Raw genomic sequence first — 56,556 nt, 5'->3', positions numbered from 1 at the left:
GCGGATGTCCGGCGTGCCGTCGCTCATGTAGATGTGCTTGTCGTCGCGGGTGAGGGCCCAGCCTTCGCCGACATAGTGGAATTCCTTCTTCACCGCGAAAGTGTCGAAGTCTCGGACAAAGCCGACTTCCGTCTGGTAGGTAAGGCTGATCAGCTCCTTGCCCCAGTCGACAATGCCCTCGCCGAAGTACTTCGAAGGTACTTGCACGCTGCGGATGACCTCACCGGTGGCGAGATCCACCTTGCGTATCGACGAATGCCCGGCCAGGCCCGTGCTTTCGTAGAGGAAGCCGTCCTTGTAGAACAGCCCTTCGGTGAAGGCGCCCACATCGTGCGGATACGCATGCACCACCTGGTAGTCGTAGATGGGCAGGTCCGCTGCGAAGGCCGGGCGGGGAAGGAAGAATGAGATGGCGGCAAGCAGCACCGCGGCAAGGCAGGCCAGGCGCATGGTGGTTAGCGGCCTGAGTCGGAGATCGGCGCGTTCACCGCGATTGCCGCGGCCTTTACCGCCAGGGGTAGCAAGGGCTGCGAGGGATCGGTCTGGCAATCGGCGGTAAGTTCGTCCACGAATGGGCCCGCGGCGCTGGTACGGATGGTGCCGACGCCGTTCTTGGCGCTGGCATAGCCGAAGAGCCACGTGAGCATGGTCTGGATCTCAGCCGTATGGGTTTTCGAATCGCGGTTGATGCGTGAAACGAATTCGCCACACTTGACGTTGTCCAGGGCGATGTCTCCGCGCCTGGCTATCAGGGTCATGTGGGTGTCGCCGGGTGCCGAGGCTGCCGGTGCGGGGATGGCAGGGGCAGGCGCGGCGTTATTGGCGGCAGCGGCTTTCGGTGCCTGGGTGATCGCCGGGGCCGGTGGTGCAGCCGGCTGGGTGTCTTCGCGCGCGATGTGGCGGTGGCAGGCCGTGGCCAGCAGGGCCATGGCGACGATGATGGACAGGCGCTTCATGGACATTCCGAAAAAACATGGGAAGCGCAGAAGCCTACTTGATTTCCCGTCCACCAGACATGGAAAAGGCGCCCGCAGGCGCCTTTTCGGTCAGCCGCGGTTGGCTTACTTCGAGGTGCTGCTTGAGGTTGGCATATCGCTGGACGAGGCGGCCTTCTTCTTGTGATGCATTTTCTTGGCGCCTGCGGCGGTGGAGCTATGGCCCATTGAATCGTTCGACATGGCGCCACTCTTCATTGAATCGTTCGACATCGCGCCGCTTTTCATTGAATCGTTCGACATGGAACCTGAGTGGGACATGGAGCCAGCCGTGCTGCTGCTGGTGGGCGTGGACTGCTGCGCCATGGCCATGCCGGTGGCAGTGAGGCCGCAGAGCATAAGCGAAAGACAGATCTTGGTACGCATGGTGGTTTACCCTCGATGGTAAGCGCCGGATGGGTGGCAAGGATGCGTTGGCGCGAACGCGCATCGTCCTGTGGCAAATCCAAGACCGGGAAGGGCCGCAGCCCATTACGCAAAGTTTTCCGTGAATCGGTCGTGACCGGTTTTGCTGTGGCGCATCAATTCCCGCTCAATGGAAGTCACGGGACACCGGACCGAAGCCGGGCAGCAGGTCGCCATAGTCGTGTAACCGCCTTGCAATGAGATGACGTACCCCTTCCACAGCCTGCAACTCACCATCCACGGCCATCAATACCGCCCCAAGAAACACCTCGCGCTGCCGTTCGGCGATGTCGCGGCGCACCACTACATTGACCTGGCCGGTCTCGTCCTCGAGGGTCAGGAAGGTAACGCCGCTGGCCGTTTCCGGCCGCTGGCGCACCGTGACCAGGCCGGCATGGCGGATCCACCGCCCATGTTCCATCGACGGCAGCTGGCTGGCCACGCAGGCACGGCGGCGGCGCAATTGCCCACGTACCAGGCTCAGGGGATGGGCGGTGAGCGACAGGCCGTGCGTGGCGTAGTCGGCGAACACGTTTTCCGCCACCGTCGGCGGCCGCAGGATCGCGCGTTCCTCGCCGGTGGTGCCGAGCATCGGCAAGTCACGTTCGATGCCGGCGCTTTCCCAGCGGGCGCGGTGGCGATGGCCGCTGAGCATGCGCAGCGCACCAGCATCGGCCAGCCGCTCGCGTTCGCTACGGCTCAGCGCCGCGCGACGGCAGAGATCGTCCAGGTTGCTGAAGGGTGCCTGCGCGCGTGCATCGCTCACTCGCTGGGCCACATCGCTGGAAAGCCCGGCGATCATGCGCATACCCAGGCGTAAGGCAAGCTCCGCTTTCGGATGGCCGCCATCGCGTGCGTGCACCGGTTCCAGGCTGCAATCCCAGGTACTGGCGGTGACGTCCGATGGCCGAACCTCGAAACCCTGACGGCGCAGGTCCTGCACCAACTGCGCCGGCGCATAAAAACCCATCGGCTGGCTATTGAGCAGCGCGCAGGTGAATACTTCCGGGTGATGGCATTTGATGTACGAGGAGATATACGCCAGCAAGGCGAAACCCGCCGCGTGTGACTCGGGAAAGCCGTAGCTTCCGAAACCCTGGATCTGGCTGAAGATCCGTGCGGCGAACTCCTGGGAATAATTGTTTTTGGCAAAACCCTCGAAGATGCGCTGCTCGAAGTGTTCCAGGCCGCCGTGGCGTTTCCACGCCGCCATCGAACGCCGCAGGTGGTCCGCTTCGCCCGCGGTGAAATCGGCCGCCACCATCAGCAGGCGCATCACCTGTTCCTGGAAGATCGGCACGCCCAGGGTGCGTTCGAGTACTTCGCGGACTTTATCGGAAGGGTAGTCCGGTTTTTCTTCACCCGAACGGCGTTTAAGGTAAGGGTGCACCATGCCGCCCTGGATCGGCCCGGGGCGTACGATGGCCACTTGCACTACCAGGTCGTAGTAGTCCTTCGGCTTCAGCCGCGGCAACATGCTCATCTGCGCACGTGATTCGATCTGGAACACGCCAATGGTGTCGGCGGCGCGGATCATGCGGTAGGTGGCTTTATCACCGATGGGAATATCGGCAAGACGCTGGTAGTGGATGCCGCGATGATCGCGTAAAAGGTCCAGTGTCTTGCGCAGGCAGGTGAGCATGCCCAGCGCCAGGCAATCGACTTTCAGCAGGCGCATGGATTCCAGGTCGTCCTTGTCCCACTGGATCACCGTGCGGTCGTCCATGGTGGCGTTCTCCACCGGCACCAGGGAATAAAGCGGCTGGTCGGCGATGACGAAACCGCCCACATGCTGTGACAGATGCCTGGGCATGCCGCGCAGTTCCTCCACCAGGGCCACCAGTTGGCGGATGGTGCGGCTGGAGGTATCGAAGCCGCGCTCGCGCAGGCGCACGCCGATGTCGACTTCGCCGTGGGCATGGGAATAGGCGTGGCTCAATTGATCGAGCTGGTCTTCGCTCAAGCCCAGGGCGCGACCGACATCGCGCGCGGCGCTCTTGCTTCGGTAGGTGATCACCGTAGCCGCCAGCGCCGCCCGTTCGCGGCCGTACTTGCCGTAGATGTACTGGATCACTTCCTCGCGCCGTTCATGCTCGAAGTCGACGTCGATGTCCGGCGGCTCGTTGCGTTCGGCCGAGATAAAACGCTCGAACAACAGCCCGGCATTGGCCGGATCCACCTCGGTGATGCCTAGGCAATAGCACACCACCGAATTGGCCGCCGATCCCCGGCCCTGGCACAGGATGTCCTTGCTGCGGGCGAAGCGAACGATGTCGTAGACGGTAAGGAAGAAGGCCTCGTACTTGAGTTCCGCGATCAGCGCCAGTTCGCGCTCGATGGTGGCGGCCATGGCCGGCGGTACGCCATTGGGCCAGCGGTTGCCCATGTGCGTCTGGGTAAGTTCGCGCAGGTGCCGGGCGGGTGTGCTGCCTTCGGGCACCAGTTCGCGGGGGTACACATAGTTCAAAGCGTCCATGCGGAACAGGCAGCGCGCGGCGATGCGCGTGGATTCGGCGAGCAGGTCTGGCGGATAGATGCGCCCCAACACCTCGCGTCTGCGCAGGTGGCGTTCGCCATTGGGGAACAAGGCATGGCCAGCCTCGGCTACCGGCGTGTTGATACGAATGGCGGTAAGCACGTCGTGCAGCGCGCGCCGCTGGCGGATATGCATGTGCACGTCGCCCGCCGCAACGCAGGGCAGGCCATGGTGTTGGCCCAACGTGCGCAGGGCTTCGAGCTCGGCATCGTCATCCGGACCTCGGTGCAGCTCCACCGCCAGCCACGCGCGGCCGGGAAAGGTGCTGGCGACCCAGGCGCCGTGGGCTTCATGCTGCGCGGCATCGCCTCGATGCAGCGGGCCGGGTGCCCATAGCACGCACAGGCCTTCGCCAATACCTTTCATGTCCGTCATGCCCAATCGATATTCCCCTTTCGGGGCAGCGCGCCGGCCACGGGTGATCAGTTGGCATAGCGCGCTGTAGCCGGCGTGGTCTTCCACCAGCAGCACCAGCACCGGTCCATCGTGCAGGCGGATCTCGCTACCCACGATCAAACGGCAATCGCCACCCTTCGCCGCCTCCCACGCGCGGACTATTCCTGCCAGCGAGCATTCGTCGGTGATGGCCAGCGCCTGGTATCGGAGCGAACGCGCGCGATCGAACAGCTCGCGCGCGCTGGAGGCGCCACGCTGGAAGGAAAAGTCGCTCAGTGCATGGAGCTCGGCATAGCTGGGCACCACGTCGTCATTGCCGGCCATTTGCCCTTTCATGCGAACCATCCATGCAGCATCCAGCCATCGTGGCTCCCGGCCGGCAGGTACGCCCAGGCACGCTGGCCCTGCCGCGTGCCCACGATGTAGTAGTCGCGGCGCAGGTCGCCGCCGTCCCACCAGCCACTCTCGATGCGTTCGGGGCCGGCCAGCACGCGCGTGGGTGTCGGGCGCATCGGGCGGGGACGGTGCAGCAACCACAGGGGCCGCGGACGCGGATCAGCCTGTGGCGATGTCGAACCATCGCCACGACGCCAGGCGCGTTCGGGACGGTGGTCGGCTACGGCGGACAGTTGACGCAAGGCCGATTCGCCCATGCGTGCGCGCAGGCGTTCGTCCAGCGCACTCCAGTCCAGGCCTTCGCCGCGCACCGGATCGAACAGGTCGCGCAACGGCGGCCGGAAGGTGGGCAGTTGTTCGGCATGGAGTTCGATGGCGCGGACTGGCGCATGCAGGGTGCTTCGTTCCAGCCGCGTGCGCGCCAGCTCGAACAGGTGCGCAGCCTCGCGTTGTGGTGCCGCCATGCCCACCTGAATGTCCGTGGATGATTCGCGTGCGTGTTCCAGGCGCAGCCGGAACAGCTGTACGCCACCGTCGCGCGCGGCCAGCATGTTGGCCAGGGCCTGGGTCATGCGACGCAGCGGAAACATCAGTGGTTCGCTGCCTTCGAGCTCTTCGTCGAACTCGATGCGCTGGAAGAAGGTAGCCGGCGGCTGCCAGGCGGGGATCGTTTCATTGGCATGGCCTCGCAGGCGGTCGAGCCAGTGCATGCCTTCGCGGCCGATGCGCCGGGTGAGTTCCGGACGGGGCAGGGCGAATACCTCGCGCAGGCGACGGAAACCCATCGAGCGAAGGGCCTGGACATTTCTTGCCGGCAGGCCGCTATGTGTTAGTGCGATGTCGTCGAGCAGGCGCAGCACCTGTTCGGGGTATTGCACCACGCAACCGTCGAAGCTTGCCGCCAGCACCCAGGCGGCGGCCGGGTAGGGTGCGGCCGCCAGCGTATGGACATGGCCCAGGGCGGCAAGCCCTTGCCCCAGTTTTCCCGACAGTGCGCTCCAGCCATCGAACAGACGCAGGCTCGCACCAGCCTCCAGCAGCAGGCACTGCGGCGGCGCCAGGCTGACATGACCGCTGAACTGGTAACACCAGGCGGCAAGCTCGGCCAGCAGATGGCCTTCAGCGGCCTTGTCGCGCGGGCGCACGGCAAGGTTGGGACACAACGCCCGCGCCGCCGCCACGCTTTGCCCGCGCTGCACGCCCAGTTTCTGCGCAGCAGGATTGGCGATGGCGACGGTGCGGCGACGGGCGTTGTCCTCGAGCAGCGCGCCAGGTGCATCTTCCGGCAGCGCAGCGAAAGCAGCGGCGAACGCCAGCCCGGGAAAACGCAGACAAGCCCAGAGCATGACGATATCCGATGGTGTTGCAGTGGGCCGGCGCACCTTGGCACCGGCCGTGATTGATTAGGTGTAAGAAGCGGTTTTCAGGCGCGCATGCGCATGGGCGGTGTTACGCCCTGCATCAGGCCGCGTGATTTGATGACATCGACATAGGTAGCCTCGTTGCTGTTGGATACCTTCAGGCGAAGCGCGGCAGGGCTTGTTTGCGCAGCGTGCGCAGCGGAGCGGTAGAGCACGGCGCAGGCATCACCGGTTTCGGCCGCCAACTGCAGGCGGCGCAGGCTGCGGTAATCGATGTCGGGCAGCCAGCCGACTACGGCGGCGCAGCAGCCTGAGCGCAGGCACTGTTCCATGCTCCAGGCAGCTTCCGTGGGCGTGGCGTGGATCTCGTGCAGGAAGCGAAGATCGACTCCCGCCGCCTGCAGGGCTGGGGCATAGGGCTGGTAGGGCGGGGCCACGAAGATCACCCGGCGATGTTCGCGGGTCATCGCGGCCAGGGTGGGCATCAATAATTCCAGTTCGCCCAGGCCATCGTTCTCGAAAAGGATTTCCGAAAGTGCTCCCAGCGGCCAGCCGCCGCCGGGCAGGCGCGCATCGAGCGAGGGCATGCCGGTGGAGATGGCGCGCACCGCGGGCTGGCGTTGCGACGAGCGTCGCCAGATGCCCGGGTGGTCGAGTACCTGGGCGAGCGAGGCGGTGGCAATGGACTGCTGGACTTCGGCTGCAATGGCGCTCATGGCGTCAACTCCGGCGGATGATGCCGACGTAACGGCCTTCGATGGCGAAGGCGTGACGACTGGGATCGACTTCGATCGGGTCGAAATCGGGGTTTTCGGGTAACAACACGATGCGGTCGCGTGTGCGTTTCAGGCGCTTGACGGTGACGTCTTCATCCACGCGGGCTACCACGATCTGGCCATCGTCCGCCGTGGCGGTGCGGTGTACGGCCAGGTAATCGCCATCGAGGATGCCGGCGTCGCGCATGGACAGCCCCACCACGCGCAGGAGGTAATCGGCGCGCGGACGGAACAGCGCGGGGTCCACTTCCAGCTGGGATTCGATGTTCTCGGCGGCAAGGATTGGCGAGCCCGCGGCTACGCGGCCGATCAGCGGCAGTTCGTTCTCGCGGAAGCTGGCCAGCCCATCGGGCAGGCGCAGGCCGCGATGCTGTGGCGAGCGCTCCAGCTCGCCCTTGCGCACCAGCGACTCAATGCAGGTTTGCGCCGAGCTGTGGCTGGAGAAGCCCATGGCCTCGGCGATCTCGCGCAATGTTGGAGGCAACCCTTGCTCGCGCAGGTATTCCCTGATGAAGACCAGGGTCTGCTGCTGACGGTCGGAGAGGGGTTTGAAGGACATACGTACAAATGTACGCATTCCATGGCGGCTGTCAATCGATCTTTTTACTTTGCACGTTTATGCACGTTGTTTTATTATGTTTCTTGTTCCATTTCCGCTGGCTTCATTGAACATGTCATCCCAATCTATTGAATCAGAAGGGAACCCAGGCCTTCCTCGAGCCAGGCTGGCGACCAGGCTGATTTTCCTGATGTCCGGTATCTCATTGTCCTGCTGGGCGCCGATGGTGCCCTTCGCCAAGACCCGGCTGGGCCTGGACGAGGCGCACCTGGGGACCGTGCTGCTGGCCCTGGGTTTCGGTTCGCTGGCCTCGATGCCGCTGGCCGGGTTCCTGTCCCACCGTTTCGGCAACCGCCGGGTGATCGGTATCTCGGCGTTGCTGATCTGCCTGTTCCTGCCGTGGCTCACCCTGGCACCCACGGCGTGGACGCTGGCCATCGCGCTGTTCTGCTTCGGCGCCTCGCATGGCGTGGTGGACGTGGCCATGAACGCCCATGCGGTAGACGTGGAGCGTATGAGCGGCGGCGGCATCATGTCGGGCTTCCATGGCCTGTTCAGCACTGGCGGCCTGGTGGGTTCGGCGGGCATGAGCCTCCTGCTGGCCGCTGGCGCCCCCTTGTTGGCCTGCGCGGTAGTGCTGGCGGTGATGCTGGCGGTGCTCACAGTGAGCCAGTGGAAGAATTTCCTCGATCATGTGCATACGGAAGATGCGAAGAAGCACACCATTTTCGCTTTGCCGTCCACCGCGGTCATCCTGCTGGGCGTGCTGTGCTGCATTTCCTTCCTGGCTGAAGGTGCGATGCTGGACTGGAGCGCGGTGTTCCTGCGTTCCTCGCGCCAGGTGGGTTACGACTTGGCGGGCCTGGGCTACGCGGCGTTCTCCATCGCCATGGCGGTGGGCCGGCTTTCAGGTGATTTCCTCGTGCGCCGCTTCGGTGCGGTGAACATGGTGCGCTGGGGCGCGGTAACCGCTTCACTGGGTTTCTTCATCGCCACCTGCCTGCCATGGGCAGGCAGCAGCCTGTTCGGCTTCCTGCTGGTGGGCATGGGCGCGGCCAACATCGTACCGGTGCTCTTCAGCGCCGCTGGGCGCCAGGGCGGCAGTGCACCTGGCATCGCCATCGCCACCGTCACCACGCTCGGCTACGCAGGCATGCTCACCGGTCCCGCTGCCATCGGTTACGCCGCGCACGCCACCAGCCTGCCACTGGCCCTCTCCGCCATCGCCGTATTGCTGCTTGGCGTGGCGGCGCTCGCACCGATGGCCCGCCGGTGATGGGGGCGGCCATGCGCGACATCGTCGTCTTCGATTTCGGCGGGGTACTGTTCGACTGGAACCCGCGATATCTGTATCGCAAGCTTTTCGACGATGAAGCAGCGATGGAAGCTTTCCTGCGCGATGTCACCACCGATGAGTGGAATGCGAAACAGGATGCCGGCCGCCCGTGGCATGAAGCCATCGCCGAGCTGGTGCAGCGCCATCCGGAGCACGAGGCACTGATCCGCGCCTACCGCGAGCGCTGGCCGGAAACCCTGGCCGGCACCATCCCGGAGACCGTGGCGGTACTCAAAGAACTCAAGGCTGCCGGCACGCCGCTTTATGGACTCACCAACTGGTCGCGGGAAACTTTCCCCATCGCCCGTTCCATGCATGGGGAATTCGACCTCTTCGACGGCATCGTGGTGTCGGGCGAGGAGGGCATGGCCAAGCCCGATCCGCGCATCTTCCAGCGCCTGCTCCAGCGCTTCGGGCTGCCGGCCGAACGCGTGGTGTTCATCGACGACAACCGGGCCAACGTTGAGGCCGCGGCAAGGCTCGGCCTGCATGCGATCCATTTCTCCGATGCCGGTTCCCTGCGCAACGAGCTGGTCGGCCTGGGCCTGCTTAAGGTGCGCGCATGAACCGCGTACCCGACACCACGCTGCCCCGCGAGCGCGCGCAACTGATCGTCGAGCGCCTGCAGCGCGACGGCCGTGTGGTGGCCGCGGAGCTGGCCGCTGAATTTCGCGTATCTGAAGATTCCATCCGCCGTGACCTGCGCGAACTGGCTGCGGCCGGACAGTGCAAGCGCGTATACGGTGGTGCATTGCTGGCGGCGAATTTCGCCCCGTTGCGCCAGCGCGACGCCGAACACATCGCCCGCAAGCAAGCCCTGGCCCGCGCGGCGGTCACCCTGGTGTCGCCGGGGCAGATCCTTTTCATCGATGCCGGTTCCACCAATACCCAGATTGCCATGGCACTGCCTGAGCGCCAGGATCTCACCGTGATCACCAACGCCCCGGACGTGGCCAACGCGCTGCTGGGGCGCCCTGGTTTCGAGGTGCTGCTGCTGGGCGGCCGCCTGCATCACCACATCGGTGGCACCATTGGCGCCCAGGCCGTGGCCCAGGCCCGCGGCATACGCGCGGACCTGTGCTTCCCTGGCATCTGTGCGGTGGATGTCCGCAGCGGTATCTGGACCTTCGACGATGAAGAGAATCTTCTGAAGCAGGCGATGATCGAAGCCAGCGGCGAGACGGTAGCGGTGGCCACGACAGAGAAGCTGCAGGCGGCGGCGACGCATTTTACCGCCGGCATCGACGCAGTGACGCATCTGGTGACCGAGCCGAATGCGCTTGTCGACCGCTACGCCAAGGTTGGCTTGAAAATCGTCCTGGGCTGATCGGCGCTGTGAATCCCTACCGCCGGGCCATGCGCCAGTTGTAGAAGGCGCCAATCAACAACAGGACACAGGTGCCCAGGAATACCGCTCGCATTCCCATATGCCCGCCTATGAAACCGCCGAGGAAAGGGCCGGCCACCTGCCCTGCGTATTGCGCCGACACCGAATAACCCAGCACCGTGCCCACGAAATGATCCGGCACGTTGTGCCGGGCCACGGCGGTGATGCATGGCATCAGGCCGCCCAGGGCCAGGCCCATCAGGAAACGCAGCACGATCAGTTGCCAGCCTGAAGACACGAAGGCCTGTGGGATCAACAGCAGTGCGGCGATGGCCAGGGCGATCACGATCACCCGGGAGTAACCGACCCGGTCGGCGAACTTGCCCATACCGGAGGAGGAAAGGATGCTGCCAAGCGCGGCCGCCGACATGACCAGCCCTGCGACGAAGGTTACCCGCGCCGGATCGGCCACCAGCGTCGCCACGTACACGGTGATGATCGGTTCGATTGACATGGTGGCGAACATCAGCAGCATGCCGGTGGCCAGCATCGCCAGCACGATGCGCTTATCGGGCAGCTCGGACCAACGAACCTTCGGTTTCCTGTGTGCCGCCGCTTCGTGGGGCACCTCGCGGATCAGGAAAACCGTGGCCAGGAAAGCGATGAAGATCAGCGCACCGGCACCCAGGAATGTCGCACGGATGCCGATCAACGGCGGCAGGCTGCCGCCCACCAACGGTCCGATCAGGTTGCCGGCCATGATGCCTGCGGCCAACACGCCCAGTGCCCAGGCTGATCGCGCGCGTGGTGACTGCACGGCCACCAGGATGGTTGCGCCGGAGGAATAACCACCGGCAATACCGGTAACCAGGCGCAGCACCACCAGTTGCCAGATGCTGGTACACAAGCCCATCAATGACATGGCCAGCGCCATTCCCAGGCTGGCACGCACCAACATCAGTTTGCGGCCGTAGCGATCGCCCAGGCGGCCCCATAGGGGCGCGACCAGCCCGGCGGTAAGAAAGGTAGCGCCATAGGCGATACCCGACCATTGCACAATGGCCTCGTGTCCGTGTACGCCGAGTTGTTCGACGTACAGCGGAAGGAACGGCAGCAATAGCGTCATCGCGAACACAGTGGAAAACGATCCGAGCAAGGCAACGACAAGGTTGCGCTGCCAATGCCTGTGAGCGGGAATAGATTCGGCCATCAGCACAATGGTATATGCATGGGCCATGATCGGCTCCTTGCTATGATCGTCGCTTGCCCCGCGAGGAAAAACCATGCAGTTCACGTGCAACCATCCATGGCCCCGCGCGGTCATGACCATCCTGATGATGGCCGGCGCATCGTTTGCCACGGCGGGCGCCGCACCGGCGTTGCCTTTGCCCGCGCCACGCAACCTTCCCGACAATGGCCTGGCCCGTACCCCGCCGATGGGCTGGAACAGCTGGAACCACTTTGCCGGGCGCATCACCGATGCCGACGTGCGCGCCATGGCCAATGCCATGGTCGCTACCGGCATGAAGGACGCAGGCTATGTGTACGTGAACATCGACGACACATGGGAAGGCAAGCGTAACGCCGCGGGTGAAATCCAGCCGAACGAGAAATTCCCGGACATGAAGGCGCTGGCGGATTACGTACATGCCAAAGGCCTGAAACTGGGTATCTATTCTTCGCCGGGCCCTACGACGTGCGCGAAGTTCGAAGGCAGCTACGGCCATGAGCTGCAGGATGCCAGGACGTACGCTGCCTGGGGCATCGACTACCTCAAATACGACTATTGCGGCGCCAGTGATGTCTACCAGCTCACCCTGGATAACCAGCGCGGTGTATTCCAGAAAATGGGCGAGGCACTGGCGAAGGTGGAGCGCCCGATTGTTTATAGTCTGTCGCTGGGCAATGTCCATGAACCGTGGAAGTGGGGCGCGGGCACGGGCGCAAACCTGTGGCGAACCACCGACGACATCAAGGACAACTGGACGTCCATGGAAAGCAACGGTTTCGCCCAATTGGCCATCACCGGCTACGTGAAGCCCGGGCACTGGAACGACCCGGACATGCTCGAAGTGGGCAACGGCGGCATGACCGCCGACGAATACCGCACGCACATGAGCCTGTGGGCCATGCTTTCGGCACCCCTGTTGGCAGGCAACGACCTGCGAACGATGACCGGCGAGACGAAGTCGATCCTGCTCAACCGGGAGGTCATTGCCGTGGACCAGGAGGCCATGCCCAAGGCAGCGCACCGTATCGATACGCGCGGCGATATGGACATCATCGCGCGGACAATGAATGACGGGTCGGTGGTGGTCGGCTTATTCAATCGCGGGAAAAGCGATGTGGACATGTCGTTCGATCTTGCTGAGATCCGGCGCGGGAAGACACCAAAACCTGCCGTTGTGCGCGACCTGTGGGCCCATACGACAGCGGCCGTGGATAAAGGACGTGTGTCCGTCAATGTCCCTTCCCACGGTGTGTCCCTGCTCCGCGTCGCTTCGAATGACGCCGGCAAATGACACGCCTGTGCAAGGGGTCAGGGTGGTTTGACGTTATGTAGGAGGGGTGCCGGGATGGTTATCCCGCCACCTCGACCGCTTGCGGCATGATCCGCCTGGCCGTGATCGTGCTGCCGATCGATGCCATCACGATGCAGCCGATCGCCAGCCACTGCGAGGCGTGTAGCATTTCACCCAGCAACAACATGGCCAACAGGGAAGCCACGGCCGGTTCCAGGCTCACCATGATGCCGAATGTCTCGCTGGGCAGGCGCTTGAGCGCCATCATTTCCAGGGACATCGGGATGGCGCTGGAGATGATGGCCACGCCAAGCCCCGCGGCGAGAATTTTCCAGTCCAGCAAGGCCGCGCCTGCGTGGACCACTCCGTAAGGTACGACCACCAGACTTGCCGCGACCAGTCCCAGCGATACCGAATGCCCCGCGTGCAGGTGGCCGGCCTGCTTGCCGAACAGCATGTAAAGTGCCCAGCACACCGCTGCACCGAAGGCGAACATCACGCCAGTGGAGTCAAGCGTGGCGCCGTGTCCCAGGGGCAGCAACATGCCCAGACCGATGATGGCGAAGGTGAGCCAGAGGAAATCGATCGGTCGCCGTGACGCGAACATCGCCACCGCCAGCGGTCCGCTGAACTCGATGGCCACCGCGATACCAAACGGGATCGTGCGCAGCGCCATGTAGAACAGCAGGTTCATCACCCCCAGGGTGAGGCCGTAACGGATGATGAAGCCGGCATCGCGCCGGCTGAGCGGCCAGCGCCATGGGCGCCAGAACAGCAGCAACACGATGGCGGAGAATCCCACGCGCAGGGCCGATGTGCCCTCCGCCCCCACCAGCGGGAAAAGCTTCTTCGCCAATGACGTGCCGATGCTAAGCGACGTGACCGAGCCGAGTACGGCGGCGGCGGGAAGGAAGGGGAGGGAGCGGGAGGGGGTCATCGATCGCACTTTAACCATTACTACCCCTTGTAGCAGCACTTCTTGCGAGGTCTGCTGACAGCGAACGTCAGCAGACCTTGGGGACAGGAGGGTAGCCGGGGTATAAGGAGCATCCCACGACCGACAAGCAGGAGTTCATGCCATGCGTTACCTGACCCGGATAATGACTGCGGCGTGCCTGTGCATCGCCGTCGCCGCGCCCACCCTCGCTGACGACGTCGAACCCATCACCTTGAAGGCCGCCGATGGTGTGGTGATCCACGGCGTGTACTACAAGGCGCCGCATCCCAAGGCCCTGATCCTGCTCTTCCACCAGGCCGGCTCAGGCAAGGGCGAATACGCCGCCATCGCGCCGCGGCTGGTGTCAGCCGGCTATAGCGCGATGGCCATCGACCAGCGTTCCGGCGGAACACTCTTCGGCACCAATGAAACGGTGGCAGCGTTGTCCAAGTCCGCCGATTACCTGGAAGCGAAGCCTGACCTCGAAGCCGCGCTGGCCTGGGGTGTGATACAGAAGCTGCCCATCGCGATCTGGGGCAGCAGTTATTCCTCGTCACTGGTATTCGTCGTGGCCGCCGAGCATCCGGACCTGGTGAAGGCCGTGCTGGCGTTCTCGCCAGGCGAGTACTTCGACGACAAGACCTTGATCCGCAACGCTGCGAAGAAGGTCACCGTGCCGGTATTCGTGACATCCGCCAACACACCCGATGAAATAAATGCCGCCCGTGACATCCTGGCGGCATCGCCATCGGCCACGAAGGTGCAATACATCCCAAGGGCGGGCGGCGTGCATGGTTCGTCCACCCTGCTTCCCGGACGCAACCAGGCCGGTGCCGAGGCAAACTGGAGCGCCGTGTTGCAATTCCTTGGAAAGGCATTTCCGATGCCCTGATCGGGCGGGACTTCGTGCATAGCGACGGACGCTGACGTGCGATAACGTCCAGTGCGTTCATCGGCGCTGTTGGCTTGATGGTGTCATGGAATTTGCTGCATTGGGCAGCAAATTCCATGAAGGATTCATGCATGTCTTCCCGAGCCATTACCCGACGCGACCTGTTGCGCTATTCGGTCGCCGCTGGCGGTTCCCTCATCGCCGGCGCCGCCGCTGCCACCTCACCTACTGCTGCACAGACCATGGGGCCGTTCTATCCAGTAGCGCGGCCACTTGACGAGGATGCCGACCTGACCTTCGTGCGAGGCCGCCGTGGACGCGCGGCCGGCCAGGTGATCAATCTTTCCGGTCGGGTGCTCGATGCAAAGGGTAAGCCCGTACGTGGAGCATTGGTGGAAATATGGCAGGCCAACACACATGGCCGTTACGACCACAAGAGCGATACCAATACCAGCGTCCCCACCGATCCCGCTTTCCAGGGTTATAGCCAGGTCAGGACCGACGTGCTGGGGCGTTTTGCCTTCAAGACGATCAAGCCTGGAGCTTATCCCGCCTCGCCGACGTGGACGCGCACGCCGCACATCCATTTCGACGTTCGTGGCAAGGTAGATCGCCTGGTGACACAGCTTTATTTCGCCAATGAGCCGCTCAACGAGACGGACCTGATCTACCAGGCATTGACGGCGGAGGAACAGGCAAGCTGCACAGTGGAACTCATCCCTTCCTTCAAGGATGCATCCTCGCTGGATGCGACCTTCGACATCGTGCTGGCGACCGGGTAGCCAGGCTCGGCGTCTGAACGCCAAGTGCCTGTCAAGCCCCCGCGCATGGTGCGCGGGGGCGCTCCATCAGCCAGCTTTCTTCTTCGCCAGCCGCAGCCAGGTATCGACCACGGTGTCCGGGTTCAGCGACACGCTCTCGATGCCCTGGTCCATCAGCCACTCGGCAAGGTCCGGGTGATCGGACGGGCCCTGGCCGCAGATGCCGATGTACTTGCCCTTGGCCTTGGCGGTACTTATCGCCATGGCCAGCAGTTTCTTCACCGCAGGGTCCCGTTCGTCGAAGAGGTTGGCCACGATGTTCGAATCGCGATCCAGCCCCAGGGTGAGCTGGGTCAGGTCGTTAGAGCCGATCGAGAAGCCGTCGAAGATATCGAGGAATTCATCGGCCAACAGTGCGTTGGACGGTACCTCACACATCATGATCACCTTCAGACCGTGTTCGCCCTGCACCAGGCCGTTCTTGCGCAGCACCTCGATCACCTTGCGGCCTTCGTCAAGCGTGCGCACAAAGGGAATCATCACCCAGACGTTGTCCAGGCCCATGGTTTCGCGCACGTACTTCACGGCCTGGCATTCCAGGGCGAAGGACGCGGCGAAGCCTTCGTCGACATAGCGGCTGGCGCCGCGGTAGCCGATCATCGGATTCTCTTCGTGCGGCTCGTAGCGTGCGCCACCGAGCAGGCCCGCGTACTCGTTGGATTTGAAATCCGACAAGCGGGTGATCACGGGCTTGGGATACACCGAGGCTGCGATGGTGGAGATGCCTTCGGCCAGGCGGTCGACGTAGAAGCTGACCGGATCCTTGTACCCGGCGATGCGCTCGTCGATTTTGGCCTTGATGTCTTTGTCTTGCTTTGCATACTCCAGAAGGGCTTTCGGATGCACGCCGATGTGGCTGGCGATGATCATCTCAAGGCGCGCAAGGCCGATACCGGCGTTCGGCAGCATGCCGAAGTCGAAAGCTCGCTCGGGGTTGGCCACGTTCATCATGATCTTCAGCGGAGCCTCGGGCATCGCGCCGAGGTCGGCGGAGATCTTCTCGAACTTCAAGATGCCCTCGTAAATGCTGCCGGTGTCGCCTTCAGCGCACGACACGGTGACTTCCGCGCCGTCGGGGATGAGGTCGAGCGCGTTGCCGCAACCGACCACGGCCGGCACGCCCAGCTCGCGGGCGATGATCGCCGCGTGGCAGGTGCGGCCGCCACGGTTGGTGACGATGGCGGCGGCGCGCTTCATCACCGGCTCCCAGTCGGGATCGGTCATGTCGGCGACGAGTACGTCGCCCGGCTGCACCTTGTTCATGTCGCTGAGCGAGCGGATCACGCGGGCCTTGCCGGCGCCGATCTTCTGGCCGATGGCGCGGCCTTCCACCAATACCTTGCCGCGTTCACCCAGATGAAAGCGTTCCAGGGTGGTGGCGTGCGAACGCGACTTCACCGTTTCCGGGCGTGCCTGCACGATATACAGCTTGCCGGTATTGCCGTCCTTCGCCCATTCGATGTCCATCGGGCGCTGGTAGTGCTTTTCGATGGTGAGCGCCTGGCGGGAGAGCTCCTGGACGTCTTCATCGGTGATGCAGAAGCGGTTGCGGTCGGCCGCCGGGGTTTCCTCGATGCGCACGCGCTCGCCGGGTTTGTCCGAATAAACCATGCGCTGCTGCTTGGCGCCGAGGTTGCGGCGGAGCACCGCGGGCTTGCCCTGGTTCAATGTGGGCTTGAATACGTAGAACTCGTCGGGGTTCACCGCGCCCTGCACGACCATCTCGCCCAGGCCGTAGCTGCCGGTGACGAACACCACGTCGCGGAAACCGGATTCAGTGTCCAGGGTGAACAGCACGCCCGAGGCGCCCACATCCGAGCGGACCATCAGCTGTACGCCGGCGGAAAGGAAGACGTCCTCGTGCTTGAAGCCCTGGTGTACGCGATAGGCGATGGCACGGTCGTTGTACAGCGAGGCGAAGACTTCCTTCACCTTGTGCAGCACGTCGTCGATGCCCACCACGTTCAGGAAGGTTTCCTGCTGGCCGGCGAAGGAAGCGTCCGGAAGGTCTTCGGCGGTAGCCGATGAACGCACGGCCACGGCTATGTCGCTGGCACCGGCGTCGTTGCACAGCTTGATATAGGCGTCGCGGACGGCCTGTTCGAGGTCAGCGGGCAGGGCGGTATCGACGATCCAGCCGCGGATCTCCTTGCCGCCCTTGACCAGTTCGTCGACGTTGTCGACGTCCAGGTGTTCCAGGCGGTCCTGGATGCGGCGTGCCAGGCCGCTTTTTTCCAGGTAAGCCTGGAAGGCGTCCGCCGTGGTCGCGAAGCCGCCGGGCACGGAGACTCCCAGCTTCGACAGGTTGCCGATCATTTCCCCAAGGGAGGCATTTTTTCCGCCCACCTTGCCCAGGTCGCTCATGCGCAGGGCATCGAGCCAAAGCACCAGATCGCTCAACGGAACATCCTCGAGTTTTGGAGACGGTGGGGCGCACAAGCGCCGCTGGTTAGCTCGCTATTGTGGGTGGCTGTGGCCCCATGAGACAAGGATGCGCCGAAGACAGCGTTCACGTAAACGCTTACGTCCGGGTTTGCCGGAGGTGTCGCCGAGCGCCAGTGGCTGCGCTATGGTGCAGCCAAAGCCGCCTGAAGGACGCCAAACACCGCCATGCGCCGAACTGTCTTCTTCATTTCCGATTCCACCGGCATTACCGCCGAGACCATCGGGAACAGCATCCTGGCCCAGTTCGAGGGGGTGCAATTCGATACCCATCGCCTGCCGTTCGTCGACGACGCCGGCAAGGCGGAAGCGGCGGCCCTGCGGATCAAGACGAAGTACGCCCAGGAAGGGCAGCGGCCGATCGTGGTCAATACCATGGCCGATCGCCGGCTTTGCGACATCGTGGCCGAGAGCGGGGCGCTGATGATGGACGTGTTCGCGCCCTTCATGGAGCCGCTGGAGGACGAACTGGGGGCCAAGCGGTCGGGCGCCGTGAATCGCTCGCATGGCCTGGTGGATTTCGACCGCTACGAGGCGCGCATCAACGCCACCAACTATGCCCTGGCCCACGACGACGGGCTGGACGTCAATTACAACGAATCGGACGTGGTGCTGGTGGGCGTGTCCCGTTCGGGAAAAACCCCCACCTGCCTGTACATGGCCTTGCATTACGGTGTGTGCGCCGCCAATTATCCCCTCACCGACGACGACCTGGACAAGCTGGAGCTGCCTTCGCGGCTGAAGCCCTACCGCAGCCGCCTGTTCGGCCTCACCATCGACCCGATGCGCCTGGCGCAGATTCGCGAGCAGCGCCGACCGGGCAGCAAGTACGCCACCCTCAAGCAGTGCCAGTGGGAGCTTGCGCAAGCGGATAAATTAATGAGGCGGGAGAACATCCCCGTGCTTAACACCACGCATACTTCGATCGAGGAGATCTCCAGCAAGATCTTCGAGCATCTGGGTATCGAACGACACATGTATTAGGAGAATCCCAGCCTTCCATGAGCGCCGTCCTCGACCGCCCCGAATCTCTCCTGCCAGGTCGCTTCGAGTACCTGATGGGCCTGTATGCCGAGAATTACCATCGGCTGGTGCGGCTGTTCGCCCCCCATAAGCTGGCGGCGGGGGAATACGTGTCGAGCGTGGACGATGGCCTGGACGTGCGCCTGAAGATCCAGGAAAAACACCCGTACACGGTTGAACTGGAACTTACCTACGCCTTTGTCGACGCCGAAACCGGCCAGCCATCGCCGTCGGCGCAGTTGCGCATGTATACCGATGCCCATGTCGCCGAGGCGCTGCATTGCCACCCCGGCCGCCACCTCTGGCAGGTGCTGGGCCCGTTCCCGCCGGCGCACACCGTGTTGCAGCACCGTCTGTCGATGAATGGGTTCCTTACCCGTTGGCTGGAATATCTGGCCGAGCAAGGTCATTCCATCGGCACCCTGGAGCGGGTGCCCGACGAGGACGCCGAGGCCTGACAGCGCCCGTTCGAGCTAGAAGGCGCGAACCTCACCAAGGAGTTCGGGATGGCGGTCAAGCACCTTGAGCAGGCAATAAAAAACCCGCCGTAGGCGGGTCCTTTAGTACAACAGTGGCGGAGCGGACGGGACTCGAACCCGCGACCTCCGGCGTGACAGGCCAGCATTCTAACCGACTGAACTACCGCTCCGCATTTGTTGCCTTGCTTCCAGCGAACATCCAACTTATACCCACTTCCGGTGCCCTGGAAAGTGGCGTCCCCACGGGGATTCGAACCCCGGTCGCAACCGTGAAAGGGTTGTGTCCTAGGCCTCTAGACGATGGGGACGTATAGAGTTGGTGGAGCCAGGCGGGATCGAACCGCCGACCTCCTGCATGCCATGCAGGCGCTCTCCCAGCTGAGCTATGGCCCCGCCGCTGGAAGCCGCAAAGAATAGGGCCGGGTCCGGTTTCCGTCAAGCTTTTGTAAACAAAATTTTTCCACCGGTTAGGCTGTGCCCATGCACGCCCTTCAATTCATCCAGGATATCGCCACGGTGATGTTGGTCGCCGGGCTCACCACGGTGATCTTCCAGCGCCTGCGACAGCCCGTGGTGCTCGGTTACATCATCGCCGGCGTGGTGATCGGGCCGTACACGCTTCCGGTGATCTTCATCCACGATGAGAACACCATCCGGACCCTGGCCGAGCTCGGCATGATCCTGCTGATGTTTGCCCTGGGCCTGGAATTCAGCCTGCGCAAGCTGCGCAAGGTGGGAGCCGCGGCACTGGTCGCAGCGGCAGCGGAGATCGCGCTGATGGTATGGCTGGGCTACGAGATCGGCCGGCTCTTTGGCTGGCGGGCGATGGACTCGTTGTTCCTGGGCGCCATGCTGTCCATTTCCTCCACCACCATCATCATGAAGGCGCTCGAAGAGCAGAATTTCAAGCGTGAGCGGTTCGTCCAGTTGATGTTCGGCATCCTCATCGTCGAGGACGTCCTGGCCGTGGTGCTGATGGCAATCCTTTCGGGTATCGCCAACACGGGGAATCTGGAGCCAGGCCAGGCTTTCGGCGCGATCGGCAAACTCACCCTGTTCCTGGTGGTGTCGTTGGTGGTGGGCCTGCTGTTGGTGCCGCGGGTGGTGGATTACATCGCGAGGGTGAGCCGCAACGATGTCCTGCTGGTGGCGGTGCTGGGCATCTGTTTCGGTTTCTGCCTGCTGGCCAGCGAGATGGGCTACAGCGTGGCCCTGGGGGCCTTCATGGTGGGCGCCCTGGTGGCCGAATCGCGCAGCGTGGCACGCATCGAGCGCATCGTTATGCCGGTGCGCGACATGTTCAGCGCATTGTTCTTCGTCGCCATCGGCATGTTGATCGACCCCTCGTTATTGCTGAAATACGCCTTGCCCATCGGGGTGTTGACGGTGGTGGTGGTGCTGGGGAAGGTGATCACCTGCAGTTTCGGCGCCTTCGTCGGCGGTAACGGCGGGCGCACCTCACTGCGCGTGGGCATGGGCCTTGCGCAGATCGGGGAGTTCTCGTTCGTGATCGCATCGCTCGGCCTTACCCTCAAGGTAACGAGCGATTTCCTCTATCCCGTGGCCGTGGCGGTATCGGCGCTTACCACGTTCCTTACCCCCTACCTGATCCGCCTGTCCGAACCGCTGGCCGGAGTATTGGCCCGATCCGCCCCGCGCCGGGTGATGGCGGTAATGTCCACCTATACCGGTTGGGTCAATGGCGTAGGTGCGGCCGGCGGACAACGGGCCATCGTGATGAAGATGGTGCGCCGGCTGGTCTGGCACGTGGTGATCAATACCTTGCTGGTGGTGTCGGTATTCATTGCCATGGCTTTCCTTCACCGGCGTGGTTTCCTGCGTGATTGGCTGGCCGATGCCGACACTCGCCGCAGCGTGATGTGGTCGCTGGCGGCGCTGGTGTCGTTGCCGATGATCGTGGCCGCTTACCGCAAGGCCGAGGCCCTGGGCATGTTGCTGGCCGAGCTTGGCGTGCCGCAGCATGTGGGAGGCTCGCGCAACGTGGCTGTGCGCGCCACGCTGGCCCGTCTGGCGCCGTTGGGCGTCATGCTGGCGCAGGGCGTGCTGGTGGCAGTGCTGGCCTCGACCATCCTTCCGCCGCGCGAGGTCGCCCTGGTGATCGTGGTGATCGTGGCCCTGCTTACGTGGCTTTTTTGGCGACTGCTCGTTCAGGTTCACGCACGGTTGCAGGCAGCGATCCGGGATACCCTGGACAAGCCCCCACCCCCGGCAGACGATCCCTGAGACGGGAAAAAGTCCTTGGACTACGAGCTCCTACAGGATACTTTTGCGGTAGATACGGCGAAAGGGGCGTTTTCCTGCGGGTTTGATAAGCCTACGGGCTGAACCTTTCCATCCTTACGGTGTCCATCGTGCGCGCCGTTGCCAAGGCCGTCCAAGCCCCGCACAATGGCGTTTCTGCCTCCATAGGGGAGGCACTACCGGCCCGTGCCGGCTTTCCACGTTATGAGGGAGTTCTCGATGAAGCACTTTTTGCGCCCCACGATGACGGCCGCCGCGCTGGCTGTTGCGCTTGGCATGACCGCGGGCGCACATGCCCAGGCTGCCAAGGGCAAGACCGCCGCTCCTGCCGCGGCCCCGGCTGCCGTGGACAAGACCAAGGCCAGCTATGTCGTAGGTTGGGACATGGCCAGCCAGCTTCCGCCGCTGGTCCGTAATGAAATCGATCCTGCCACCGTTGCCCGCGCCGTGCAGTCCGCGCTCTCCGGCCAGAAGCCGACCATGACCGAAGCGGAAGCCAAGACGGTCCGTGACGCGTTCGTGGCCAACCTCAAGGCCAAGGCCGAGGTCGAGTACAACCAGGTCGCCGCCAAGAACAAGAGCGAAGGTGAAGCCTTCCTTGCCAAGAACAAGAGCGCCGCTGGCGTGAAGGTCACGGCATCGGGCCTGCAGTACCAGGTGGTCAAGGCCGGCACGGGCGCTCGCCCGGGTCCGACCGATACCGTCTCGATCAACTACACCGGTACCTTCGTCAACGGCGAGAAGTTCGACTCCTCGGCCGACCACAAGCAGGCCGGTCCTACCCAGATCCCGCTTGCCGCGGTGATCCCGGGCTTCCGCGAGGGCCTGCAGCTGATGCAGGTGGGTGGCCAGTACAAGCTGTTCATCCCGTCCACCATCGCCTATGGCGCGCAGCCTGAAAACGGCTTCCCGCCGAACGCCACGATCATCTTCGACGTCGAACTGGTCAAGACCGGCCCGACGCCGGCTGGTGGCCCGGGCGGTCCGGGTGGCGCTGCCAAGCCGGCTGGTGGTGGCTGATCGCATTCCTTTAGGGAAAGCGATGCGTGACGGGGCGCGGATTATTCCGCGCCCCGTTTCTTTTACAATCGTCCATTCCCCACCAGCGGTTTGCTCCCACGATGAAAGTCACCATCTTTGGTACCGGTTACGTCGGTTTGGTCACGGGCACCTGTCTTGCGGAAATGGGCAACGACGTCGTCTGCGTTGACGTGGACAAAGCCAAGATCGAAGGCCTGAAGAACGGCCGCATCCCGATTTACGAGCCGGGCCTGGAACCCATGGTGTTGCGCAACCATGCCGGCGGTCGCCTGGACTTCACCACCGATGCCGTCAGCGCCGTGGCGCACGGCGACCTCATCTTCATCGCCGTGGGTACGCCGCCGGACGAAGACGGCAGCGCCGACCTCCGTTACGTGCTGGCCGTGGCCCGGACCATTGGCGAGAACCTGGGCCGTTACGCGGTGGTGGTGGATAAATCCACGGTGCCCGTAGGCACGGCCGACCGCGTGCGCGAAGCCATTACATCCTCGCTTGCCGCGCGTGGCGCCTCGGTCGACTTCGACGTGGTTTCAAACCCGGAATTCCTCAAGGAGGGCGATGCGGTCGAAGACTGCATGAAGCCCGACCGCATCGTCATTGGCAGCTCAAGCGAGCGCGCCATCAACGCCATGCGCAAGCTGTACAAGCCTTTCAACCGCAACCACGACCGCCTGGTGGTGATGGATGCGCGTTCGGCCGAACTCACCAAGTATGCGGCCAACGCCATGCTGGCCACGAAGATCAGCTTCATGAACGAGCTGGCCAATGTCGCCGAACGCGTGGGCGCCGACATCGAGCGCGTGCGCGAGGGCATCGGTTCGGATCCACGCATCGGTTACCACTTCATCTATCCCGGTACCGGCTATGGTGGTTCGTGTTTTCCCAAGGATGTCCAGGCGCTCGAACGCACGGCGAAGGAACACGGCTACACCGCTGAACTCCTCGGCGCGGTGGAAAGCGTCAATGCACGGCAGAAGTCGCGCCTGTTCGAACTGATCCACCAGCATTTCGACGGCAAGCTCGCGGGCCGCACCATCGGCATTTGGGGCCTGGCGTTCAAGCCCAACACCGATGACATGCGCGAAGCGCCCAGCCGCACGCTGATCGAGGCCTTGTGGAAGGCAGGTGCCAAGGTGCGCGCCTACGATCCGGAGGCGCGCGGTGAAACCGCACGCATCTACGGCGAGCGTGACGACCTGACGCTGTGCAATGGCATGTACGACGCGCTACAGGGTGCCGATGCACTGGCCATCGTCACCGAATGGAAAGCCTTCCGTGCGCCGGACTTCAGCCGTATGCGTGATGCATTGTCCGCGCAGGTGGTGTTCGATGGCCGCAATCTTTACGAACCCACCGCCGTCGAAGACGCAGGGCTTGCCTACTATGGTATCGGCCGCGGACGTAGCCTGCGGACCTCGCCATGAATCACGAACCGCGCCTGGACGAGCTGGAAGTACGCCTGTCGTTCGTCGACGAGGCAGTACAGGGCCTGGCCAGCGCGGACATTGAGCAATCCCAGCGCCTGGCCGCCCTCGAGCGCGCTGTGCGCGAACTTCGTGCTGAACTGGCTTCAGTGCGGTCATCGGCACCCTCCGATCCGCACAGTGAGCCGCCGCCCCCGCATTACTAGACGAGTGTTCCATGGCTGAATCACTGCGCGACCAGCTGCTCAAGAGCGGCATCGTCAAACAGGTCCACGAGGAAAAGCGCCAGCAGCAGGCGCAGGCACCGCGCAAGCCGCGGCCAGCTGGCGCGAACGCCGGCAAGGGCAGGCCGGACGCGAGCGGCAACGCCAAAGGCGGCCAGGTCAACCGTGGCCAGGGCAATCGTGGGCAAGGCAACCGCGGGCAGGGCAGCCGGCCGGAGGGCGCACGTCTACCGTCTTCGAGTGAAATGGACCTGGCCAGGGCTTACGCCATCCGCGCGCAGGCGGAAGCCACCGAGCGCCGCAAGGCCGAGACGGAGGCCGCCGAGCAGGCGCGGTTGCGCAAGGAGCGCAAGCGCAAGCTGCAGTCGCTGTTGGAAGGCAAGGCGCTGAACAAGCCCGATGCCGACCAGGTGCGCCACTTCACCTATGGCGAAAAGATCCGCCGCATTTATGTCGATGCCGGTCAACTGGTGGCGTTGAACGCTGGCGAGTTGGGCGTGGTGCAGCATGGCGGCCGCTATGTGCTGTTGCCGCGCGCGATCATCGATGAAGTCGCGGCACTCGCACCCGGGCTCGTGGCGTTGCTGGTCAGGCCCGGTGAGTACGTCGAGGCCGACGACGGCGTGCCGGACGATCTCATGTGGTGATTGATCGGCGCCGCCACCGAGGCGGCGCCGGTTTCAACCCAGTTCGTCCCAGCCAGCCTTGGGCATGAAGCGTTCGCCGTAACGCTGGGCGAGCTTCTGCAGGCGCTCACGCACCTTGGCCACGCCCTCGCTACGGGCGTATTCGATCGGGCCGCCACGGAACGGGGCGAAGCCGGTACCGAAGATCACGCCGGCATCGAGGAGGTCTGCATCGTCCACCACACGCTCGTGCAGGCAGGCCACCGCTTCGTTCACCATCGGCAGGATCATGCGGTCAATGAGGTCGGGCGGCGTCGTGTAGTTCTCGTCCACCGGCGGCTTCTGGGGCTTGCCATCAACCCAGGCGTACAGGCCCTGGCCATCCTTCTTGCCGCGCTTGCCATCCTGGATCTTGCCTTCAAGGCCCTGCGGTAGTTCAAGCCCGAGGAACGGGGCCAGTTCCGCGCCTACCGAGGCGCACACGTCAAGGCCCACGGTGTCGGCCAGTTCGATCGGACCCATCGGCATGCCGAAGCGCTTGGCTTCGCGATCGAGCACGGGGCCGGGCACGCCTTCGTTGTAAAGGCGCATGGCCTCGAGCAGGTACGGCATCAGGATGCGGTTGACCAGGAAGCCCGGGGTGCCCTTCACGGGCACGGGCAGCTTACCCAGAGCCTTGATGAAGGCGAGGCCGCGTTTCTCCGACGCCGCATCAAGGGCGTCGTGGCGCACCAGTTCCACCAGCGGCATCTGCGCTACGGGGTTGAAGAAGTGCAGGCCCATGAAGCGTTGCGGGGCAGCCAGCTTGCCACGGAGTTCATCCAGCGGGATGGACGATGTGTTGGTGGCCAGAAGCTCGTCTGCCTTGAATTGCGGCTCAATCGTGGCGTAAAGCGCCTGCTTGGCCTGCGCATTCTCGAAGATCGCTTCGATCGCAAGGTCGGCATTCGCGGCTCCCGCCCCTTCGACGTCGGCCTTTAGCCGGGCCATGGCGGCATCGACTTTCGCCGGTGACTTCAGGCGTTTTTCAAACAGCGCCTGCGCTCGCGTGATCGCAGGTTCGACATACTTCATCTCGCGGTCCTGCAGCGTGACCTCGAATCCCTTGAGAGCCGCCCAGGCGGCGATGTCACCGCCCATGACGCCGGCGCCCACCACGTGGACGCGTTCGATACGGTGCTCGGCCTTGCCAGCCAATCCCTTCAGGCGCTCCTGCAGCAGGAAGATGCGGATGAGATTGCGTGCGGTGGGCGTCTGCGCCAGTTTGGCGACACCTCGGGCCTCGAGCTTGAGCCGCTGGTTGATGTCACTGCCGCCGCGCTGCCAAGCGTCGATCAGGGCGAAGGGCGCAGGGTAGTGTTCCTTGCGCACCTTGGCGGCTGTCTGCTTGCGCACCATCGGCGCGATGATCTGTCGCGCCAGCCAGGTATTGGTGGCCCAGGCACGGGCTCGCTGCGCGAACGGCCGTGGTGTCGGACGGCGAATGAAGTGCCGTGCCTCGGCAAGCAGTTCATCCGGCTTGGCCAGGCGATCGACCAGGCCGACCGCTTTCGCCCGCCTGGGGTTGAAGGACTTGCCGGTGAGCATCGCCTGCAGCGCGTCGGGCGCACCGATCAACCGTGGCAACCGGGCGCTGCCTCCCCAGCCGGGAAAGATGCCCAGCATCACTTCGGGCAGGCCGATCTTCGTGGTGTCGTCGTCGGCGACGATGCGGTAGCGGCAGGCCAGCGCCAGTTCCGTGCCACCACCCATGCATGCGCCGTGGATGGCGGCGATGGTCGGGCAGGGCAGGCGCGCGAGGTTCTCGTAGACGCGCTGGCCGTTTTCGATGTTCTCCTGCACCGTGCCGGCTTCGGCGTAGGTAACGAACTCCTTGATGTCGGCACCCACGGCGAAGCCGGAAGGCTTGGCCGAATGGATGACCACGCCGGGCGGGTTGTCGATAGCCAGGCGCTCGACGATTTCGGCCAGTTCATCGAGCACCGCGCGCGAAAGCGCATTGACGCTTGTGCCTTCGCGGTCCAGGGCGAGCAATACCACGCCGTTGTCGTCTTCGCTGGCGTGCCAGTGTTTAAAGCGTAATCCTTCGAACATATCGTACGGCGCCGGGTCGATAATGAGTCGGCACACCTTACCTCCGCACAAGAGCTATTGCGAGACGAACGTTCGCTAGCGTACGGTTCACCGAATATGTCCATTGATGCCCAGGCTGGAAACGACATCCTCGAGCGCGTGCTCGAGGCGGAGGGGCCGCTTGTCTGGCTGGACGTCGACGACGTCGAGGGCCTGGTGGCCCGGTTCGCCGCCATGGCGCGGCGCAGCGGGCAATCGATGTACCGCTGGCGCCCGGAGGACGGCCTGGCAAGCCTGCGCGAGGCCAGCACACGGGTGCCCGGTTGCCCCCGCGTGGGCGACGTGCTGCGTTACATCCTGCAAAGCCTGCACTTTGGCATCTACCTGGTGACGCCGCCGGCCCTGGTGGGTGCGCAGGATGCCCACCTGCTTCGCCAGGTGGCTCGTTTGCCGGCCCAGCCGGTGCGCCGCGTGATCTTGCTCGGCGGGGCCCCCTCGCTGGCAGAATCGCTCGACGACGTGCTGGTGCAGATGACCGCTCGGGAACGCGCGGCAGGCCTGCGGCTGCGCGACGGGCGCTGGGTCACCTGATGCCCGATTTTCCCGGTGTCCTTATCCTTGCCGCGCAGCGCGACGTGCGGCGTGACATGTTCGATGCGTTCGATCATGTGGGCTTCCGCCCGATCCTTGCCGCCCGGGACGTTGCGCAGGCCGAGTCGCTGTTGCTGGACGAGCCGCCACTTGCGCTGGTCGTGCTGGCGCTGGAGGCCGACCCGGGCCGCGTACTCGGTTTTGCCCACGCGCTGCGTTCGCGTCCAGCCTACCGCGATACCCCCCTGATCGCCGTGGTCGACGATACCGCGGCCATGGATACGCGCCTCCTGGCACCGGTATTCAACGACTGGTTGCGGCGTGCTTCCATCCGCGCTGAATTACTGCCCCGCGCCACGCGCAGCATTGGCGACGCAACGACACTCGCCGCCGCCCCGGCTGCCGTTACACCGGAAAGTCCGCCTGCGGCGATCACCAACCCTGTCGTGGTGCCAGCCCTGGCCCGCCACGACCTCGCTTCACGCGCATTGTCGATGGTGGCTGCCCTGGCCGGTTGCGCCAGTGACGATGCGGGCCTGGCTGACGGCGTGGCGACGGTGGCCCATACCCTGGAGCTCGACGTGGTGTCCCTGTGGGCTTTCCAGCCCGAGCACGAGGAGCCCGTGGAACTGGCTCGTTTCTGCGCGCCGGACCTGCCCGTCGAAGGCCCGTCGGTCGCGCAACAGGGATTACTCAAAGTGGCCCTGCGTGGCGATGCGGTGGTGGCGCTGGAAAGCGTCCGGGGCCTTGGTAGCGACGCCCTCGTCCAGGTACTCGGGCTCGGTGCCTATGCCGCGCTGCCGCTGATGGACGAGCGCCGGGTGGTACTGGGTGCACTGGTGGTCGGGCGACGCGAGCCGGCCCCGGATGCCGCGACCATGGAGGCGGCCCTGCGCACCGGGGCCAACCGCTTCGCCAGCGCCCTGGAACTTCGCGCCGCCCGCGAGCAGGGACGCGCACGGGGCCTGCTCGATGCAGTGACGGGCCTGCCCAACCGGTTGTTGTTCAACGACCGGCTCGATACCAACATCCGCGAGGCCCATCGCACCGGCGAATGTTTTGCGGTGATGTTCGTTGACCTGGACCGCTTCAAGTCGATCAACGATTCCTTAGGTCATGCTACCGGCGACCTCGTGCTGGGCGCGGTGGCGCGCCGACTGCAATCGAACGTTCGTGCGTCGGACACCGTGGCGCGCTACGCGGGCGACGAGTTCACGGTAATCCTGCGCCACATCATCAAGCGTGACGACGTGCTGCGCATTGCCGAGAAGATCGTCCAGGTGATGGAATCACCGCTGATGCTTGGCGACGGCTCGGAACTGCAGATCACCGCCTCCATCGGCGTAAGTTTCTTCCCCGACGATGCGACGGATTCGGAAATGCTGCTGCGCCACGCGGACGAAGCCATGTACGGGGCCAAAAGCCTTGGCCGCAACAACTTCCAGGTGTACGCCTCCAATCCGGACACCATGCAGCAGCAACACGTGGCGCTCAAATCCAAGCTGCGCCATGCCGAGCGCAACAACGAATTGCGCGTGTACTACCAGCCCCAGGTGCGTGCCGACAGCGAGGACATCGTCGGCATGGAGGCACTGGTACGCTGGGAGCACCCGGAACTGGGCACGATCAGCCCGGCGTTCTTCATCCCATTGGCCGAGGCCAGCGGACTGATCGTCTCCATCGGTGCCTGGGTGCTGCGCACCGCGTGCATCCATGCGCGGGCGTGGCAGGAAGCCCACGGTTTCGACTTGCGCCTGGGCGTGAATCTCTCCGCCGTGCAGCTGATGCAGCCGAACCTTGTGGAAACGGTCGCCGATATCCTCAATGAAACGGGCTTCAATCCCCAACACCTGGAGCTGGAGGTTACCGAGAGCATCAGTGTGAAGACCGTGCCGAACCTGGTGGAGAGCCTCGATGCGCTGCATGCGCTGGGCTGCCGCATCGCCATCGATGATTTCGGCACGGGCGCGGCATCGCTGGATTACCTGCGCCGCCTTCCCGCCGATCGCATCAAGATCGACCAGAGCTTCGTGCGCAACATCGGCGTGGACCCCGATGACGAAGCCATTGTCCGCGCCACCATCGACATGGCCCACCGCCTCAAGCGAGGCGTGGTGGCCGAGGGCGTGGAAATCGAACAGCACCTGGACTTCCTGCGGGCCAACGGCTGCGACGAACTGCAGGGCTACCTGTTCTGCCGGCCGCTGCCCCACCTGGCCTTCGACAAGCTCCTTAACGAGCGGGCGCGCATACTTGCCGGCGGCCTGTCACCCGTTGACCATGCTTGATGACAACCGCGACGGCCCCATGTGCGTTGTTGGGGATTCGTCCTGCCATGGACCTGCGCGCGAGTGAACTTGCCGCCGGACGGGTGGTCGAAGGCGCAGCCGTCCACCCGCGAAGGCCCCGCGGCAACCATTGAAGGAGAGGGCCCCCGATGGGTGAAAATGAAGTTGACCAGGCACTGGTCGAGCGCGTCCAGGCAGGCGACCGCCGTGCGTTCGACTTGCTGGTGCGCAAGTACCAGCATCGTCTGGTCGCGCTCATCTCCCGTTATGTGCGCGACTGGTCCGAGTGCGAGGACATCGCCCAGGAGTCCTTCGTCCGCGCCTGGAAGGCGCTGCCGGCGTTCCGCGGCGAAAGTGCGTTCTACACCTGGCTGTACAAGATCGCGGTCAATACCGCCAAGAACCACCTGGTGGCCATGGGTCGGCGGCCGCCGACCGACGACATCGCGGTGGACGATGCCGTGCATGGCCCCGGTGCCAGCCGCCTTCACGAAAGCGCCACACCTGAACGCGAGTTGATGCGCCAACAGGTGGAACAAACGGTGTTTTCCACTGTCCAAGCCTTGCCCGAGGAATTGCGGGTGGCGATCACCCTGCGTGAGGTCGACGGCCTCAGCTACGATGAAATCGCCGAAAAGATGGGGTGCCCGATCGGCACCGTACGGTCGCGGATCTTCCGTGCCCGAGAAGCAATCGACGAAAAGCTGCGGCCCGTGCTGGATACCCGCGAGGACTACCGATCATGAGTGAAAGCAACCTGGAAAACCTCTCCGCCGCGGCGGATGGTCAGTTGTCGGCACAGGAACTTCGATTCCTGATGCGGCGGCTGGACCACGACCAGGCCCTGCGCGAAGCATGGGACCGCTTCCATCTTGCCGGCGATGGCCTGCGTGGACAGGCGCCTGCGCAGCTGGCGTCAGCCGCATTCGCCGCCCGGGTGATGGCCGCGATCGACCAGGCACCGCTCATGGCCGTGGCCCCGCGCCGCCGGCACTGGCTGCACTGGTCCGCCGGTGGCGCCATTGCCGCGGGTGTTGCGGTTGCCGCACTGATGGTGTCCCAGCCAGCCGGCCATCGTCCGGATACCGCGGCCCCGGTGGCCGCCACCCACGCCACCGGCAATACCACGGATGCCTCCGTGGCGGACGTCGGCAGCAGCCCGGCGGCTGCGCCGCAGTGGCTGTCGGGCAATGTTGCCTCGCGCCTTACCCAGCAGGCGGCCTACGGCAGTGGTTCGCCCATGGCCAGCTACCCGCAGCAAGTAAGCCAGTACCAGGTTCAACCCCTGCAGCCGGTGCAGTTCAATGGCGCCATCAGCGCCAACGATGCCCGCTACATGATCCTGCTCAGCCCGGTCGTGCCCGCCGTGCAGGCGGTACCCCGGCAGCAGCGCGCACAGGCGCAATAGAACACTTCGCTGGAGCGGACTGCACACCCGTTCGCTCCGGCCGCGCCAGGTTCCCTGGCGTCTTGCCAAACCAAACCATTGAAACAACCGGTCGCCAGGTAAACGCGGCAGGTACCGATACGAAAGACCTAAGTTGAGGAGGAATCGGATGACCTTTATGACCCGGCGCTGGCTCCTGGCAGCAGCGCTTTGCCTTTCCACAGGCGCGGTTTACGCGCAGCCGGCCTCGTCGCTGCCGGACTTCACCGGCATCGTCGAAAAGAACGCCGCGGCCGTGGTGCACGTTGAAGCGAAGTACACCGGCAAGGGCAAGAGCCAGCGCACCAAGCCGCGCATGGCGCAGCAGATGCCCGACGACCAGCAGGAGTTGTTGCGGCGGTTCTTCGGCATGCCGATGATGCCCTCACCGGAAGAGCAGCAAAGCACGTCGCTTGGATCTGGCTTCATCATCTCCGCCGACGGCTACGTGATCACCAACAACCATGTGGTGGAAGACGCCGACACCGTTACCGTGCGCCTGCAGGACCGCCGCACGCTGGACGCCAAGGTGGTCGGCGCCGATCCGAAATATGACATCGCCCTGCTGAAGGTAAACGCGGGCAGCCTGCCGACGGTCGCCATCGGCGATTCGCGCGCACTCAAGGCTGGCCAGTGGGTGCTGGCCATCGGCTCGCCGTTTGGTTTCGACTACACCGTGACCCAGGGCATCGTCAGCGCCGTGGGCCGTAACCTCGGCAGCCGCGACCAGCCGTACACCTCGTTCATCCAGACCGATGTGCCGATCAACCGCGGTAATTCCGGCGGTCCGTTGTTCGACCTCGCCGGCAAGGTGGTGGGCGTCAATTCGCAGATCTATTCCAGCACCGGCGGTTACCAGGGGGTGGCGTTCTCGATCCCCATCGACGTGGCCATGGACGCCGTGCAGCAGATCAAGCAGAAAGGCTATGTCACCCGCGGCATGCTGGGCGTCCAGGTGGGCGTAGTCACCGACGACATGGTCAAGGCATGGAAGCTCGATTCGGGCGTGGGCGCGGCCGTGGCCAATGTCACCCCCGGTAGCGGGGCGGCCAAGGCAGGCCTGCGCTACGGCGACATCATCCTGTCGTTCAATGGCCAGGCCATCGGCCAGGCCTCCGATCTGCCGCCCCTGGTGGCCAGTACAAAGCCGGGCACGGTAGCCAAGGTCGGTATCCTGCGGGACGGCAGGAAACAGACGGTCGAGGCTACTGTCGGCGAACTACCGCGTGATGGTGACGCCCTGGCCAGCGATGGCGCGGGCACGGGGAAGATGCCGGGCGCAGCTTCCGGCAAGGCACTTGGGCTGGAAGTCACCAATCTCTCAGCCAGCGAGCGGAAGGATGCCGGACTCGGCGCAGGCGAGGGCGTTGCCATCAAGAGCGTCACCGGCAAGGCGGCCCAGGCGGCTGGATTGCAGGCCGGCGACGTGGTGCTGATGGTCAACCAGACCCGCGTGGGTACGGTGGCCGCCTTTGCCGAAGCCGCCCGGGGGCTGAAATCGGGCGATACCGCCCTGTTGCTGGTGCGTCGCGATGACGCCACCCAGTTCATCCCCATCACCATGCCTTAGAACCGGCCGGGCCGCCCGTGGGGCGGCCCTTCCGTGCGATAATCGCCGTTTGCGCGTCGCAGACCCCTACGGGTTGCGGCGCCACGTTGCCCGCGTCGCGGGGACGGGCATTCCCAGGCATCGGCGCTCCATGGATCTCATTCGCAACTTCTCCATCATTGCCCACATCGACCATGGCAAGTCCACGCTTGCTGATCGAATCATCCAGATCTGCGGCGGCCTGTCCGAACGCGAGATGGAAGCGCAGGTACTGGACAACAATCCCATCGAGCGCGAGCGTGGCATCACCATCAAGGCGCAGTCGGTGTCGTTGCCGTATAAGGCACGCGACGGCAAAACCTACCAGCTCAACTTCATCGACACCCCGGGCCACGTGGATTTCTCCTACGAGGTAAGCCGCTCGCTGGCCGCCTGCGAAGGTGCCCTGCTGGTGGTCGACGCCGCCCAGGGCGTGGAGGCGCAGTCGGTGGCCAACTGCTACACGGCGATCGAGCAGGGCCTGGAAGTGGTGCCGGTACTGAACAAGATCGACCTGCCCACCGCGGACATCGAGAAGGTCAAGGGCGAGATCGAGGCGGTGATCGGCATCGATGCCAGCGACGCCATTTCGATCAGTGCGAAAACCGGCCTCAACGTGGTCGAGGTGCTCGAGGCGATCATCGCCCGCATCCCGCCGCCCAAGCCGCGCGATACCGACCGCCTGCAGGCGTTGATCATCGATTCCTGGTTCGACAATTACCTGGGCGTGGTGTCCCTGGTGCGCGTGATGCAGGGCGAGATCAAGCCCGGCGACAAGATCCTGGTGATGTCCACCGGGCGCGTGCACCTGGTCGACGACGTCGGCGTGTTCACCCCGAAACTGAAGAAGCTCGACAAGTTGGGCGCGGGCGAGGTGGGCTGGATCAATGCCTCGATCAAGGACGTTCACGGCGCCCCGGTGGGCGACACGCTTACCCTTGCCAGCAAGCCGGCCGAGCACCCGCTGCCCGGCTTCCAGACCATGCAGCCGCGCGTCTTCGCAGGCCTTTTCCCGGTGTCGGCCGATGACTACCCCGCGCTTCGCGAGGCGCTGGACAAGCTGCGCCTGAACGATGCATCGATGTTCTTCGAGCCGGAGAGTTCCGAGGCCATGGGCTTCGGTTTCCGTTGCGGCTTCCTGGGCATGCTGCACATGGAGATCGTGCAGGAGCGCCTGGAGCGCGAATACGACCTCAACCTCATCAGCACCGCGCCCACGGTGGTGTACGAGGTGCTCAAGACCGACGGCAGCATCCTGAAGCTGGATAATCCGTCCAAGCTGCCGCCGATCCCGCAGATCCAGGAGATCCGCGAGCCGATCATCGTGGCCAGCATCCTTACCCCGCAGGCTTACGTCGGTAACGTGATCACGCTGTGCGAAGAAAAGCGTGGCGTGCAGCGTTCCATCCACTACCTGGCAACGCAGGTGCAGGTGACCTACGAGATCCCGCTGGCCGAAGTGGTGCTCGATTTCTTCGACCGGCTCAAGTCCGTCTCGCGTGGCTATGCGTCGATGGACTACCACATGGAGCGGTTCGACGCTGGTCCGTTCGTGCGCGTGGACGTATTGATCAACGGTGACCGGGTCGATGCGTTGAGCCTCATTGTTCACCGGTCGCACGCCGACCGCCGTGGCCGCGAACTGGTGGAGCGCATGAAGGATCTGATCCCCCGCCAGCAGTTCGACGTGGCGATCCAGGCTGCCGTCGGCGCCCAGGTGATCGCCCGCTCCACGGTGAAAGCGCTTCGAAAGAACGTGCTGGCCAAGTGCTACGGCGGCGACGTGTCGCGCAAGAAGAAATTGCTGGAGAAGCAGAAGGAAGGCAAGAAGCGCATGAAGCAGGTCGGTAGCGTGGAAATTCCCCAGGAAGCCTTCCTGGCGGTGCTCCGGACGGACAAATAACCCCGAAGGTCACGTATTCGCAAGCCGGTCGCCGGTGTTACCGTGCGGCCTTGTTGGCCGGCCCGGGAGTGGCGGCCTTGAACGATGGAGTAGGCATGGAATTCGATTTCGCGGCGATCCTCCTTGGCCTGACAGCGCTGTTCGGCGTGGTCTGGGCTTTCGACCGCCTGTTCCTGTACAAGGGACGCAAGGCCCGGACCGAAGCTTCCGGCGAGCCGCTGGTCGACCCCTGGCCCACCGACTGGGCCCGTTCGCTGTTCCCGGTGATCCTGATCGTGCTGTTGCTGCGTTCGTTCGTCGCCGAGCCGTTCCGCATCCCCTCAGGCTCGATGATGCCCACCTTGAACGTGGGTGATTTCATCCTGGTCAACAAATTCGCCTACGGCCTGCGCATGCCGGCCTTCAACAACAAGCTGGTGTCCATCGGTGAGCCGCGCCGCGGCGATGTGGTGGTGTTCCGGTTCCCCGGGTACATCTGCCAGGTCGACGGCCAGGTACTGCGCAGTGGCGACCAGTCCTGCGAAGACCCGCATACGCCGGTGCCCAACCAGAACTGGATCAAGCGCGTGATCGGCCTGCCCGGCGACCGCATCGAGTCGCGCGGCAGCGAGCTCTACATCAATGGCGAACGGGTGGTGGACGACGCCATCGGCCCGTACGAGGGCGATCCGCGACTGGCCGAGGACAGCCTGATGCTGGCCAACGGGGCCACGCTCTGGACCGAGCACCTGCCAGGTACCGCAGGCGCGCCTGGCGTGGACCACCGCATCGCGCTGATGCCTGCCTACAACATCCCGCACGACATCCCCAATGGTGACGTTCCCACGGTCGTACCGCAGGGGTGCTACATCGTGATGGGCGACAATCGCTACAACAGCACCGATAGCCGCTGGTGGGGCTGCATGCCCGAGAAGAACCTGGTGGGCAAGGCGTTCGTCGTCTGGCTGAGCTGGAAAGGCCTGGATTTCCCCTGGCTGGACTTCCCGCGCATGGGCCGGGTGATCCATTGATCCATCCCGGCTCGGGCGCGGAGCGGTTATGCTTTGCCCGCGGCGCGCCACGGGTGCGGGCTCACGATCCATTCTTCGGGGGGAGACAGTCATGAAAGGCAGGCAATCAGGCGTCACGCTGGTCGGTTTCATCATCATCCTGGCCGTGGTCGGGTTCTTCGCCTATGCGGCGATGAAGCTGGTGCCTGCCTATACGGAATTCATGGGCGTGCAGAAGGCGATGACGCAGATCGGTGCCGCGGGCACCTCGGGCAAGACACTCGACGACATCCGCCGCGACCTCATGTTCAAGATGAATTTCCAGTACGTGGACGACGCCACCATCAAGCCGAAGGACATCACCGTGCAGCGGCAGGGCAATGCGGCCACGCTGCATGTGCAATACGACAAGATCATCCCGTTCATGTACAACATCTCGCTGCTCCTGCATTTCGAGACATCCAAGCCGCTCGCAGGTGACATCGCGCAATGAGGAAGGTGTGAAGCCGCTGCATCGTTTCGCCGATCCGGCGCTGGCCCAGCTGGCGCTGACACACCGCAGCGCCGGACGTCCCAATAACGAGCGGCTCGAATTCCTCGGCGATGCCCTTCTGGGTTCGATGGTGGCCGAGATGCTCTATCAGGCGCATCCCAAGGCCAGTGAGGGCGAACTCTCGCGGCTGCGCGCCCAGATGGTGAACGGCCAGGCGCTGGCCGTGGTGGCCAAATCGCTGGAGATCGGCGACGACCTGAAACTTGGCCCCGGCGAGTTGAAGAGCGGCGGCTTCCGTCGCGAGTCGATCCTCGCCGATGCGTTCGAGGCGCTGATTGCGGCCATTTACCTGGACGCCGGCTTCGACGCTTGCCGCGAAGTGGTGCGCGGCCTCTTCGCCGACCAGGTGGCTGCGATGCCGCGTTCGAGCAAGGACGCCAAGACGCGCCTGCAGGAATGGCTCCAGGGCAGGGGCCTGCCCCTGCCTACCTATGAATTGATCGACAGCCACGGCGAAGACCACGCCAAGACCTTCGACATCAGCTGCACGATCGCCGACCCCATCACTTGCCGCGTCGAAGGGCGCGGCGGCAGCCGCCGGGCTGCCGAACAGGAAGCTGCCGAGGCCGTGCTGGCTCGCCTGCTGGAGCAAACCGCATGAACGAAGAATCCACCATCGAAAACGAAAACAAACCGGTTGTCCCCGCCGACTACCGCTGCGGTTTCGTGGCCCTGGCCGGTCGGCCGAACGTGGGCAAGTCCACCTTGCTCAATGCCCTGGTGGGATTCCGCCTATCTGCCGTGAGCCCCCGTCCGCAAACCACGCGCCACCGCATCCTGGGCATCGCCACGCGACCTGCAGGCCAGATCCTGTACGTGGACACCCCGGGCCTGCATCGCGGCGCGAAGCGGGCGATGAACCGAAGCATCAACCGCACCGCGCGTTCAGCCATGTCGGACGTCGATGTCGGCGTGCAGGTGATCGAGGCTAATCGCTGGACGGATGAGGACACCGCCGTGCACGCGGTGTTGTCCGAACAATCCGCACCGCGCATCCTGGTGATCAACAAGGTGGACCTGGCCAAGGATAAAGCGGCGATGCTGCCGTTTGTCGCCGATCTCACCACCAAACATGCCTTTGACGAGGTGCATTACGTCAGTGCACTCAAGCGCAAGGGTCTGGAAGAGCTCGAGCGCAGCCTGATCGCACGCCTGCCCCAGGCCCCGCCTGTGTATGGCGAGGACGAAATAACCGATCGCAGCGAACGCTTCCTGGCCTCGGAGATGGTCCGCGAACAGCTGATGCGCCGGCTCGACCAGGAACTGCCTTATGCCACCACGGTAGAGATCGAGCAGTTCGTCGACCGCGAGGATGGCGTGGCGGAGATCCACGCCATCATCTGGGTTGAACGTGACGGCCAGAAGGCGATCGTCATCGGCCATGGCGGCGCGCAGCTGAAGGCCATCGGCAGTGCCGCGCGCAAGGCGATGGAAAGCGTTTTCGAACGCAAGGTATTCCTCAAGCTCTGGGTGAAAGTGCGTGAGGGCTGGGCCGACGATGAGAACGCACTCAAGCGCTTCGGCTACGAATAAGCCCTGGGCGCCATGCGCATCGACCAGCAACCCACGTTCGTGCTGCATGGGCGGCCGTATCGCGAGACATCGCTGCTGCTTGAATGCCTTACCCGCGACCATGGCCGCATAGGCGTAGTGGCCCGCGGGGTGCGCAGGGAGCGGGCCAGGCTGCAGCGCTCGCAGCTCGAACCCTTCCAGCCCATGGCGCTGGATCTTCTGCTCCGCGGTGAACTGGCCACTTTGCGTGCCGCCGAGCCCATCGGCCAGCCGATGCGGCTGGCGGGTGATGCGCTGATGTCGGGGCTGTACCTCAACGAGCTCATCGTGCGCCTGACAGCGCGTCACGATCCGCAGCCTGCCGTGTTTGACGCCTACGGCGATACACTGCTGCGGCTTGCCGATGGCGAGCCAGTGGGCTGGACTTTGCGACGCTTCGAACGCGACCTGCTCGATGCCCTGGGCTACGCCCTGGCACTGGAGTACGAAGGTGACAGCGGCCAGCCCCTGGTGCCGGGAGGAAGCTATCGCTACGAACCGGAACTGGGCGCCGTGCCTGCGCGCCCCAACGAGCCGCACACGGTGCGGGGACGAGACCTGCTGGACCTCGCCGCCGACCAGTGTCCGGATACCGCCGGGCTCGCCGCCCTGCGCCGGCTGATGCGCCAGGTGATCACCTTCCACCTCGGTGGAGGCGAACTACGGGCATGGAAGCTGCTGGGGCAGCCCGGCGCTCACCGTTGATTCGGGTAAGCTTCAGGCTCCCCGGCCCGTGATCTCTTCACCCATGCGCCTTTCGTTCGTCGCCAGCAGCACCTCCATCGCCCGAAAGGCCCGCGAAGCACTGGTGGAACGCTATGGCGACGTCCCCCTGGCCGAGGCCGAGACCGTGGTGGCCCTGGGTGGCGATGGCTTCATGCTGCGTGCCCTGCACGATGCTCGCTCGCTGGGCGTACCGGTTTACGGCATGAAGCTGGGCAAGGTCGGTTTCCTGATGAACCGCCACGAGCTTCCCGATCTCGTCGAGCGCATCGAGCGCGCGCACCCGGCGATCCTGCATCCGCTGGAAATGACATGTACCTGCATCGATGGCCAGGAGCACAAGGCATTGGCCTTCAACGAGGTGTCGCTGATCCGCCAGACCAACCAGGCAGCGCATCTGCAGGTCCGCATCAACGAACTGGTGAAGCTCGACGAGCTTGTCTGCGATGGCATCCTGGTGTCCACGCCGGCCGGTTCCACGGCCTATAACTTCTCAGCCCACGGGCCGATCCTGCCCCTGGACGCCAATGTGCTCGCCCTCACCCCGATCAGCCCGTTCCGCCCGCGTCGCTGGCGCGGCGCCATCCTGCCGCACGCCTCGCGCGTGGGATTCACCATCAAGGACCCGGACAAGCGGCCGGTGAGCGCCACAGCCGACTTCCACGAAGTGCGCGATGTGCACAGCGTGGAGATCCGCCAGTCGCGGCGGCACGGCGTGCGCCTGCTCTTCGATCCGGAACACAACCTGCAGCAGCGCATCCTTGACGAGCAGTTCGCCCTGTAGATCGGTGGTAAATTCACACGGTGCCCTTCGGAGCCTGAAGCTGTGTCCCAGCCGCCTGAAACCAACGCCCACGCGAAGGAAGCCACCGGCGACAACCGCCTGGTGGTGGCCATTTCCTCGCGCGCGCTGTTTGACATGGGCAATAGCCACGAGCTCTTCGAGCGCGAGGGGCTGGACGCCTACCGCCAGTTCCAGATCGAAAAGGAAGACGAGCTGCTCGAGCCGGGCGTGGCCTTTCCGCTGGTGCAGAAGCTCCTGGGGCTGAACCGCCTGGCCGGTGATGTTCCACCGGTGGAAGTGATCCTGCTCTCGCGCAATTCTGGCGATACGGGGTTGCGCATCTTCAATGCGATCCAGCACTACGAACTGGGCATCAGCCGTGCGGCGTTCACCAGCGGTGCGCCCACATCCGATTACATCGCGCCGTTCCGCGCCGATCTTTTCCTCTCGGCCAATCCCGAGGACGTCGGTCGCGCCTTGCGCGCGGGAGTTGCCGCGGCCACCATCCTGCCGTCCACCGCGCCGCCGCGTTCGAGCGAGCAATTGCGCATTGCCTTCGACGGCGATGCGGTGATCTTTGGCGACGAAGGCGAACGCGTCTCGCGCGAGGAGGGCATCGAGGCCTTCCACCGCAATGAGAGCGAACGCTGGGCCGAACCGCTCTCCGGAGGACCGTTCCGAGGGTTCCTGTCGGCGCTGCACCGGCTGCAGGCGGCTTTTCCGGCCGAGGATTCCCCCATCCGCACGGCCCTGGTCACCGCCCGTTCCGCGCCGGCGCACAAGCGCGTCATCCTTACCCTTCGACGGTGGGGCGTGCGCATCGACGAGGCGCTGTTCCTGGGCGGGCGCGACAAGGGGCCGTTCCTGGAAGCCTTCGGCGCCGATATCTTCTTCGATGACTCCCCGGCCAACGTGGAATCCGCGCGCCGCCACGTGGCCACCGGCCACGTACCGCACGGCGTCTCCAACCCCTAGTTTTTTGCACTGCAACAGGCCGATCACGGGCCCCCCGGTACAATGGCCGCTCCCCGCACGCCGTCGTACCCGGAGTACCCATGAGCACCCAGCCCAAGCATGTTCCCGCCAGTGACGCCCGGGGTGAACGCGCCCCGTTGCGTTTCGTCACCGCGGCGAGCCTGTTCGATGGCCACGATGCGGCGATCAACATCATGCGCCGCATCATCCAGGCGCAGGGCGCCGAGGTGATCCACCTGGGCCATAACCGTTCGGTGGAAGATGTTGTCCGCGCGGCCCTGCAGGAAGATGCCGACGCCATCGCATTGTCGTCGTACCAGGGCGGCCACGTGGAGTACTTCAAGTACATGGTGGACATGCTGCGCGAACGCGGCGCAGCCCATATTCGTGTGTTCGGAGGCGGTGGCGGCACCATCACGCCTGAGGAAATCCGCGAGCTGCAAGCTTACGGCGTAGAGCGCATCTACCATCCGAACGACGGCATGAAGCTCGGCCTGGTGGAGATGATCGAGGACGTCGTCAAGCGCACCCGCGCGGCGGCCGATGAACGTGCCACCGCAGTGAAGGAACATCCCACCGAAGCGAAGGTGAGCGATGAGATCTCCATCGGCGCCACGCTGACGGCGATCGAAGAGGGCATGTATTCGGAAGGCGAGCTTACCCGCTTGCGCAAGGCGTGGGAGCTGGCCGGTCGCAAGACGCCTGTGCTCGGCCTTACCGGCACCGGCGGCGCGGGTAAATCCAGCGTGGTCGACGAACTGCTGTTGCGCTTCCTGCACGCATTCCCTGACATGCGTATCGCCGTGCTGGCGGTGGATCCCACCCGCCGCCGTAGCGGGGGCGCCCTGTTGGGCGACCGCATCCGGATGAATTCCCTGCGTTCAGAACGCGTGTACATGCGGTCGATGGCCACGCGCCGCCAGCACGCGGCGGTGAACGAAATGCTCCACGACTGCATCAACTTCCTCAAGAGCCAGGCCTACGACCTGGTGATCGTGGAAACCGCCGGTATCGGCCAGAGCGATTCGGAAATCGTCGACCTGGTCGATTTCCCGATGTACGTGATGACCAGCGAATACGGCGCGGCCAGCCAGCTGGAGAAGATCGACATGATCGACTTCGCCGAACTGATCGTGCTGAACAAGTTCGATAAGCGTGGGGCCGAAGACGCGCTGCGTGACGTGCGCAAGCAGTGGAAGCGCAACCGCAATGCGTTCACCCTAGCCGATGCGGATGTCCCGGTATATCCGTCCATCGCCAGCCAGTTCAACGATCCGGGTGTCACCTGGATGTTCTCGAATCTCTGCCGCCTGCTGCGCGAAAAGCTCAGCCTTCCCGCCGATCGCTGGACGCCGTCGCTGGACACCACCTTGAAGGAGCCGCGCGCCACGGTATTGATTCCTGGAAACCGCGTGCGTTACCTGGCCGAGATCGCCGAGCAGGGCAGGGGGATCAATGCCGGCATCGCCCGCGAGGCCGAGGCCGCCAGCAAGGCGCAGCACTACTTCGAATCACTCAAGGATATCGGCGACGAGGAACTCCCCCGCGCGCTGGATCTCTACGACCACGATGCCGTGTCGCCCAAGGCCGCCGGTGTCGACCGCAGCATGCTTACATTGCGCCAGCGCTATAACGAGGCCGTGCGCGAACTCTCTGCCGACGCTGTAAGCCTGCTGCGAGAATGGCCGGCGCGGTACGAGTCGGTCACGGCCGAGTTCAACGAATACCAGGTTCGAGAAAAGGTCATTCGTGTAGAGAACTACCGTACCTCGCTCAGCCACCAGAAGATTCCCAAGGTGTCGCCGCCGAAATCGAAGGACTGGGGCGAACTTCTATCGTTCCTGATGCGCGAGAACCTGCCGGGCGGTTACCCGTATACCGGTGGCGTGTTCCCGTATCGCCGCGTCGGCGAAGACCCCACCCGCATGTTTGCCGGTGAAGGCACGCCTGAACGCACCAACCGCCGCTTCCATTACCTGTCGCTGGGCGGTGGGGCGGCGCGTCTTTCCACGGCCTTCGACTCGGTCACCCTGTACGGCGAAGATCCCGCCCCGCGTCCTGATATCTACGGCAAGATCGGTAACTCAGGTGTGTCCATCGCCACGCTGGACGACATGAAGAAGCTCTATTCCGGCTTCGACCTGTCGGCGCCGACGACATCGGTATCGATGACCATCAACGGTCCGGCGCCGATCATCCTTGCCATGTTCATGAACACGGCCATCGACCAGAACGTGGAGAAATACCTCAACGAGGAACCCGCTCGTTGGGAAGCCGCCAGGGCGCGAATCGCCGAACTCTACCCGCAAGGCGGACGCCCGGAATACTTTGGCGAACTGCCCCAGGGCAACGACGGCCTGGGCCTGGGCCTGTTGGGAGTTTCAGGCTACGAAGTGGTGGATGAAGAAACATATGCGCGGATCAAGGCCTATACGCTGGCCACCGTGCGCGGCACCGTTCAGGCGGACATCCTGAAGGAAGACCAGGCGCAGAACACCTGCATCTTCTCCACCGAGTTCGCTCTGCGCATGATGGGTGATATCCAGCAGTACTTCGTCGATCATAAGGTGCGGAATTTCTATTCCGTGTCGATCTCCGGGTATCACATCGCCGAGGCAGGGGCGAACCCGATCAGCCAGCTTGCCTTTACCCTGTCCAACGGCTTCACCATCGTCGAGTACTACCTCGCCCGCGGCATGAAGGTGGACGACTTCGCGGCCAACCTGTCGTTCTTCTTTTCCAACGGCATGGATCCGGAATATACCGTGATAGGCCGCGTGGCGCGGCGCATCTGGGCCCGCGCCATGCGCGAGCGCTACGGTGCCAGCGCGCGCAGCCAGATGCTGAAGTACCACATCCAGACCTCCGGCCGTTCGCTGCATGCGCAGGAGATCCAGTTCAACGACATCCGCACCACCTTGCAGGCGCTTTACGCGTTGTTCGACAACTGCAATTCCCTGCACACCAACGCCTACGACGAGGCCATCACCACGCCCACGGAAGAAAGCGTGCGCCGCGCGGTGGCGATCCAGCTGATCATCAATCGCGAGCTCGGCCTGAACTTTAACGAAAATCCCTGGCAGGGGAGCTATGTGGTTGACGCGCTGACCGATCTGGTGGAAGAGGCCGTCTACAAGGAATTCGAGGCCATCAGTGAGCGCGGCGGCGTACTGGGTGCCATGGACACCATGTACCAGCGCGGCAAGATCCAGGAAGAGTCGATGTACTACGAGCAGAAGAAGCACGACGGCTCGCTGCCCCTGATCGGCGTCAACACCTTCCTGCCCAAGGATCACGGCGGCGAGATCGCCACCGAGATCGAACTGATCCGTTCCACCGAGGGCGAAAAGGGCCAGCAGATCGACAACGTGCATCGCTACGGCCGTGCCAGGAATGCGCTGGCCCCGGAAAGCCTGCGCACCCTGCAGGCTACCGCGCGTGACCGCCGTAACGTCTTTGAACAGTTGATCGATGCGGTGAAGTACAACTCGCTGGGCCAGATCAGCCACGCACTGTACGATGTGGGTGGCGAATACCGACGAAATATGTAGGGAACCTCCGACCCGCACAGAGGGTCGAAAGATATGGTGAAGCAATAAAGGCAGCGTGATGGCACAACGCACCCCGGTCTTTTCCTGGCTCCTGGCCGTTATCGTTCTGGTGGCGGTGGGAGCCGGTGGCTACTGGTTCTGGCGCAAGGCGACGGCGCCGGAACCTGCGCCGGTGGCGGCCCTGCCACCGCCCGCGCCGGCATCTTCCACACCGGCGACTCCTGTCGTGCAGCACCCCATCGGCGCGGCAGGCCCCGCGTCACCGTCCTCGGCGCCGCTTCCTCTTTTGAGCGACAGCGATACGCTTGCCGCCGAAGGCCTGTCCGACCTTGCCGGCATCGGCAACCTCGATGGCCTGCTCCTTCGCCAGCAGGTGATCGGCCGTATCGTCGCCACGGTGGACGCGCTGCCGCGCCACGCCCTGGCCTCCCGGTTGTTGCCGGTAAAGACGGCGGGCGGGAAATTCCTGGTGTCCAGCGACGGCAGCATCGATCCGAAGAACGAAGCACGCTACGGGCGTTACCTGGCGGTGGTTGAGCACGTGAACCCGCGTGCTGCCGCTGCCTGGTACGTCCGCTTCTACCCATTGTTCCAGCAGGCATACAAGGAACTGGGCTACCCCACCGGCTACTTCAACGACCGCCTGGTGGTGGCGATCGACGACATGCTCGCCGCGCCTGAGCCGAAGGGTCCGATCGCGGTGGTGCAGGACCGCGGGCATTACGCCTTTGCCGATCCTCAGCTTCAATCAGCATCCGTCGGCCAGAAGATGCTGATCCGGCAAGGACCCGATGGCGAAGCGAAAGTAAAGGCGAAACTCCGCGAGCTTCGCGACGCGATCACGGCCGCCCAGCCTCACTGAGCCGTACTCGCAGACCTGCCCGGCGGGAGAGCGATGGCGACGCGCACGACGTGGTCATTGTCGATTATCACTGAGGTCCAGCTATGGCATGTCTTCCCAATTTTCATCCCGGTGAGGTGCTGTTCCATGAGTTTCTGGAACCGCTTGTCATCAGCCAGAATGCGTTGGCGCGGGCCATGGACGTGCCACCGCGGCGAATCAACGAAATCGTGCTCGGCAAGCGCGGAATCACGGCGGACACGGCGGTCCGCCTGGCTTGTGCACTGGGGAACAGTGAGCAGTTCTGGATCGGGTTGCAGTCGGATTACGACCTGGAAGAAGCTCATCGTTCGATCGGACGGGCCATTCATCGCATCGCCCACCTTACTGCCGATGCGTGTGAAGCCGTGACAGCCCTGCGGAAGGGTCGCCAGGCCCGTCCGACAAGACCTGCGTAGCTGACTGTCAGCCCCTGTCGATGCGTCCGGCGTAGCAACCCGGCCCGGCGTAGTGGGCGTGGATATAAGCCACCCGCTCATCGGCCAGCCACTCCTGTACGGTCGGTTCCATGGCATCGCCAAGCATCACGGCTGCTTCCTGCAACATGTCCTGCGCATCGAAGGCACGTAGCGACATCATCCGTCTGCGGAACAGCAAGGGGATCTCGTCGTGGAAGGTTGCCGCGGTGGTGGCGCCCTCCAGCACGAACACGGCGTGGCGCGAACGATAGGGGGTGTCGGCCGGCTGGTGTTCGTAGTTCACCAGCAGCAGTGACTCACCGGGGCGGGCGTCGCGCAGCTCCACGCGGTCGGGGAAGCCACCCTCGGCACCTGCGACATAGCGCGCCGCGCGGTGTGCATGCAGTGCTTCGTCGGGCAGGTGGTAGAGATGGATGAAGGGCGTGGGGTCGAGGCCCGAAATGCGATAGGACATGCGTGCGATGCCTGGTGGTTGTGGTGCGTCAAGCATTGCGCGATGCAATGACCACGCCCATCGGCAGCTTGCTGTTGAATCGTTTTCTTCAGCTGCCGAACAGATGACCGACGGCGGCGGTGATCCCCATCGCCAGCGCACCCCAGCAAAAGACACGCCATGCGCCGCGCCAGACCGGGGCGTTTCCAACCCGCGCCGCTGCGGCGCCGAGGATAAGCAGGCTTGCCAGCGCGGTACCGATAATCGCGAACACCACCATTGCTGCCGGGGCTACTGCCACGGTGACCAGGGGCACCGACGCGCCAAGCGAAAAAGCCAGCGCCGATGCCATTGACGCCTGTACCGGACGTGCGCGCAGTTCCTCGGTGATACCCAGTTCATCGCGCGCATGGGCGCCCAGGGCGTCGTGGGCCATCAATTGCGTGGCAACGTCATGGGCCAGCGCGGCGTCAAGGCCACGCATCTGGTAGATGTGCGTCAGCTCCGCCAGCTCATGGTCGGGATCGGTGGCCAGTTCCTGGCGCTCAAGTGCGAGGTCGGCATGTTCGGTGTCGGCCTGCGAACGAACCGAGACATATTCACCCGCCGCCATCGACATCGCGCCGGCGATCAGGCCCGCTGCGCAGGTAGCCATCAACGTACCCTGGGTCTGGCCTGATGCCGCCACGCCCACGGCAAGGCTTGCCACCGAGATCACGCCGTCATTGGCGCCCAGTACCGCGGCGCGAAGCCAGGCGACGCGCCCGGAGGCGTGGGTTTCAGGATGGCGTCTTGACATCGTGACTTCCGGCCGGTCGACGCAGGCAGCATAGCGGCGCTAGCATCGTGGTGGAATGAACAACTCACAAGCCATGCATGCGTGATCGCACCCACCCAAGGCGGTCCGATGCCGTACTTCGTGACGCGGCGGCTTGCGTGCTTGCCCTGCTGGTGGTGGTAGCGCCACTGGTGCTGCCGCATCTGGATCCATGGCGGCAACCCGGCACGGGGTGGCATCGCAAGGCGCCCAATGCCTTTGCCCTGCGCCTGCTCGATTCGGGCCGATACGTGGCACTGGGCGATTGCGGCACCTGTGAGGGCAATGCCTCGAAAGGGCAATGGGTGCGCCACGGCGCCACCATCACGTTGCGCAACGATGCACCGCCGCATGCCCATGCGCAGTTCATGGAGTTCGATTTCCGCGGTTGCCCGCTATTGGTGGAAGAGCGTTATGCCGTATCCGCCGATGACCAGTTATTGGCCATGGCCTTTGCCCGCGACGACACCGCCTGCCACGGGCTTGGTCAGACAGGCTAAATGGTGGCCGGGCCACGCCAGGGCGCGCCCCACGCGGCCTGCGCCGCCCGCAGGTGGGCTAAAATGGCTGCTTTGCCGTCAAAGCCAGCCGCCAAGCCATGACCTCGATCAAGCAGGAAGACCTCATCCAGAGCGTTGCCGACGCCCTGCAATACATTTCCTATTACCACCCGGTGGATTACATCAAGAACCTCGCCGCTGCCTACGAGCGCGAGGAATCACCGGCGGCCAGGGATGCCATGGCCCAGATCCTGATCAACTCGCGTATGTGCGCCGAAGGCCATCGGCCGATCTGCCAGGACACCGGCATCGTCACGGTGTTCCTGAAGATCGGCATGGATGTGCATTGGGCCGACGCCACGATGGGCGTGGAAGACATGTGCAACGAGGGTGTGCGCCGCGCCTATAACGATCCGGACAACAAGCTTCGCGCTTCGGTACTGGCCGATCCGGCAGGCAAGCGCAGCAACACCCGTGACAACACGCCGGCGGTGGTGAACGTGTCGGTGGTGCCGGGTAACAAGTTGGATGTGATCGTCGCCGCCAAAGGCGGTGGTTCGGAAGCCAAATCCAAGTTCGTGATGTTGAACCCGTCCGATTCGATCGTCGACTGGGTGATCAAGACCGTACCCACCATGGGTGCGGGCTGGTGTCCGCCGGGCATGCTCGGTATCGGCATCGGCGGTACGGCCGAGAAGGCCATGCTGCTGGCCAAGGAAGCGCTGATGGAGCCGATCGACATCACCGACCTGATCGCCCGTGGTCCTGCGAACCGCGCCGAGGAACTGCGCCTGGAGCTGTATGACAAGGTCAACGCATTGGGCATCGGCGCGCAGGGCCTGGGCGGCCTCACCACCGTGCTCGACATCAAGGTCAAGGACTACCCCACACACGCGGCGAACCTGCCTGTGGCGATGATCCCCAACTGCGCGGCCACCCGCCATGCGCATTTCGTGCTGGATGGTTCAGGGCCGGTAGCGCTGGATCCGCCGTCGCTGGAAGACTGGCCCAAGCTTACCTACGATGCCTCGAAGGGGCGCCGGGTAAACCTCGACACCGTTACCCGTGAGGAAGTGACGGCGTGGAAACCAGGCGAGGTGCTGCTCCTGAACGGCAAGCTCCTGACTGGTCGTGACGCCGCCCACAAACGCATGGTGGAGATGCTCGACCGGGGCGAGAAACTGCCGGTGGATTTCACCAACCGCTTCATCTACTACGTGGGTCCGGTTGATCCCGTGCGCGATGAAGTGGTCGGTCCCGCTGGCCCCACGACTGCTACGCGCATGGACAAATTCACCCGGCAAATGCTGGAGGTCACGGGCCTGCTCGGCATGGTCGGCAAGGCCGAGCGTGGACCTGCGGGCATCGAGGCTATCCGCGACAACAAGGCGGTGTACCTGATGGCCGTGGGCGGCGCGGCGTATCTGGTGTCCAAGGCGATCAAGGCCTCGCGTACCGTGGCCTTCGAGGACCTGGGCATGGAAGCGATCTACGAATTCGACGTGGTCGACATGCCGGTGACGGTGGCCGTGGACAGCACGGGAAGCTCGGTGCACAAGACCGGTCCACGCGAATGGCAGTCGCGCATCGGCAAGATTCCGGTGGTCGTGGAATAAGCGGGCAATGGCTTGTATGATGGTCATAATCCAAAAAAGGAGATGGCCGTTATGTCGCTGGCTGATGAAATCGCGCGGGGCCTGACCGGCCTTGAACAATTGAAGGCCCTGAAGGCCTCTGGCCGGTGGCCGGGCATCGCCATCTCGCTGGACTTCGACCTGGTCGAGGTGGACGAAGGCTTCGCGGTATTCGCCGGCATTCCCGGCGACCACGCCTATAACCCCATCGGCATGATCCACGGCGGCTATGCCGCCACCTTGCTCGATTCATGCTGCGGCTGCGCCGTGCACAGCAAACTTGCCGCCGACCAGGCGTACACCACGCTGGAACTGAAGGTGGCTTACCACAAGGCCCTTACGCGCGACTCAGGCCGTGTCCGTGCCGAGGGCCGGGTGGTGACCATCGGTCGCCGCGCGGCTTTCGCCGAAGGGCGCCTGCTGGGTGAGGATGGCAAGCTTTACGCCTCTGCCACCTCTACCCTGTTGGTGATCCAGCGCTAACCTGGGCTTAGACGTCCACGTTGAACTTCAATCCCAGCACCGTGGCATTGTCGTTGCGCGACGAGCCACCGGGATGCTTGATGTACTGCACGTTGGGGCGAAGCATCAGCCAGCCGGTAGGCCGGTAGGTGTAATAAAGCTCCGCCACGCCTTCATAACCGCCCACCGGCGCACGCCACCAGGGCCACAGGCCGTTGAACTGTCGATGCTGACGGATGACGCGACTGTTCACGTGCGTCGTGCCGATGGCAAAGCCGATGTCGTCCAGGGGACGGGATGCGAAAGGGGCGCCCCAGTTGCCGCCAATGGCGATCTGGCGATCGGTCGTGCTGGTACGGCGATCAGCCTGCGTGGCATTGAGGAACAGCCGCACGTTCGTCGACACCTGCTGCTCGAAGTTGACGTATCCGCCGTACGCACCGCGGCGCTGGGCGGCGGGCAGGCGGCTCAGCACCTGCGAACCGCCTTCGATGTCGGTGTAGACGTCGTCGCGCCGCGAGGTGTCATACCAGGCTCCGAACTTGTAGCTACCGTCGAGTTCACCGAAGGTGGGCTTGACACCGAACTCCAGCAGGATCAACGCACCGGTGGTGCCGGCGGGATTGTTTATCCCGAAGGCGTTGCGGTTCTGCAGATAGGCCGGGTTCACCTGGTAGGCGCCGACCTTCACATAGGTGGTGGTACCGGTTTTCGCCGTCAGCACCAGTCCCCACTGGCTTACCGGCCAGTTGTACCAGTAGTTGCCCACCAGATTGCCTGGCTGCGAACCGCAGAAGGTGAGGTTCTGGAAGGCGCAGTCGAAGGCGGCGAAATCCTCGCCGACCGTCATCCGCCCGAATTTCACCGAGAGCGCCTGGTTAAAATACGCCTGGCGATACCACAGTTGCGTCAGCCGCCAGGTCTGGCCGCGTCCATACACTTCCTGCACCTGCTGCAAGGTGCCCAGGCGGGCATCGTCGCTCAGGTTGCGGCCGGCGCGGTGGGTGATGGCCACACGGAACTCCCCATCGTGCCAGCCGTAGAGCTTGTCGAGGTCAAGGTCGGCTAGAAGGCCGAGCTGCCCGCTGATGCGGTTGAGCGGGCGATCACCGCCGCTGTAGTTGCGTGCAGCCTCCGCGGTGTAATTGATCGAGAACGCCACGCCACGATCGGCCAGGTGCGTGCGCATACCGTTCCAATCACCGGTAAGGGCTTCGTCGGCGACGTCGGCCAGGGCCGTGGCGGGGGCGAGAACAGACGCCAGGGCCAGGCGGCCGGCGAGCGGGATCAAACGCATGGGTGCTCCTTGCATATGCCGGCGCGCATCCATTGCGCGTCGGGGGCGGCGGTCGCCCGGAGCGGGAACCGTCGTGCAGTAGAGGCGTGTTGTCCAGCCTGCAAACACGTGAACGGCAACTTTTACGACAGATTCGATACGGGCTGGATGAGGCGAGCCCGAGGACGACACAGCAAACCGGATCACCCCCATGGAGAGAGGGTGATCGGTTGATTGCGATACCGGGGAGATTTAGCCCTGGTCGCTCGTCGATTTCCTGTCCTGCCACTTCTGGCGCATCTTCTCCCGCATCGCCTGCCACTGCTGGCGCTGTGCATCGGTGAGTACGGCATCGATCTGCGACTGCGACGACTTCATTGCCTCGCGCACCTTCTGGCGCTGGGCCATCGGGTCGGCGCCGTTGTCGGACTTCAGCGAGGCCATCTGTTGCTGCCGCTGCTGCAGGATGGCTGCGATCTTGTTCGACTGGTCGGGCGTGAGGTTCAGCATTTTGGTCAGGCGCTGGGCCTGGTGCTCGGGATCCGGCTGGCGGTGTCCCTGCATGGCGCCGGCGGCCGGGGCGGCGTCCGGGGTGTCCTGGGCAAGGACGATGCCCGACGCGCCGAAGGCGATCAGCAGGCTGGCAACGAGGGGGAGGGTCTTGGACATGGTTTGCGCTCCGATGGTGGTGGGAGATCAAACGCGTGCACGCCGGGCGCGTTGACACGGCCCATGCATGGGGCATGCTTTTGCGAAAACGTATTTATTCGCCGGTCGGTTTGCCCGCCTGGGACTTTCGCGCTGCGACGAGGTGGCGCACATAGCCGGACCAGACGACAAACAGCACGCCGCACACGACCGCGATGGCGGCGATGATGTTGAAGCTGTCGGCGCTACCGAGCGACGCCTGCTGTACGCGGACGAGCCAGTCGAGCGAGAACCCCATGCGCCGTGCCGCGTCCACCACCGGCGATAGCCAGGCCATCCAGGCCAACGCGGTCACACCGAAGAAAAGCATGCCGCCGAGCGTCACTTTTCGTGCAATTGCGTCCGTGCCGTGCAGGCGTCGAGCGACGATTTCCCGGCAGGCCCGCGGGCGCGCCGCATGGATGGGAAGCTCGGTGCCTTTGCGATGGTGAATTGATCGATGCATGTGGTCCGTAAAGCAACGAACGGGCCACATGCATCACTGTCCTGGAATTCCCTAGTTCCCGGCGACGGGAAGGTCCAGGTGGCTGTCGCTGAAGATGCGCTGGGTGGCCTTTTTGTAGTCACCGGGCCTGGCGAAGAAGATGTTGTCCACGTAGGTCTGCGGGTTGCGGTCGTACAGCGGGAACCAGCTGGACTGCACCTGCACCATCAGGCGGTGGCCCGGCAGGAACACGTGGTCGGCGGTGGGTAGCGGGAAGGAATAATCCAGTGGCGCGCCGGCCTGGATGGGTTTGGCCACGGTGAACCCCTCGCGGTAGCGGCCGCGCAGGATGTCGCCGGCGATCATCAGCTGGTAACCGCCCATGGCCGCGTCCATCGGCTCCATGTCCGGATAGACGTCGATCAGCTTCACCACCCAGTCGCTGTCCGTGCCGGTGGTGCTGGCGCGCAGGTGCACCACGGGCTGGCCGCGGATCACCAGCGGCTGGGTGAGTACGTCGGAGGTCCAGGAAACCACGTCAGGGCGGCCGGAGGCCTCGCGCTGGTCGTCCACCAGCCATTCCGACCAGGTCTGCCCCGGGTCGTAACCGACCGGCTGGATCGGCCGGGCGCGGAAGGGCACGGGCTTGGCGGGATCGGACACATATTCCTGGTAGGCCTCGCCCGATGGCTTGGCGAAGCCGAGCTTGCCGTCGCCGCCGAGGTAGAGAGCACGCGCCTGCGTCGTCACCGGCCACTGGCGGAAGGTGCGCCAGACATTGCTGCCGGTTTCGTACGCGGTGACGGGAGCCACCGGGTTGGCCGGTGCGTCGTCCTTGAGGTAATGCGCCAGGAACGGACGCAGGATCTTCTGTCGGAAGTAAAGACCCGTGTCAGAACCAAACTGCACCGCACCAAGCGAACTGGCGTTCTCGATCTCCTGGCCGTGGTGCCAGGGTCCCATCACCAGGAACACCTTGTCGTTGCCGGTGTCCTTGGGCTTGATCGCCTTGTACACGGCGATCGCGCCATAGATGTCTTCCTGATCCCATAGCGAGTGCACCAGCATGGTGGGTACCTTCAGCGGCTGCCCGGCCAGGACCTTGTCCACTGCCTGGTCGCTCCAGAAGCTGTCGTAGGCCGGATGGGCAATGAGCTTGCGCCAGAAACCGACCTGCTCAAGGCCATAGCGACGCGCCATCTCGCCGGTGGCACCGGCGCGCAGGTACAGGTCGTATTCGTCGTGTACCGATGAATTGAACTTGATCTCGTTCTTTCGGCTGGCTGCCTGTTCAAGGATGTACGGCAGGTTCTGCGCGCGGAAGGCACCATTGTGGAACCAGTCGTCGCCCATCCAGCCATCGACCATCGGGTTCATCGGCACGGCTACCTTCAGCGCCGGGTGTGGATTCACCAGCGACATCAGCGGCTCGAAACCGTCATAGGAAATGCCGATGGTGCCCACGCGGCCGTTGGACTCGGGGATGTTTTTCACCAACCAGTCGATGGTGTCGTAGGTGTCGGTGGCTTCGTCGACGGGCGTGGGGTTCTGCGGCCCATGCAGCGGCCGGTTCATCACGTAGTCGCCCTCTGAACCGTACTTGCCGCGGATGTCCTGCACCACGCGAATGTAACCGTCCTGGACGATCACGTCCGGTGCGTTGTCGTAACCGTTCAGGGTGGCGCCGAGGTTGCCGGTGTGGCCGTGCGTGGTCAGTTCATCGGCGTCGTAGGGCGTACGCGTGAGCAGGATGCCGGCGCGGTGGGCACCCTTGGGAACCAGGATCACCGTATGCAACTTGACCCCGTCACGCATGGGAATCATCACCTGGCGCCGTTCGTAGTCGAAGCCCTCGCTGCTCTGCGTGAAAGTGGCCGGGGTCTCCGAAGGGTAGTTCGGGTATTGCGGTGCGGTGGCCTCCTGGGCAGCGGCGGCGCTGGACAGGGCAAAAGCGATAAGCGCGGCAAGGCGCCACGAAAAACGCGAGGTGCAAGGCATGAGATGGGACCCCTTCGGACGGATTGACCCACTCTAGCGACGCCCCGGCGGACTGCCTAGGGGTAAAATCTCGCGTTTGCACCTCCCATGGGCCATTGCATGCTGACCTTGGACTTCCTCCCGGCCGCCGTGGTGTTCGACATGGACGGCCTGATCTTCGACACCGAAACCCTTTACCGCGATGCCATGCTGGCGGCATCGGCCGAGCGCGGCGTGGTCATGCCGATGGCGTTGTACCTGCGCCTGATCGGCCTGCACGGCCCCCGGGCACGCGAACTGGTGCTTGAAGAGCTGGGGCCCGGCACCGACGTCGACGGCCTGTGGAACGCCGCTAACAGCCGCTTCGCAGCCATGCTCGACACCCAGCTGGCGGTGAAGGCGGGCGTGGTGGAGTTGCTCGATACACTCGACCGCCTGCAACTGCCACGAGCCATCGCCACCTCGTCATCGCATGCGGCGGCCGCGCATCATTTGGCGGCGCATCGGCTTACCGACCGGTTCCATGCGGTGATCGCCGCAGGCGACTACGAACACGGCAAGCCCGCACCCGATCCCTACCTTCTGGCCGCCGAGCGGCTTGGCGTGCCGGCGGACCAGTGCCTGGCGCTTGAGGATTCCCATAACGGCGTGCGCGCGGCCCTGGCCGCGGGCATGGTGACGGTGATGGTGCCGGACCTGCTCGAGCCGGACCTCGATGTGCTCGCCGGCCGCGCGCGCGTGGTTGGAACCTTGCACGATGTGGAGCGCGCGCTCGCTTTGCATGGACATTGACTTGCCGTCCGGTTCACGTAACGGCGCGGAGCATGGCGTGCACTGCCAGCCACGGAGCATCCACCATGCCCGAGAAGAAGACCCAAGACCGCGTCCGCGCCGACAAGCGCGCGGGGAAGTCCGCCAGCACGCAGGCCGGCGAATACGTCCATGAGGAAATCGAACACGTCCGCGAAGGCAAGCATGGCGCCCGCTCGGCCAAACAGGCCATCGCCATCGGCCTGTCCAAGGCACGCCGCGCCGGCGTCAAGGCGCCGGTGAAAAAAACCGCGAGCAAGGCAACGAAGAAGAAGGCCGCACAAGACACCGCAGCTTCCCATCGCAAGGGCGCGGCAAAGAAGACATCGACCAGGCGGTCGACGGCCACGAAGAAGGCGCTCAAGCGCGAGGGTACGGCGTCGGCCAGCAAGACGGCGTTATCCCGCCAGGGCAAGGCGGCCGCGCGCAAGCGTCCGGCAGCAGCGCGCAGCGCGGCGGCAAAGAAGGCCGCGCGGACCAAGGGCCCGGCCGTGCGCAAGGCTGCGGCCAAAAAGGCGGCACGCAAGCGCGCCGCCAGCTGAACCGGTAATCAGCTCGGCTGCGCGGGAGCGGCCGAGAGCTTCTCAAGCAACTGCATCTGCACGTCGCGGGGTGGCTGCGTATGGGTGGTACGTACATAGGACCCGTCGGCCTGCAGGATCCAGGCATTGGCGTTGTCGGCCATGTACATGTCCAGTTCCTTCTTCACCCGCTGCTGCAGCTTTTTCCCCTCGATGGGGAAGCCGGTTTCCACACGCCGGTCGAGGTTGCGTTCCATAAGGTCGGCGCTGGCCAGGTACAACAGTGGCTCGCCGGCGTTGTGGAACCAGTAGGCACGGCTGTGCTCCAGGAAGCGGCCGACGATGCTGCGCACGCGAATGTTCTGCGAGATACCGGGCACGCCGGGGCGCAGACAACACATGCCGCGCACGATCAGGTCGACTTTTACGCCGGCGATCGAGGCCCGGTAAAGTGCGCGGATCACCTTCGGGTCGGTGATGGCATTAACCTTGATGACGATCTGCGCTGGTGCGCCCGCCGCCGCGCGGCCCGTCTCGGCGGAAATAAGTTCCAGCAGGGTCTTCTTCAGTGTGAATGGCGCGCGCAGCAGGCGCTTCATGCGCAGTACCTTGCCCATGCCGGTAAGTTCGCTGAAGAGGCGGTGCACGTCCTCGCAGAGGGCTTCGTCGGAGGTGAGCAGGCTGTAGTCGGTGTAGAGGCGTGCGTTGCCGGTGTGGTAGTTGCCGGTACCCAGGTGCGCATAGCGCACCAGCACACCGTTCTCGCGACGCTGAACCAGCATCATCTTGGCGTGGGTTTTTACCCCCACAACGCCGTAGATGACAATCGCGCCGGCGGTCTGCAGGCGCGAGGCCAGCGACAGGTTCGATTCCTCGTCGAAGCGCGCGCGCAGTTCCACCACGGCGGTCACTTCCTTGCCGGCACGGGCCGCTTCCACCAGGGCATCGACGATTTCCGACGTAGCGCCGCTGCGATACAGCGTCTGCTTGATGGTAAGTACCTGCGGATCCTTGGCCGCCTGGCGCAGCAGGTCCACCACCGGTGTGAACGATTCATAGGGGTGCAGCAGCAGGATGTCGTGGGCGGCGATCGCCTGGAAGATGTCCACGCCGGCACGCAGCGATTTGGGCAGCGAGGGTACGAAGGTCGGGTACTGCAGGCGGGCGAACTCAGGCAACGCGGCGATGGGGAAGAGGCGTGCGAGGTTGACCGGGCCGTTTACCTCGTAGAGTTCATCCGGGCCCAGCGCGAATTGCTTGAGCAGGTAATCGCTCAGCGGCCGGGGGCAGTTGTCGGCCACTTCCAGGCGTACGCCATCGCCGAAGCGGCGCGATGAAAGCTCGCCGCGCAGCGCGCGGGCGAGGTCATCCACTTCGTCGGCATCGATGGAGAGGTCGGCGTTTCGGGTAAGGCGAAACTGATAGCAACCGAGCACCTTCATGCCCGGGAAAAGTTCCTCGGCATGGGCGTGGATGATCGAGGAAAGCAGGATGAAGTTGTCGCCATCGACGATGACTTCATCGGGCAGCTTGATGATGCGCGGCAGGATGCGCGGCGCCGGCACGATGGCCAGGCCCGAATCACGGCCGAAGGCGTCCACGCCTTCCAGTTGCACGATGAAGTTCAGGCTCTTGTTGACCAGGCGGGGGAACGGGTGGGTGGGATCCAGCCCGATCGGCGTCACCAGCGGCGCCACTTCCTGGCGGAAGTAACGGCGCACCCAGAGTTTCTGCTTGTTGGTCCACTGTGTGCGGCGGACGATGCGGATCTTGCGCTCGGCCAGGGCCGGCATGATCTGCTCGTTCAATATCCTGTACTGGCGCTCGATCACCTTGTGCGCCAGTTCGGAAATCTCAGCCAGCGCCCGCTTTGGGCTGATGCCGTCGGCGCCGATCAAT

At 64.2% G+C, this 56,556-nt stretch carries 51 protein-coding genes, 3 tRNA genes and 1 pseudogene (1 of these 55 only partly in view); 35 read left to right on the top strand and 20 right to left on the bottom strand.

What is annotated here, in order from left to right; translation table 11 throughout:
• Positions 1-450, bottom strand: partial view of a glutaminyl-peptide cyclotransferase gene (locus VGM61_RS05345; protein ID WP_331521697.1) — the 5' portion only. 336 nt of this gene lie to the left of the window's left edge; only the first 450 of its 786 coding nucleotides appear in the window; the start codon lies at positions 448-450; its stop codon lies beyond the left edge, outside the window.
• 5 nt (positions 451-455) lie between these two features.
• Positions 456-956 carry a hypothetical protein gene (locus VGM61_RS05340; protein ID WP_331521696.1) on the bottom strand — a complete coding sequence of 167 codons (501 nt, stop codon included), beginning with the start codon at positions 954-956 and terminating at the stop codon, positions 456-458.
• A 220-nt stretch (positions 957-1,176) separates the two neighbouring features.
• On the opposite strand from VGM61_RS05340, the gene VGM61_RS05335 reads away from it, so the two are divergent.
• Positions 1,177-1,383: a hypothetical protein gene (locus VGM61_RS05335; RefSeq protein WP_331521695.1), complete on the top strand. Its 207-nt coding sequence runs from the start codon at positions 1,177-1,179 to the stop codon at positions 1,381-1,383.
• Between the two features lie 144 nt (positions 1,384-1,527).
• Here VGM61_RS05335 and VGM61_RS05330 read toward each other — a convergent pair whose 3' ends face one another.
• From VGM61_RS05330 to lexA, 4 genes are all read right to left on the bottom strand, one after another.
• Positions 1,528-4,677, bottom strand: a complete 3,150-nt coding sequence (locus VGM61_RS05330) for an error-prone DNA polymerase (protein ID WP_414694803.1) — start codon at positions 4,675-4,677, stop codon at positions 1,528-1,530.
• A complete protein-coding gene (locus tag VGM61_RS05325) occupies positions 4,665-6,074 on the bottom strand; it encodes a DNA polymerase Y family protein (RefSeq protein WP_331521693.1) in 1,410 nt (469 codons plus the stop codon). Before VGM61_RS05325 ends, VGM61_RS05330 begins: the two co-directional genes overlap by 13 nt.
• Positions 6,075-6,151: 77 nt before the next feature.
• On the bottom strand, positions 6,152-6,805 hold the full coding sequence (gene imuA, locus VGM61_RS05320) for a translesion DNA synthesis-associated protein ImuA (RefSeq protein ID WP_331521692.1): 654 nt from the start codon (positions 6,803-6,805) through the stop codon (positions 6,152-6,154).
• 4 nt (positions 6,806-6,809) lie between these two features.
• Positions 6,810-7,424 (bottom strand): transcriptional repressor LexA, encoded by a 615-nt coding sequence (gene lexA, locus VGM61_RS05315; protein WP_331521691.1) that lies wholly within the window; start codon positions 7,422-7,424, stop codon positions 6,810-6,812.
• Positions 7,425-7,614: 190 nt separating this feature from the next.
• Between lexA and VGM61_RS05310 the strand changes: the two genes are divergently transcribed.
• From VGM61_RS05310 to VGM61_RS05300, 3 genes are read left to right on the top strand one after another with little or no spacing between them, the layout of a single operon-like run.
• Positions 7,615-8,700, top strand: a complete 1,086-nt coding sequence (locus VGM61_RS05310; RefSeq protein ID WP_331521690.1) for an MFS transporter — start codon at positions 7,615-7,617, stop codon at positions 8,698-8,700.
• Positions 8,700-9,326, top strand: coding sequence for an HAD family hydrolase (locus VGM61_RS05305; RefSeq protein WP_414694802.1), 627 nt, complete (start codon positions 8,700-8,702; stop codon positions 9,324-9,326). The genes VGM61_RS05310 and VGM61_RS05305 overlap by 1 nt, the downstream gene beginning before the upstream one ends.
• Positions 9,323-10,087, top strand: coding sequence for a DeoR/GlpR family DNA-binding transcription regulator (locus tag VGM61_RS05300; RefSeq protein ID WP_331521688.1), 765 nt, complete (start codon positions 9,323-9,325; stop codon positions 10,085-10,087). Before VGM61_RS05305 ends, VGM61_RS05300 begins: the two co-directional genes overlap by 4 nt.
• Before the next feature lie 16 nt (positions 10,088-10,103).
• On the opposite strand, the gene VGM61_RS05295 is transcribed toward VGM61_RS05300, so the two are convergent.
• Complete coding sequence (locus tag VGM61_RS05295; RefSeq protein WP_331521687.1) at positions 10,104-11,324, bottom strand: MFS transporter; 1,221 nt, start codon at positions 11,322-11,324, stop codon at positions 10,104-10,106.
• 46 nt (positions 11,325-11,370) lie between these two features.
• Between VGM61_RS05295 and VGM61_RS05290 the strand changes: the two genes are divergently transcribed.
• Positions 11,371-12,609: a glycoside hydrolase family 27 protein gene (locus VGM61_RS05290; protein ID WP_331521686.1), complete on the top strand. Its 1,239-nt coding sequence runs from the start codon at positions 11,371-11,373 to the stop codon at positions 12,607-12,609.
• Between the two features lie 58 nt (positions 12,610-12,667).
• On the opposite strand, the gene VGM61_RS05285 is transcribed toward VGM61_RS05290, so the two are convergent.
• Complete coding sequence (locus VGM61_RS05285) at positions 12,668-13,546, bottom strand: EamA family transporter (protein WP_331521685.1); 879 nt, start codon at positions 13,544-13,546, stop codon at positions 12,668-12,670.
• Positions 13,547-13,688: 142 nt separating this feature from the next.
• On the opposite strand from VGM61_RS05285, the gene VGM61_RS05280 reads away from it, so the two are divergent.
• Both VGM61_RS05280 and VGM61_RS05275 read left to right on the top strand, forming a co-directional pair.
• Positions 13,689-14,438, top strand: a complete 750-nt coding sequence (locus tag VGM61_RS05280) for a dienelactone hydrolase family protein (protein WP_331521684.1) — start codon at positions 13,689-13,691, stop codon at positions 14,436-14,438.
• Positions 14,439-14,569: 131 nt separating this feature from the next.
• Positions 14,570-15,220 carry a protocatechuate 3,4-dioxygenase gene (locus VGM61_RS05275; protein WP_331521683.1) on the top strand — a complete coding sequence of 217 codons (651 nt, stop codon included), beginning with the start codon at positions 14,570-14,572 and terminating at the stop codon, positions 15,218-15,220.
• A 66-nt stretch (positions 15,221-15,286) separates the two neighbouring features.
• Here VGM61_RS05275 and ppsA read toward each other — a convergent pair whose 3' ends face one another.
• Positions 15,287-17,659 (bottom strand): phosphoenolpyruvate synthase, encoded by a 2,373-nt coding sequence (gene ppsA / locus VGM61_RS05270; protein WP_331521682.1) that lies wholly within the window; start codon positions 17,657-17,659, stop codon positions 15,287-15,289.
• Between the two features lie 210 nt (positions 17,660-17,869).
• Here ppsA and ppsR point away from each other — a divergent pair, with 210 nt between their 5' ends.
• A complete protein-coding gene (gene ppsR / locus VGM61_RS05265; RefSeq protein ID WP_331521681.1) occupies positions 17,870-18,685 on the top strand; it encodes a posphoenolpyruvate synthetase regulatory kinase/phosphorylase PpsR in 816 nt (271 codons plus the stop codon).
• A 17-nt stretch (positions 18,686-18,702) separates the two neighbouring features.
• Positions 18,703-19,182, top strand: coding sequence for a DUF1249 domain-containing protein (locus VGM61_RS05260; RefSeq protein WP_331521680.1), 480 nt, complete (start codon positions 18,703-18,705; stop codon positions 19,180-19,182).
• Positions 19,183-19,296: 114 nt separating this feature from the next.
• On the opposite strand, the gene VGM61_RS05255 is transcribed toward VGM61_RS05260, so the two are convergent.
• The 3 genes from VGM61_RS05255 to VGM61_RS05245 form a co-directional block, all read right to left on the bottom strand.
• A tRNA-Asp gene (locus VGM61_RS05255) sits at positions 19,297-19,373 on the bottom strand.
• Positions 19,374-19,435: 62 nt separating this feature from the next.
• A tRNA-Glu gene (locus tag VGM61_RS05250) sits at positions 19,436-19,511 on the bottom strand.
• Positions 19,512-19,520: 9 nt separating this feature from the next.
• Positions 19,521-19,596: transfer RNA gene (locus VGM61_RS05245), tRNA-Ala, on the bottom strand.
• Between the two features lie 87 nt (positions 19,597-19,683).
• On the opposite strand from VGM61_RS05245, the gene VGM61_RS05240 reads away from it, so the two are divergent.
• From VGM61_RS05240 to VGM61_RS05220, 5 genes are all read left to right on the top strand, one after another.
• Entirely contained in the window at positions 19,684-21,447 is a 1,764-nt protein-coding gene (locus VGM61_RS05240; RefSeq protein WP_331521679.1) for a cation:proton antiporter, read from the top strand.
• A 237-nt stretch (positions 21,448-21,684) separates the two neighbouring features.
• Entirely contained in the window at positions 21,685-22,485 is an 801-nt protein-coding gene (locus VGM61_RS05235; RefSeq protein WP_331521678.1) for an FKBP-type peptidyl-prolyl cis-trans isomerase, read from the top strand.
• 101 nt (positions 22,486-22,586) lie between these two features.
• Positions 22,587-23,930, top strand: coding sequence for a UDP-glucose/GDP-mannose dehydrogenase family protein (locus tag VGM61_RS05230; protein ID WP_331521677.1), 1,344 nt, complete (start codon positions 22,587-22,589; stop codon positions 23,928-23,930).
• Positions 23,927-24,136, top strand: a complete 210-nt coding sequence (locus VGM61_RS05225; protein ID WP_331521676.1) for a SlyX family protein — start codon at positions 23,927-23,929, stop codon at positions 24,134-24,136. Before VGM61_RS05230 ends, VGM61_RS05225 begins: the two co-directional genes overlap by 4 nt.
• A gap of 11 nt (positions 24,137-24,147) precedes the next feature.
• On the top strand, positions 24,148-24,801 hold the full coding sequence (locus tag VGM61_RS05220; protein WP_331521675.1) for a DUF2058 domain-containing protein: 654 nt from the start codon (positions 24,148-24,150) through the stop codon (positions 24,799-24,801).
• A gap of 33 nt (positions 24,802-24,834) precedes the next feature.
• On the opposite strand, the gene VGM61_RS05215 is transcribed toward VGM61_RS05220, so the two are convergent.
• The gene (locus tag VGM61_RS05215; RefSeq protein ID WP_331521674.1) at positions 24,835-26,874 is read right to left on the bottom strand and encodes a 3-hydroxyacyl-CoA dehydrogenase NAD-binding domain-containing protein; all 2,040 of its coding nucleotides are present in this window, start codon (positions 26,872-26,874) and stop codon (positions 24,835-24,837) included.
• Between the two features lie 96 nt (positions 26,875-26,970).
• Between VGM61_RS05215 and VGM61_RS05210 the strand changes: the two genes are divergently transcribed.
• The 16 genes and pseudogenes from VGM61_RS05210 to VGM61_RS05135 all read left to right on the top strand — a co-directional run.
• Entirely contained in the window at positions 26,971-27,444 is a 474-nt protein-coding gene (locus tag VGM61_RS05210; RefSeq protein WP_331521673.1) for a hypothetical protein, read from the top strand.
• Positions 27,444-29,732, top strand: coding sequence for a bifunctional diguanylate cyclase/phosphodiesterase (locus VGM61_RS05205; RefSeq protein WP_331521672.1), 2,289 nt, complete (start codon positions 27,444-27,446; stop codon positions 29,730-29,732). The genes VGM61_RS05210 and VGM61_RS05205 overlap by 1 nt, the downstream gene beginning before the upstream one ends.
• A gap of 149 nt (positions 29,733-29,881) precedes the next feature.
• Positions 29,882-30,478: an RNA polymerase sigma factor RpoE gene (rpoE, locus tag VGM61_RS05200; RefSeq protein ID WP_331521671.1), complete on the top strand. Its 597-nt coding sequence runs from the start codon at positions 29,882-29,884 to the stop codon at positions 30,476-30,478.
• Positions 30,475-31,140: a sigma-E factor negative regulatory protein gene (locus VGM61_RS05195; RefSeq protein WP_331521670.1), complete on the top strand. Its 666-nt coding sequence runs from the start codon at positions 30,475-30,477 to the stop codon at positions 31,138-31,140. Before rpoE ends, VGM61_RS05195 begins: the two co-directional genes overlap by 4 nt.
• A 148-nt stretch (positions 31,141-31,288) precedes the next feature.
• Positions 31,289-32,728 (top strand): Do family serine endopeptidase, encoded by a 1,440-nt coding sequence (locus VGM61_RS05190; RefSeq protein ID WP_331521669.1) that lies wholly within the window; start codon positions 31,289-31,291, stop codon positions 32,726-32,728.
• A 130-nt stretch (positions 32,729-32,858) separates the two neighbouring features.
• Positions 32,859-34,649, top strand: coding sequence for a translation elongation factor 4 (gene lepA, locus VGM61_RS05185; RefSeq protein ID WP_331521668.1), 1,791 nt, complete (start codon positions 32,859-32,861; stop codon positions 34,647-34,649).
• A 95-nt stretch (positions 34,650-34,744) separates the two neighbouring features.
• The gene (gene lepB / locus VGM61_RS05180) at positions 34,745-35,659 is read left to right on the top strand and encodes a signal peptidase I (protein WP_331521667.1); all 915 of its coding nucleotides are present in this window, start codon (positions 34,745-34,747) and stop codon (positions 35,657-35,659) included.
• Between the two features lie 91 nt (positions 35,660-35,750).
• Complete coding sequence (locus VGM61_RS05175) at positions 35,751-36,131, top strand: DUF4845 domain-containing protein (RefSeq protein WP_331521666.1); 381 nt, start codon at positions 35,751-35,753, stop codon at positions 36,129-36,131.
• A gap of 7 nt (positions 36,132-36,138) precedes the next feature.
• Positions 36,139-36,792, top strand: a complete 654-nt coding sequence (rnc, locus tag VGM61_RS05170) for a ribonuclease III (protein WP_331521808.1) — start codon at positions 36,139-36,141, stop codon at positions 36,790-36,792.
• On the top strand, positions 36,789-37,724 hold the full coding sequence (gene era, locus VGM61_RS05165) for a GTPase Era (RefSeq protein WP_331521665.1): 936 nt from the start codon (positions 36,789-36,791) through the stop codon (positions 37,722-37,724). Before rnc ends, era begins: the two co-directional genes overlap by 4 nt.
• A gap of 12 nt (positions 37,725-37,736) precedes the next feature.
• Positions 37,737-38,447, top strand: a complete 711-nt coding sequence (gene recO / locus VGM61_RS05160) for a DNA repair protein RecO (protein ID WP_331521664.1) — start codon at positions 37,737-37,739, stop codon at positions 38,445-38,447.
• Positions 38,448-38,490: 43 nt separating this feature from the next.
• Positions 38,491-39,249: an NAD kinase gene (locus tag VGM61_RS05155; protein ID WP_331521807.1), complete on the top strand. Its 759-nt coding sequence runs from the start codon at positions 38,491-38,493 to the stop codon at positions 39,247-39,249.
• Positions 39,250-39,291: 42 nt separating this feature from the next.
• Positions 39,292-40,224, top strand: coding sequence for a 5'-nucleotidase (locus VGM61_RS05150; RefSeq protein ID WP_331521663.1), 933 nt, complete (start codon positions 39,292-39,294; stop codon positions 40,222-40,224).
• 80 nt (positions 40,225-40,304) lie between these two features.
• Positions 40,305-43,775: a methylmalonyl-CoA mutase family protein gene (locus tag VGM61_RS05145; RefSeq protein WP_331521662.1), complete on the top strand. Its 3,471-nt coding sequence runs from the start codon at positions 40,305-40,307 to the stop codon at positions 43,773-43,775.
• Between the two features lie 58 nt (positions 43,776-43,833).
• Positions 43,834-44,637: a DUF3014 domain-containing protein gene (locus tag VGM61_RS05140; protein ID WP_331521661.1), complete on the top strand. Its 804-nt coding sequence runs from the start codon at positions 43,834-43,836 to the stop codon at positions 44,635-44,637.
• Positions 44,638-44,720: 83 nt separating this feature from the next.
• A pseudogene (locus VGM61_RS05135) lies at positions 44,721-45,008 on the top strand (HigA family addiction module antitoxin); the annotation flags it as partial.
• A 73-nt stretch (positions 45,009-45,081) separates the two neighbouring features.
• On the opposite strand, the gene VGM61_RS05130 reads toward VGM61_RS05135, so the two are convergent.
• Together VGM61_RS05130 and VGM61_RS05125 are read right to left on the bottom strand one after the other, a co-directional pair.
• The gene (locus VGM61_RS05130) at positions 45,082-45,549 is read right to left on the bottom strand and encodes a DUF1203 domain-containing protein (protein ID WP_331521660.1); all 468 of its coding nucleotides are present in this window, start codon (positions 45,547-45,549) and stop codon (positions 45,082-45,084) included.
• Between the two features lie 88 nt (positions 45,550-45,637).
• The gene (locus VGM61_RS05125) at positions 45,638-46,327 is read right to left on the bottom strand and encodes a VIT family protein (protein WP_331521659.1); all 690 of its coding nucleotides are present in this window, start codon (positions 46,325-46,327) and stop codon (positions 45,638-45,640) included.
• Between the two features lie 77 nt (positions 46,328-46,404).
• Between VGM61_RS05125 and VGM61_RS05120 the strand changes: the two genes are divergently transcribed.
• The 3 genes from VGM61_RS05120 (at position 46,405) to VGM61_RS05110 (ending at position 48,962) form a co-directional block, all read left to right on the top strand.
• Positions 46,405-46,845, top strand: a complete 441-nt coding sequence (locus tag VGM61_RS05120) for a hypothetical protein (protein WP_331521658.1) — start codon at positions 46,405-46,407, stop codon at positions 46,843-46,845.
• A gap of 98 nt (positions 46,846-46,943) precedes the next feature.
• The gene (locus VGM61_RS05115; protein WP_331521657.1) at positions 46,944-48,461 is read left to right on the top strand and encodes a fumarate hydratase; all 1,518 of its coding nucleotides are present in this window, start codon (positions 46,944-46,946) and stop codon (positions 48,459-48,461) included.
• A gap of 51 nt (positions 48,462-48,512) precedes the next feature.
• Positions 48,513-48,962, top strand: a complete 450-nt coding sequence (locus VGM61_RS05110; protein ID WP_331521656.1) for a PaaI family thioesterase — start codon at positions 48,513-48,515, stop codon at positions 48,960-48,962.
• 7 nt (positions 48,963-48,969) lie between these two features.
• On the opposite strand, the gene VGM61_RS05105 is transcribed toward VGM61_RS05110, so the two are convergent.
• The 4 genes from VGM61_RS05105 to VGM61_RS05090 all read right to left on the bottom strand — a co-directional run bounded on the left by VGM61_RS05105 (position 48,970) and on the right by VGM61_RS05090 (position 53,347).
• Positions 48,970-50,238 carry a carbohydrate porin gene (locus VGM61_RS05105; protein WP_331521655.1) on the bottom strand — a complete coding sequence of 423 codons (1,269 nt, stop codon included), beginning with the start codon at positions 50,236-50,238 and terminating at the stop codon, positions 48,970-48,972.
• Between the two features lie 231 nt (positions 50,239-50,469).
• A complete protein-coding gene (locus VGM61_RS05100; RefSeq protein WP_331521654.1) occupies positions 50,470-50,886 on the bottom strand; it encodes a hypothetical protein in 417 nt (138 codons plus the stop codon).
• Positions 50,887-50,980: 94 nt separating this feature from the next.
• Positions 50,981-51,400 (bottom strand): hypothetical protein, encoded by a 420-nt coding sequence (locus VGM61_RS05095; RefSeq protein WP_331521653.1) that lies wholly within the window; start codon positions 51,398-51,400, stop codon positions 50,981-50,983.
• Positions 51,401-51,421: 21 nt separating this feature from the next.
• Positions 51,422-53,347 carry a CocE/NonD family hydrolase gene (locus VGM61_RS05090; RefSeq protein ID WP_331521652.1) on the bottom strand — a complete coding sequence of 642 codons (1,926 nt, stop codon included), beginning with the start codon at positions 53,345-53,347 and terminating at the stop codon, positions 51,422-51,424.
• Between the two features lie 99 nt (positions 53,348-53,446).
• Here VGM61_RS05090 and VGM61_RS05085 point away from each other — a divergent pair, with 99 nt between their 5' ends.
• Together VGM61_RS05085 and VGM61_RS05080 are read left to right on the top strand one after the other, a co-directional pair.
• Positions 53,447-54,118 carry an HAD family phosphatase gene (locus tag VGM61_RS05085; RefSeq protein WP_331521651.1) on the top strand — a complete coding sequence of 224 codons (672 nt, stop codon included), beginning with the start codon at positions 53,447-53,449 and terminating at the stop codon, positions 54,116-54,118.
• A gap of 65 nt (positions 54,119-54,183) precedes the next feature.
• A complete protein-coding gene (locus VGM61_RS05080) occupies positions 54,184-54,678 on the top strand; it encodes a DUF6496 domain-containing protein (protein ID WP_331521650.1) in 495 nt (164 codons plus the stop codon).
• 8 nt (positions 54,679-54,686) lie between these two features.
• On the opposite strand, the gene ppk1 is transcribed toward VGM61_RS05080, so the two are convergent.
• On the bottom strand, positions 54,687-56,556 hold a 1,870-nt coding region (gene ppk1, locus VGM61_RS05075; protein ID WP_331521649.1), incomplete at its 5' end, for a polyphosphate kinase 1.

It is taken from the genome of Pinirhizobacter sp., assembly GCF_036499745.1.
Lineage (GTDB): Bacteria > Pseudomonadota > Gammaproteobacteria > Xanthomonadales > Rhodanobacteraceae > Pinirhizobacter.
The sequence above is the reverse complement of the archived record's forward strand: the minus strand, read 5'-3'. Positions and strand labels throughout refer to the sequence as shown.

Bases quoted from the DNA above. Each gene is read 5' to 3' on its own strand.
- VGM61_RS05340 (WP_331521696.1), bottom strand. From the start codon at position 956: ATGAAGCGCCTGTCCATCATCGTCGCCATGGCCCTGCTGGCCACGGCC.
- VGM61_RS05335 (WP_331521695.1), top strand. From the start codon at position 1,177: ATGGCGCCACTCTTCATTGAATCGTTCGACATCGCGCCGCTTTTCATT.
- VGM61_RS05330 (WP_414694803.1), bottom strand. From the start codon at position 4,677: ATGGTTCGCATGAAAGGGCAAATGGCCGGCAATGACGACGTGGTGCCC.
- VGM61_RS05325 (WP_331521693.1), bottom strand. From the start codon at position 6,074: ATGCTCTGGGCTTGTCTGCGTTTTCCCGGGCTGGCGTTCGCCGCTGCT.
- imuA (WP_331521692.1), bottom strand. From the start codon at position 6,805: ATGAGCGCCATTGCAGCCGAAGTCCAGCAGTCCATTGCCACCGCCTCG.
- lexA (WP_331521691.1), bottom strand. From the start codon at position 7,424: ATGTCCTTCAAACCCCTCTCCGACCGTCAGCAGCAGACCCTGGTCTTC.
- VGM61_RS05310 (WP_331521690.1), top strand. From the start codon at position 7,615: ATGTCCGGTATCTCATTGTCCTGCTGGGCGCCGATGGTGCCCTTCGCC.
- VGM61_RS05305 (WP_414694802.1), top strand. From the start codon at position 8,700: ATGGGGGCGGCCATGCGCGACATCGTCGTCTTCGATTTCGGCGGGGTA.
- VGM61_RS05300 (WP_331521688.1), top strand. From the start codon at position 9,323: ATGAACCGCGTACCCGACACCACGCTGCCCCGCGAGCGCGCGCAACTG.
- VGM61_RS05295 (WP_331521687.1), bottom strand. From the start codon at position 11,324: ATGGCCCATGCATATACCATTGTGCTGATGGCCGAATCTATTCCCGCT.
- VGM61_RS05290 (WP_331521686.1), top strand. From the start codon at position 11,371: ATGCAGTTCACGTGCAACCATCCATGGCCCCGCGCGGTCATGACCATC.
- VGM61_RS05285 (WP_331521685.1), bottom strand. From the start codon at position 13,546: ATGACCCCCTCCCGCTCCCTCCCCTTCCTTCCCGCCGCCGCCGTACTC.
- VGM61_RS05280 (WP_331521684.1), top strand. From the start codon at position 13,689: ATGCGTTACCTGACCCGGATAATGACTGCGGCGTGCCTGTGCATCGCC.
- VGM61_RS05275 (WP_331521683.1), top strand. From the start codon at position 14,570: ATGTCTTCCCGAGCCATTACCCGACGCGACCTGTTGCGCTATTCGGTC.
- ppsR (WP_331521681.1), top strand. From the start codon at position 17,870: ATGCGCCGAACTGTCTTCTTCATTTCCGATTCCACCGGCATTACCGCC.
- VGM61_RS05260 (WP_331521680.1), top strand. From the start codon at position 18,703: ATGAGCGCCGTCCTCGACCGCCCCGAATCTCTCCTGCCAGGTCGCTTC.
- VGM61_RS05240 (WP_331521679.1), top strand. From the start codon at position 19,684: ATGCACGCCCTTCAATTCATCCAGGATATCGCCACGGTGATGTTGGTC.
- VGM61_RS05235 (WP_331521678.1), top strand. From the start codon at position 21,685: ATGAAGCACTTTTTGCGCCCCACGATGACGGCCGCCGCGCTGGCTGTT.
- VGM61_RS05230 (WP_331521677.1), top strand. From the start codon at position 22,587: ATGAAAGTCACCATCTTTGGTACCGGTTACGTCGGTTTGGTCACGGGC.
- VGM61_RS05225 (WP_331521676.1), top strand. From the start codon at position 23,927: ATGAATCACGAACCGCGCCTGGACGAGCTGGAAGTACGCCTGTCGTTC.
- VGM61_RS05220 (WP_331521675.1), top strand. From the start codon at position 24,148: ATGGCTGAATCACTGCGCGACCAGCTGCTCAAGAGCGGCATCGTCAAA.
- VGM61_RS05215 (WP_331521674.1), bottom strand. From the start codon at position 26,874: ATGTTCGAAGGATTACGCTTTAAACACTGGCACGCCAGCGAAGACGAC.
- VGM61_RS05210 (WP_331521673.1), top strand. From the start codon at position 26,971: ATGTCCATTGATGCCCAGGCTGGAAACGACATCCTCGAGCGCGTGCTC.
- VGM61_RS05205 (WP_331521672.1), top strand. From the start codon at position 27,444: ATGCCCGATTTTCCCGGTGTCCTTATCCTTGCCGCGCAGCGCGACGTG.
- rpoE (WP_331521671.1), top strand. From the start codon at position 29,882: ATGGGTGAAAATGAAGTTGACCAGGCACTGGTCGAGCGCGTCCAGGCA.
- VGM61_RS05195 (WP_331521670.1), top strand. From the start codon at position 30,475: ATGAGTGAAAGCAACCTGGAAAACCTCTCCGCCGCGGCGGATGGTCAG.
- VGM61_RS05190 (WP_331521669.1), top strand. From the start codon at position 31,289: ATGACCTTTATGACCCGGCGCTGGCTCCTGGCAGCAGCGCTTTGCCTT.
- lepA (WP_331521668.1), top strand. From the start codon at position 32,859: ATGGATCTCATTCGCAACTTCTCCATCATTGCCCACATCGACCATGGC.
- lepB (WP_331521667.1), top strand. From the start codon at position 34,745: ATGGAATTCGATTTCGCGGCGATCCTCCTTGGCCTGACAGCGCTGTTC.
- VGM61_RS05175 (WP_331521666.1), top strand. From the start codon at position 35,751: ATGAAAGGCAGGCAATCAGGCGTCACGCTGGTCGGTTTCATCATCATC.
- era (WP_331521665.1), top strand. From the start codon at position 36,789: ATGAACGAAGAATCCACCATCGAAAACGAAAACAAACCGGTTGTCCCC.
- recO (WP_331521664.1), top strand. From the start codon at position 37,737: ATGCGCATCGACCAGCAACCCACGTTCGTGCTGCATGGGCGGCCGTAT.
- VGM61_RS05155 (WP_331521807.1), top strand. From the start codon at position 38,491: ATGCGCCTTTCGTTCGTCGCCAGCAGCACCTCCATCGCCCGAAAGGCC.
- VGM61_RS05145 (WP_331521662.1), top strand. From the start codon at position 40,305: ATGAGCACCCAGCCCAAGCATGTTCCCGCCAGTGACGCCCGGGGTGAA.
- VGM61_RS05140 (WP_331521661.1), top strand. From the start codon at position 43,834: ATGGCACAACGCACCCCGGTCTTTTCCTGGCTCCTGGCCGTTATCGTT.
- VGM61_RS05130 (WP_331521660.1), bottom strand. From the start codon at position 45,549: ATGTCCTATCGCATTTCGGGCCTCGACCCCACGCCCTTCATCCATCTC.
- VGM61_RS05125 (WP_331521659.1), bottom strand. From the start codon at position 46,327: ATGTCAAGACGCCATCCTGAAACCCACGCCTCCGGGCGCGTCGCCTGG.
- VGM61_RS05120 (WP_331521658.1), top strand. From the start codon at position 46,405: ATGCGTGATCGCACCCACCCAAGGCGGTCCGATGCCGTACTTCGTGAC.
- VGM61_RS05115 (WP_331521657.1), top strand. From the start codon at position 46,944: ATGACCTCGATCAAGCAGGAAGACCTCATCCAGAGCGTTGCCGACGCC.
- VGM61_RS05110 (WP_331521656.1), top strand. From the start codon at position 48,513: ATGTCGCTGGCTGATGAAATCGCGCGGGGCCTGACCGGCCTTGAACAA.
- VGM61_RS05105 (WP_331521655.1), bottom strand. From the start codon at position 50,238: ATGCGTTTGATCCCGCTCGCCGGCCGCCTGGCCCTGGCGTCTGTTCTC.
- VGM61_RS05100 (WP_331521654.1), bottom strand. From the start codon at position 50,886: ATGTCCAAGACCCTCCCCCTCGTTGCCAGCCTGCTGATCGCCTTCGGC.
- VGM61_RS05095 (WP_331521653.1), bottom strand. From the start codon at position 51,400: ATGTGGCCCGTTCGTTGCTTTACGGACCACATGCATCGATCAATTCAC.
- VGM61_RS05090 (WP_331521652.1), bottom strand. From the start codon at position 53,347: ATGCCTTGCACCTCGCGTTTTTCGTGGCGCCTTGCCGCGCTTATCGCT.
- VGM61_RS05085 (WP_331521651.1), top strand. From the start codon at position 53,447: ATGCTGACCTTGGACTTCCTCCCGGCCGCCGTGGTGTTCGACATGGAC.
- VGM61_RS05080 (WP_331521650.1), top strand. From the start codon at position 54,184: ATGCCCGAGAAGAAGACCCAAGACCGCGTCCGCGCCGACAAGCGCGCG.